At 36.7% G+C, this 57,671-nt stretch carries 51 protein-coding genes and 1 pseudogene (1 of these 52 running past the window's edge); 42 read left to right on the top strand and 10 right to left on the bottom strand.

All coding sequences use genetic code 11. From position 1 onward, the window contains the following. From BMZ99_RS06405 to BMZ99_RS06380, 6 genes are all read left to right on the top strand, one after another. Positions 1 to 276 carry the 3' end of an ABC transporter permease gene (locus tag BMZ99_RS06405; protein WP_090934118.1) on the top strand. It extends 804 nt beyond the left edge of the window, so the window shows 276 of its 1,080 coding nt (coding positions 805-1,080); the start codon falls outside the window, past its left edge; the stop codon is at positions 274 to 276. Continuing rightward, positions 251 to 1,234: a galactofuranose ABC transporter, permease protein YjfF gene (gene yjfF, locus BMZ99_RS06400; RefSeq protein WP_090934117.1), complete on the top strand. Its 984-nt coding sequence runs from the start codon at positions 251 to 253 to the stop codon at positions 1,232 to 1,234. Before BMZ99_RS06405 ends, yjfF begins: the two co-directional genes overlap by 26 nt. Before the next feature lie 199 nt (positions 1,235 to 1,433). Then, positions 1,434 to 3,188: a sensor domain-containing diguanylate cyclase gene (locus tag BMZ99_RS06395; protein ID WP_090934115.1), complete on the top strand. Its 1,755-nt coding sequence runs from the start codon at positions 1,434 to 1,436 to the stop codon at positions 3,186 to 3,188. 732 nt (positions 3,189 to 3,920) lie between these two features. Beyond that, positions 3,921 to 5,153, top strand: coding sequence for an NAD(P)-dependent malic enzyme (locus BMZ99_RS06390; protein WP_090934114.1), 1,233 nt, complete (start codon positions 3,921 to 3,923; stop codon positions 5,151 to 5,153). An 85-nt stretch (positions 5,154 to 5,238) separates the two neighbouring features. Beyond that, on the top strand, positions 5,239 to 5,823 hold the full coding sequence (locus BMZ99_RS06385) for a nitroreductase family protein (protein WP_090934113.1): 585 nt from the start codon (positions 5,239 to 5,241) through the stop codon (positions 5,821 to 5,823). A 220-nt stretch (positions 5,824 to 6,043) separates the two neighbouring features. Further along, positions 6,044 to 6,688 carry a hypothetical protein gene (locus BMZ99_RS06380; protein WP_090934112.1) on the top strand — a complete coding sequence of 215 codons (645 nt, stop codon included), beginning with the start codon at positions 6,044 to 6,046 and terminating at the stop codon, positions 6,686 to 6,688. 12 nt (positions 6,689 to 6,700) lie between these two features. On the opposite strand, the gene BMZ99_RS06375 is transcribed toward BMZ99_RS06380, so the two are convergent. After that, positions 6,701 to 6,940, bottom strand: a complete 240-nt coding sequence (locus BMZ99_RS06375) for an Imm74 family immunity protein (protein ID WP_090934110.1) — start codon at positions 6,938 to 6,940, stop codon at positions 6,701 to 6,703. Positions 6,941 to 7,297: 357 nt separating this feature from the next. On the opposite strand from BMZ99_RS06375, the gene BMZ99_RS06370 reads away from it, so the two are divergent. The 12 genes from BMZ99_RS06370 to BMZ99_RS06315 all read left to right on the top strand — a co-directional run bounded on the left by BMZ99_RS06370 (position 7,298) and on the right by BMZ99_RS06315 (position 21,623). Continuing rightward, positions 7,298 to 9,451, top strand: coding sequence for a peptidase domain-containing ABC transporter (locus BMZ99_RS06370; protein ID WP_090934108.1), 2,154 nt, complete (start codon positions 7,298 to 7,300; stop codon positions 9,449 to 9,451). Next, positions 9,444 to 10,862 (top strand): HlyD family type I secretion periplasmic adaptor subunit, encoded by a 1,419-nt coding sequence (locus tag BMZ99_RS06365; RefSeq protein WP_090934107.1) that lies wholly within the window; start codon positions 9,444 to 9,446, stop codon positions 10,860 to 10,862. Before BMZ99_RS06370 ends, BMZ99_RS06365 begins: the two co-directional genes overlap by 8 nt. 3 nt (positions 10,863 to 10,865) lie before the next feature. Further along, on the top strand, positions 10,866 to 13,043 hold the full coding sequence (locus tag BMZ99_RS06360; protein ID WP_090934105.1) for a peptidase domain-containing ABC transporter: 2,178 nt from the start codon (positions 10,866 to 10,868) through the stop codon (positions 13,041 to 13,043). Between the two features lie 194 nt (positions 13,044 to 13,237). Further along, on the top strand, positions 13,238 to 14,242 hold the full coding sequence (locus BMZ99_RS06355) for a sugar-binding transcriptional regulator (protein WP_090934103.1): 1,005 nt from the start codon (positions 13,238 to 13,240) through the stop codon (positions 14,240 to 14,242). 27 nt (positions 14,243 to 14,269) lie between these two features. After that, positions 14,270 to 14,659 (top strand): transcriptional regulator GutM, encoded by a 390-nt coding sequence (locus BMZ99_RS06350; RefSeq protein WP_090934100.1) that lies wholly within the window; start codon positions 14,270 to 14,272, stop codon positions 14,657 to 14,659. 87 nt (positions 14,660 to 14,746) lie between these two features. Further along, positions 14,747 to 15,265 carry a PTS glucitol/sorbitol transporter subunit IIC gene (srlA, locus tag BMZ99_RS06345; protein WP_090934098.1) on the top strand — a complete coding sequence of 173 codons (519 nt, stop codon included), beginning with the start codon at positions 14,747 to 14,749 and terminating at the stop codon, positions 15,263 to 15,265. Positions 15,266 to 15,301: 36 nt separating this feature from the next. Then, positions 15,302 to 16,312, top strand: coding sequence for a PTS glucitol/sorbitol transporter subunit IIB (srlE, locus tag BMZ99_RS06340; protein ID WP_090934096.1), 1,011 nt, complete (start codon positions 15,302 to 15,304; stop codon positions 16,310 to 16,312). Between the two features lie 31 nt (positions 16,313 to 16,343). Further along, on the top strand, positions 16,344 to 16,712 hold the full coding sequence (locus BMZ99_RS06335; protein WP_090934094.1) for a PTS glucitol/sorbitol transporter subunit IIA: 369 nt from the start codon (positions 16,344 to 16,346) through the stop codon (positions 16,710 to 16,712). A 77-nt stretch (positions 16,713 to 16,789) separates the two neighbouring features. Continuing rightward, the gene (locus tag BMZ99_RS06330; protein ID WP_090934092.1) at positions 16,790 to 18,085 is read left to right on the top strand and encodes an NAD(P)H-dependent oxidoreductase; all 1,296 of its coding nucleotides are present in this window, start codon (positions 16,790 to 16,792) and stop codon (positions 18,083 to 18,085) included. A gap of 94 nt (positions 18,086 to 18,179) precedes the next feature. Next, positions 18,180 to 20,177: a transketolase gene (tkt, locus tag BMZ99_RS06325; RefSeq protein WP_090934090.1), complete on the top strand. Its 1,998-nt coding sequence runs from the start codon at positions 18,180 to 18,182 to the stop codon at positions 20,175 to 20,177. A gap of 44 nt (positions 20,178 to 20,221) precedes the next feature. Continuing rightward, positions 20,222 to 21,181 (top strand): 6-phosphofructokinase, encoded by a 960-nt coding sequence (pfkA, locus tag BMZ99_RS06320; RefSeq protein WP_090934088.1) that lies wholly within the window; start codon positions 20,222 to 20,224, stop codon positions 21,179 to 21,181. 25 nt (positions 21,182 to 21,206) lie between these two features. After that, positions 21,207 to 21,623: a cupin domain-containing protein gene (locus tag BMZ99_RS06315; protein WP_090934086.1), complete on the top strand. Its 417-nt coding sequence runs from the start codon at positions 21,207 to 21,209 to the stop codon at positions 21,621 to 21,623. 38 nt (positions 21,624 to 21,661) lie between these two features. Here BMZ99_RS06315 and BMZ99_RS06310 read toward each other — a convergent pair whose 3' ends face one another. Then, positions 21,662 to 21,934: a hypothetical protein gene (locus tag BMZ99_RS06310; RefSeq protein ID WP_090934084.1), complete on the bottom strand. Its 273-nt coding sequence runs from the start codon at positions 21,932 to 21,934 to the stop codon at positions 21,662 to 21,664. Between the two features lie 339 nt (positions 21,935 to 22,273). On the opposite strand from BMZ99_RS06310, the gene BMZ99_RS06305 reads away from it, so the two are divergent. The 9 genes from BMZ99_RS06305 (at position 22,274) to BMZ99_RS06270 (ending at position 30,200) form a co-directional block, all read left to right on the top strand. Beyond that, positions 22,274 to 23,080 (top strand): DODA-type extradiol aromatic ring-opening family dioxygenase, encoded by an 807-nt coding sequence (locus BMZ99_RS06305; protein WP_090934082.1) that lies wholly within the window; start codon positions 22,274 to 22,276, stop codon positions 23,078 to 23,080. Between the two features lie 21 nt (positions 23,081 to 23,101). After that, complete coding sequence (locus tag BMZ99_RS06300; RefSeq protein WP_090934080.1) at positions 23,102 to 23,737, top strand: RNA polymerase sigma factor; 636 nt, start codon at positions 23,102 to 23,104, stop codon at positions 23,735 to 23,737. 79 nt (positions 23,738 to 23,816) lie between these two features. Beyond that, positions 23,817 to 24,233, top strand: a complete 417-nt coding sequence (locus BMZ99_RS06295; protein WP_090934078.1) for a DoxX family protein — start codon at positions 23,817 to 23,819, stop codon at positions 24,231 to 24,233. A 227-nt stretch (positions 24,234 to 24,460) separates the two neighbouring features. Next, the gene (locus tag BMZ99_RS06290) at positions 24,461 to 25,186 is read left to right on the top strand and encodes a class I SAM-dependent methyltransferase (RefSeq protein ID WP_217645056.1); all 726 of its coding nucleotides are present in this window, start codon (positions 24,461 to 24,463) and stop codon (positions 25,184 to 25,186) included. Positions 25,187 to 25,351: 165 nt separating this feature from the next. Further along, positions 25,352 to 25,498, top strand: a complete 147-nt coding sequence (locus BMZ99_RS26230; RefSeq protein WP_175490486.1) for a hypothetical protein — start codon at positions 25,352 to 25,354, stop codon at positions 25,496 to 25,498. Between the two features lie 488 nt (positions 25,499 to 25,986). Further along, the gene (locus BMZ99_RS06285) at positions 25,987 to 27,051 is read left to right on the top strand and encodes a hypothetical protein (RefSeq protein WP_090934076.1); all 1,065 of its coding nucleotides are present in this window, start codon (positions 25,987 to 25,989) and stop codon (positions 27,049 to 27,051) included. A 130-nt stretch (positions 27,052 to 27,181) separates the two neighbouring features. Continuing rightward, on the top strand, positions 27,182 to 27,556 hold the full coding sequence (locus BMZ99_RS06280; protein ID WP_090934074.1) for a VOC family protein: 375 nt from the start codon (positions 27,182 to 27,184) through the stop codon (positions 27,554 to 27,556). 287 nt (positions 27,557 to 27,843) lie between these two features. After that, a complete protein-coding gene (locus tag BMZ99_RS06275) occupies positions 27,844 to 28,164 on the top strand; it encodes a hypothetical protein (RefSeq protein WP_245754847.1) in 321 nt (106 codons plus the stop codon). A 215-nt stretch (positions 28,165 to 28,379) separates the two neighbouring features. Continuing rightward, on the top strand, positions 28,380 to 30,200 hold the full coding sequence (locus tag BMZ99_RS06270; RefSeq protein ID WP_090934072.1) for a DNA/RNA non-specific endonuclease: 1,821 nt from the start codon (positions 28,380 to 28,382) through the stop codon (positions 30,198 to 30,200). Between the two features lie 185 nt (positions 30,201 to 30,385). Here the strand turns inward: BMZ99_RS06270 and BMZ99_RS06265 are convergent, their stop codons facing one another. Further along, positions 30,386 to 31,198 (bottom strand): hypothetical protein, encoded by an 813-nt coding sequence (locus tag BMZ99_RS06265; protein WP_090934070.1) that lies wholly within the window; start codon positions 31,196 to 31,198, stop codon positions 30,386 to 30,388. A 311-nt stretch (positions 31,199 to 31,509) separates the two neighbouring features. Here BMZ99_RS06265 and BMZ99_RS06260 point away from each other — a divergent pair, with 311 nt between their 5' ends. The 5 genes from BMZ99_RS06260 (at position 31,510) to BMZ99_RS06240 (ending at position 36,315) form a co-directional block, all read left to right on the top strand. After that, on the top strand, positions 31,510 to 32,688 hold the full coding sequence (locus BMZ99_RS06260) for a glycosyltransferase family 4 protein (RefSeq protein WP_090934068.1): 1,179 nt from the start codon (positions 31,510 to 31,512) through the stop codon (positions 32,686 to 32,688). Positions 32,689 to 32,725: 37 nt separating this feature from the next. Continuing rightward, a complete protein-coding gene (locus BMZ99_RS06255) occupies positions 32,726 to 33,286 on the top strand; it encodes a class I SAM-dependent methyltransferase (protein ID WP_090934066.1) in 561 nt (186 codons plus the stop codon). A 58-nt stretch (positions 33,287 to 33,344) separates the two neighbouring features. Then, complete coding sequence (locus BMZ99_RS06250; RefSeq protein ID WP_090934064.1) at positions 33,345 to 34,187, top strand: glycosyltransferase; 843 nt, start codon at positions 33,345 to 33,347, stop codon at positions 34,185 to 34,187. 372 nt (positions 34,188 to 34,559) lie between these two features. Then, positions 34,560 to 35,273 (top strand): metallophosphoesterase, encoded by a 714-nt coding sequence (locus BMZ99_RS26940; RefSeq protein WP_245754846.1) that lies wholly within the window; start codon positions 34,560 to 34,562, stop codon positions 35,271 to 35,273. Between the two features lie 235 nt (positions 35,274 to 35,508). Next, positions 35,509 to 36,315: a CsgG/HfaB family protein gene (locus BMZ99_RS06240; protein ID WP_090934062.1), complete on the top strand. Its 807-nt coding sequence runs from the start codon at positions 35,509 to 35,511 to the stop codon at positions 36,313 to 36,315. Positions 36,316 to 36,398: 83 nt separating this feature from the next. On the opposite strand, the gene BMZ99_RS06235 is transcribed toward BMZ99_RS06240, so the two are convergent. From BMZ99_RS06235 to asnB, 4 genes are all read right to left on the bottom strand, one after another. Next, positions 36,399 to 37,547 (bottom strand): S1 family peptidase, encoded by a 1,149-nt coding sequence (locus tag BMZ99_RS06235; RefSeq protein WP_090934060.1) that lies wholly within the window; start codon positions 37,545 to 37,547, stop codon positions 36,399 to 36,401. 260 nt (positions 37,548 to 37,807) lie between these two features. Beyond that, positions 37,808 to 39,001 carry an MFS transporter gene (locus BMZ99_RS06230; RefSeq protein WP_090934058.1) on the bottom strand — a complete coding sequence of 398 codons (1,194 nt, stop codon included), beginning with the start codon at positions 38,999 to 39,001 and terminating at the stop codon, positions 37,808 to 37,810. Between the two features lie 31 nt (positions 39,002 to 39,032). Further along, positions 39,033 to 39,926, bottom strand: a complete 894-nt coding sequence (locus BMZ99_RS06225) for a LysR family transcriptional regulator (protein ID WP_090934056.1) — start codon at positions 39,924 to 39,926, stop codon at positions 39,033 to 39,035. A gap of 260 nt (positions 39,927 to 40,186) precedes the next feature. Further along, positions 40,187 to 42,028 carry an asparagine synthase (glutamine-hydrolyzing) gene (gene asnB / locus BMZ99_RS06220; RefSeq protein ID WP_090934054.1) on the bottom strand — a complete coding sequence of 614 codons (1,842 nt, stop codon included), beginning with the start codon at positions 42,026 to 42,028 and terminating at the stop codon, positions 40,187 to 40,189. A gap of 305 nt (positions 42,029 to 42,333) precedes the next feature. On the opposite strand from asnB, the gene BMZ99_RS06215 reads away from it, so the two are divergent. Further along, positions 42,334 to 42,903, top strand: a complete 570-nt coding sequence (locus BMZ99_RS06215) for a hypothetical protein (RefSeq protein ID WP_090934051.1) — start codon at positions 42,334 to 42,336, stop codon at positions 42,901 to 42,903. 105 nt (positions 42,904 to 43,008) lie between these two features. Here BMZ99_RS06215 and BMZ99_RS06210 read toward each other — a convergent pair whose 3' ends face one another. Continuing rightward, the gene (locus tag BMZ99_RS06210) at positions 43,009 to 44,280 is read right to left on the bottom strand and encodes an APC family permease (RefSeq protein ID WP_090934048.1); all 1,272 of its coding nucleotides are present in this window, start codon (positions 44,278 to 44,280) and stop codon (positions 43,009 to 43,011) included. Between the two features lie 87 nt (positions 44,281 to 44,367). On the opposite strand from BMZ99_RS06210, the gene BMZ99_RS06205 reads away from it, so the two are divergent. Together BMZ99_RS06205 and BMZ99_RS06200 are read left to right on the top strand one after the other, a co-directional pair. Beyond that, positions 44,368 to 45,306, top strand: a complete 939-nt coding sequence (locus BMZ99_RS06205) for a LysR family transcriptional regulator (RefSeq protein WP_245754845.1) — start codon at positions 44,368 to 44,370, stop codon at positions 45,304 to 45,306. Positions 45,307 to 45,415: 109 nt separating this feature from the next. Then, positions 45,416 to 46,045, top strand: coding sequence for an HAD-IA family hydrolase (locus BMZ99_RS06200; RefSeq protein ID WP_090934044.1), 630 nt, complete (start codon positions 45,416 to 45,418; stop codon positions 46,043 to 46,045). A gap of 87 nt (positions 46,046 to 46,132) precedes the next feature. Here BMZ99_RS06200 and BMZ99_RS06195 read toward each other — a convergent pair whose 3' ends face one another. Next, positions 46,133 to 46,585 (bottom strand): hypothetical protein, encoded by a 453-nt coding sequence (locus BMZ99_RS06195; RefSeq protein WP_090934042.1) that lies wholly within the window; start codon positions 46,583 to 46,585, stop codon positions 46,133 to 46,135. A 384-nt stretch (positions 46,586 to 46,969) separates the two neighbouring features. Here BMZ99_RS06195 and BMZ99_RS06190 point away from each other — a divergent pair, with 384 nt between their 5' ends. Further along, complete coding sequence (locus BMZ99_RS06190) at positions 46,970 to 47,800, top strand: class I SAM-dependent methyltransferase (RefSeq protein WP_090934040.1); 831 nt, start codon at positions 46,970 to 46,972, stop codon at positions 47,798 to 47,800. A gap of 156 nt (positions 47,801 to 47,956) precedes the next feature. Next, positions 47,957 to 50,929, top strand: a complete 2,973-nt coding sequence (locus BMZ99_RS06185; RefSeq protein ID WP_217645055.1) for a DUF3427 domain-containing protein — start codon at positions 47,957 to 47,959, stop codon at positions 50,927 to 50,929. A gap of 55 nt (positions 50,930 to 50,984) precedes the next feature. Here BMZ99_RS06185 and BMZ99_RS06180 read toward each other — a convergent pair whose 3' ends face one another. After that, a complete protein-coding gene (locus tag BMZ99_RS06180) occupies positions 50,985 to 51,383 on the bottom strand; it encodes a (deoxy)nucleoside triphosphate pyrophosphohydrolase (RefSeq protein WP_090934038.1) in 399 nt (132 codons plus the stop codon). A gap of 497 nt (positions 51,384 to 51,880) precedes the next feature. On the opposite strand from BMZ99_RS06180, the gene BMZ99_RS06175 reads away from it, so the two are divergent. The 5 genes and pseudogenes from BMZ99_RS06175 to BMZ99_RS06155 all read left to right on the top strand — a co-directional run. Then, a complete protein-coding gene (locus BMZ99_RS06175; RefSeq protein WP_175490485.1) occupies positions 51,881 to 53,128 on the top strand; it encodes a hypothetical protein in 1,248 nt (415 codons plus the stop codon). Between the two features lie 607 nt (positions 53,129 to 53,735). Then, positions 53,736 to 54,083, top strand: a complete 348-nt coding sequence (locus tag BMZ99_RS06170) for a nucleotide pyrophosphohydrolase (protein WP_090934034.1) — start codon at positions 53,736 to 53,738, stop codon at positions 54,081 to 54,083. After that, entirely contained in the window at positions 54,080 to 55,936 is a 1,857-nt protein-coding gene (locus BMZ99_RS06165) for a DUF2075 domain-containing protein (protein WP_090934032.1), read from the top strand. The genes BMZ99_RS06170 and BMZ99_RS06165 overlap by 4 nt, the downstream gene beginning before the upstream one ends. Before the next feature lie 255 nt (positions 55,937 to 56,191). After that, positions 56,192 to 57,325, top strand: a complete 1,134-nt coding sequence (locus BMZ99_RS06160) for a hypothetical protein (protein ID WP_090934013.1) — start codon at positions 56,192 to 56,194, stop codon at positions 57,323 to 57,325. Between the two features lie 96 nt (positions 57,326 to 57,421). Beyond that, positions 57,422 to 57,671 (top strand): annotated as a pseudogene (locus BMZ99_RS06155) (IS3-like element ISBsp3 family transposase); the annotation flags it as partial.

Below are 57,671 nucleotides of genomic sequence, written 5' to 3'. Positions count from 1 at the left end.
GAGCTAGATGCCATTTTAGCAGTCTCACTTGGTGGGAATTCTCTTGATGGTGGTCGATTTTCCTTGGTAGGAAGTTTGATTGGAGCTCTAGTGATTCAAAGTATTACAACGACAATTTATGCCTTAGGAGTACCTCCAGAGATTACACTAGTGGTCAAATCCATTGTTGTCATTATTATCTGCTTACTGCAATCTGCTAAATTTCGAAAAATTGTATTTTCTAAATGGGCTCAAAAGAGGGGGATTCCAAGTGAAAAAAATGCAGCTAAGTTATAAGTATATTAATCTAATAATTACGGTTGTATTGTTTTTTGCTTTATTTGCTGCGGGCTCTGTATTGTATAATGGATTTTTTTCCACACAAGTGCTGCTCAACATGCTTATTGATAATGCCTTTCTAATTATTACTGCAATCGGTATGACCTTTGTACTTATTATTGGCGGAATTGATATTTCAGTAGGGTCTGTAATTGCATTAGTATGTATGCTTTCCGCATATTTGCTGGAAATACAGCACCTTAGTGCATTGATTGTTATACCATTAATGCTGCTTATGGGATTTTTATTTGGGATTGTGCAAGGTAGCTTTATTCATTTCTTTACGATACAGCCATTTATTGTAACTCTTGCAGGTATGTTTTTAGCTAGAGGACTATGCTATGTAATCAGCATTGATACCATAATGATTACCAATTCCTTTTATCAATTTATAGCAACCTACCGAATACCACTACCTTTTGACAATTATATTTCAATTAGCGTTATGATTGCTCTTGCATTAGTAGCAGCAGCATTATATCTTAACAATTATACTAAATTCGGACGTGCAGTATATGCGATCGGCGGCAATGCTCAATCAGCAATGCTGATGGGACTTCCGGTTGGCAGGACAAAAGTGTTAGTATATGGTCTAAGTGGATTTTGTTCCGCACTGTCAGGGGTTGTGTTTAGTTTTTATATGCTTTCGGGTTATGGACTGCATGCTATGGGATTAGAAATGGATGCGATTGCATCTGCTGTAATTGGTGGAACACCTTTAACAGGCGGTGTTGGATTTATCACAGGAACAGTTTTCGGGGTTTTGATACAAGGGGTCATTCAAACTCTAATCATGTTTCAAGGAACATTAAGTTCTTGGTGGACCAAAATTGCTGTTGCATTTTTACTCTGTCTATTTATTGTACTGCAAAGAATCGTTGTTTCTAGAAAGGAGCGTACTAAATCAATCTCATAGAATAGATCTAACAGAAGTAGTTTATCAACCTGAATACATGATTGGAGTTTTCTTAAAAAATCCTGCCAAGTTTTGTAGAAATTTGGCAGGATTTTCATGTTATATGGTAAATATAGTTATTATAAAATAATGATTCATAATTATTAAAAAGCGAATAGAAAAGTCTTTCCATAAGGCAAAGGGGGAGATTTATAACATAATGTTACGAATTGCATGCAACATACGTACAACTTGTAATAGTGATAAAACAAAAAAAAGAATGATATTGCTGCTAATGGTTGCAATTATTAATACTCTTATTGTGAATATGGCAATTGCCAGCGAGAAAAACTCTTATTCAGCAACTAATTTTCAAATTTTAGAAGATGTAAATGGTAGCTATCGTTTTTCTGAGATAATTTCACCAGAATGGAATGAAAGATATCTAGATTATCCTGAGGAAATACTGTCTTTGGGGATCACCAAATCAGTTTATTGGGTACGTTTCAAGTTACCTGCAGAGGTAATTGGAAAATCACCAGAGGACTATTTTTTACAATTAAATAACCCGAACATAGATAAAATTGATTTATATATGCCTACGATAGATAAGGAAGTTAATTATTTAATATCAGAAATAGGGGTAAGCAGGCCAGCTGCAAATAAAGAAATTACTCACAATACATGGGTATTTTCACTTCCTCATCAATTTAGCGAAAGCAACTATTTATATCTTCGCTTAGAAAGTACATCAGCTCTTCGCTTACCAGTGATACTTTGGCAAAAAGAAGCTTTTTTAAAAGAATCTTTCTTAAAACAGTCAGGTTTTGGTGTAGTTTATGGTGTTCTTCTGGCTATGGTATTATTAAATCTTTTTATTTTCTTCGCTTTACGTGAGAAGGTTTATTTATTTTACGTTTTATATATGGGTTCTATGTTTTTCTATCAATTTCAAGTACATGGTTATTTAAAGCTGTTTGTAGATATTCCTTATGGGCTGTATAATCGTATTTTCTGGATTCTCCTAGGGGCAACCTTTATTTTTTCTGTTTACTTTACACGTGAATTCCTTCAGGTTCGGGCTAATGCTCCTGTATTTGATAAAATTCTGACTGGAATTATGTTGTTAGCTGTACTACAGGGAGCGTTAGGTGCTTACGGATGGAATGTTTGGGCCAATCATATTGCTCATGGATTGGGACTTTTAGGTCCTATCTTTATGATGATATTAGCAGCCATTCGTTTTAGACAGGGATTTAAGCCTGCGCGCTATTATTTATTTGCCTGGGGTCTGCTGCTTATGGGAGTATTGCTATGGTCCCTTGCCGCCTATATTGATAATCCCTTTCCCGCTGTTAATTACTTATTAGTGGCTACAGCAGGGGAATCCATTTTACTTACCTTTGCCCTAGCAGATCGGGTAAGAATTTTACGTTTAAAAAAGGATGAGCTGGATGAAAAGGTAGAACATTATCGAGACCTTAGCCTAACAGATGAATTGACAGGTTTGTATAATAAAAGATACTTACATAAAAGATTGGCTGAAGAGATAACTGCTGCGGCAAAAAATAATGGCTCTTTGTCTTTAATGGTAATTGATATTGATTATTTTAAATACTACAATGATAATTATGGACATTGGGAAGGAGATAAGGTTCTTGCCAAGCTAGGCCAGATATTTATGTTCTTGCTAACAGAACCAAATGAAGCTTTTCGTTATGGTGGTGAAGAATTTACTATATTGTTGCCGAACACAAACTATAACGAAGCTTTACCAATTGCCGAGAATATTCGTGAAAGATTACGAATGGAATCTTTTACACCTGCATCAGATATAAAAGTAACAGTGACAGTTAGCATTGGAGTAACTGAAATGAATCCTGGTGATGATATTGCAAGTTTATTCCAGCGTGCTGACGAGGCACTATATAAAGCGAAAACCCAAGGACGAAATCGGACGGTAGTAGTAGCGTGACGCATACGTTAGGTACAATAAAATAGTTTAGAAAAGCCACTCATACGGAGTGGCTTTTTTGGCATTGGCTCATATAATAGTTGGGATAAAGAAAATATAAACTTACGAGGCCAACGAATAGGCAATATTGTGAAGAAGTAGGATTGAACCTCGAAAATTGTCAATAAATAAAATTAATAACTTCCCATGGCATTACATATTTTTACAGTAATGATTTGATATTATATTGAATTGTAATTGCTTTAACGTAGTAGAGGAGGTAGTTCGATGCTGCTAGATATTTTATACGGATCATTTTGTGTTGGTGCGATCACGTTAGGTACTGTATTGTGCATGTACTTTAAATTGCCATAAGCATGGCATTGTTAATAGTAGGAAATGAGGAAAGAGGTGTTTAATTTGAATAATTGCGACTGGAAAGAACATCCTATCGTATTCATTGCAGGATTATTAGTAGTGTATACTGCAGGTAACACAATTATGGCTTTATTAAATTTATAGTATTCTTCCCTTTGTTTTAGTAAAAGATATGAGAAGAAAGTCGTCCTAAACGGACGACTTTCTTTTCATTATGTTACGATAACGGCATCATAAAAGTATAGTAATCTAGAATAAGATGAATAACTTAAAGTTATCATTTGATGAATATTCGATATTATCATTATATTCTAATAAAACGTATAATGTGGATGAAGTCATTACTTGTTTATTGAGTTAGAAGGAGAGATAAATATGAATTTACATGATGAGGCTTTACAATATCATCGAGAAAATAATGGCAAATTAGGCGTAATAGCCAAGGCTCCTATAAGAAATGGTTATGATCTGAGTCTAGCATATACTCCGGGAGTAGCTGAGCCCTGTATGGAGATCCACCGTGAGAAAGATTTGTCCTTTGAATATACCTGTCGAGGTAATATGGTGGCAGTGATTACCGATGGTACTAGAGTATTAGGACTTGGGGATATTGGTCCAGAGGCAGCTATACCTGTAATGGAAGGAAAAGCTGTGCTATATAAAACCTTTGCTGATGTAGATGCGATTCCTTTATCCATTGAGACGAAGGATGCAGATGAATTTATTAAAACAGTTCGTATGCTGCAGCCTAATTTTGCAGGGATTAATTTAGAAGATATTTCTTCTCCTAAATGCTATGATATTGAGGATGCGTTAAAAAAAGAAATGGATATTCCAGTGTTTCATGATGACCAGCATGGCACGGCTATTGCTGCTGTAGCGGCTACTATTGGTGCGTTGCGATTAGTAAAAAAACAATTGTCCGATGTTAAAGTTGTCGTTAATGGTGCTGGTGCAGCAGGCACCGCCATTGTACAGTTATTACTCAATGCTGGCGTAGGACATGTTATTATGATGAACTCTAAAGGTGCTATGTATGAAGGGATGGAAATGTCCCGGGTAAATCGGGTTCAGGAGTCATTGTTATCGAAAACCAACTTAAACAAGGAGAAAGGGAGTCTCGCTGATGTTGCGAAAGGTGCCGATGTGCTGATCGGTGTTTCCCAGCCTGGTTCCTTTACCGCAGAAATTGTTCAGAGCATGAAGGAAAATTCTATTGTATTTTCCTTGTGCAATCCAGAGCCAGAAATTAGCTATAAAGATGCTAAAGCTGCTGGGGTAAAAGTAGCTGGTACGGGCCGTTCAGATTCTCCAAATCAAGTGAATAATGTTTCGGTCTTTCCAGGAGTTTTCCGAGGAGCAATCGATGTTAGGGCTCGTCAAATTAATGAAGAAATGAAATTGGCAGCAGTGTATGCGATTTCTGAGCTAATAACAGAAGAAGAATTGCGGGAAGATTATGTTGTTCCTGATGTGTTTGATAAACGTGTTGCTCCAGCCGTGGCAGCAGCCGTGGCAAAAGCCGCCATAAAAACTGGTGTTGCTAGAATTGTTGTTGATCCAGAAGAAGTAAAGGCTAAGACGGCAGCGAGAATAGAACACTCTTAAAAAAATGAGTAGTAGGATGTATTTGACATTTCTAATCCCATGATTTAATATTTGTAGTACTACTACATGTTGGGAGGGATATTGATTGAACGAAGTTCTACAGAATATTTTAACCCGCAGAAGCATTAGAAGTTATCAGAGTGAACAAATTACAGATGCAGAGCTTGAGGCAATTATAGAAACTGCTAAATACGCGCCAAGCGGCAGTAATTCTCAATCTTGGCACTTTAGTGTTGTACAAAGTGAAGAAAAGCTGCTGCAGCTTAATACTTGTATTCGAGACGCCTTTAAAGATCTGGTAGTTGATGAAACAACATATCGTGCAAAGGTAGCAGGTAAAAAGGCGGCAGAAAGTGACAGCTATAATTTTTATTACCATGCGCCGACTCTGATTATAGTGTCAAATGATCGGCAGTATTCAAATGCAATGGCTGATTCGTCACTGGCCCTTCAGAATATCTTCTTAGCTGCTCATTCACTGCATATCGGTTCATGTTGGATCAATCAATTGGCTTGGTTTGGTGATGAACCCGTCGTGCGAGACGTATTAACGACACTGGCAGTTCCGCAAAATTATAAAGTATACGGTGCTGCGGCGCTAGGATACATTTCAGGCAATCAGCCGAAAGCTGCTCCACGTAAAGAAGGTACTGTAAGTATAATAAAATAATAATCCAGACTCCCTGCAATATTCTAAGTTAAGAAACATTACAGGAAGTCTGGATTATTATCATTTATACTAAATCTTAAGGTATCAGTAAAAAAAAAACTTGCATAGAATTACAAAAAATGTAATTTTATTGCAGGATTTTGAGACTTAATGGTAAATAGAATATAAACAGGCATTTTTATTTTATATAAAGAACTAAGTGAAACGGAGGTAAGAATATATGAGTCATGATAGTTCTGAAAAAGATTCTAATAGAAGCTTTGGAGCAGATAATTCGAATACAAGCTTTAGTGGCGGTTTTGGATTAGAGCTCTTAAATAATAGTTCTAATGGTGGATTTGGAGTAGAGAAGCCTAGCGGTAATTACAAGGCAGTTTTAGGAAGCGAAATTGCTATAGAATCAGTTGGGAGTATATTAGATATTCATACTGAGACTAGGGGGGGGATTGCAGGAGGAGCTGTCTATTTAGGAAATGTGAATCGTTATTTTGCAAATAATTCAATAGAAGAAATCTGTGATACTCGTGAAATTGGCAATGTTCAAAGCTGGTTTGAACGTGGAAGTGTAATTGGATCGATAGTGAAAGTCGTCACTGATCTATATTATAAATATGTATCACCAGAAATGAAAAGTGTGGAGAAAGTTATTACTGATATAGATAATAAAATTGTAACAAAAATTGAAGAAATTTCATCTGGGGGCTGGGATAGTCCTTACCGAAATATCCAATTGGATGGCTGTATCAAAGGAGATATGGCAGAGTCTGATCAAAGCAATATATTTTACCGAAATGATGAACGCAGGGAAAACCAAATGGATATATCTGAAGGAGAGGTTTTTAGGACAAATAACAAGAAGGATTAAAGTTAAAGTTTATTAATTAGATTCTTTAGTGAAGATAATCTTAAAGTCCGAATCTTGAGTTCCTTTCATTAAGCAGTTTATAAGTTCAGTTTTTATATTCTCTTTAATTTTAATATCTTCATATGGAGGTTCCCAATAGTTCATTGTATCACTAAAGGCAATGAATCCGTCTGTAAGCATTTTTCCTTGAATGATTGTTTCTTTATCAGCGATTTCTACCTTAAGATAGGAAGTTGTTGCGGTTATTTTCATGTTGTCACCTCTTCAATAGATTTGTTTTATAATTGACAATTATTCGTTATGATTCTTAGATTTTTCCAATTTTGGTGTTCTGTTGTTATAATATAAGAAAAATATGACAGATTTATGACAAGCTTATGATTGACGAACTTCCGTTATTAAGCATCATATTGTCTTTAAAATAGATTGCTGCCTTTCAGAATGTACTGAGAGTAGCAATTTTTTTGTTATACAAAAAGTGTTACTTTAGTCCTCTTGTTGCTTTAAAGTCTTGCCAGGATACTGAATATGTGACAAAATCTATACGTATATAGTGATGTTATAAAACTGGAAATAAGAGATGTTTTGATTCCAAAGAAAGGAGCAGCGATGGAAGAAAAAATAAGCATGGAAAAAGAACCATTAACATACATTAACACCGGGAAAATTTGTTTAGCTGTGATAGCAAAAGGCTTCGGAATGCCAATTGACGAAGAAAAATTAACAAAAGAATATGGGATTAGTGACGATCTCTCTGATCCAAAGGACTTAATAAAAGCTGCAAAAAAGATTGATTTAAAAGCAAAAGTAGTAAAATTAGGGAAAAGAGGGTTTTCTGCTATTCAGTCTCCTGCAATTGCGAAGATGAATAACGGCGATTATATAGTAATTGGGGAAAATAATGCAAAGAAAATAGCACTGTACTCACCAAGGCATGGACACTCCATTGTGATGCCTTTAGAAGAATTTCTTCTTGGTTGGACGGGGCAAGCAATTATATGTAAGCGCTCCTTTAATTTAAAAGACATCAGTAGACAATTTAATTTAATTTGGTTTATACCTGTTATAGTCCGCTATAAGCGCTACTTCATAGAAATTTTGGGAGCTGCATTCTTTTTTCAATTATTTGGACTAGTAATACCGTTATGTACACAGGTGATCATTGACAAAGTAATCATTAATCATGGAACAGTTACGTTAAATATACTTGTCATGGGTATGGTGTTTGTCGTTCTTTTTCAGACGATAATGAACCTGATAAGGACGTATCTATTTACCCATACCACAAATAAAATTGATGTAATTTTAGGTACTAGAATGTTTCGTCTTTTAATGCATCTACCTATACAATTCTTTGAAAAGAGACGAGTAGGAGATACTCTAATGAGAGTGTCTGCTTTAAATAATATTCGCGAATTTTTAACTGGTACCGCTGTGACGGTATTGATTGACTTAGGTTTTTCTATGATATTTTTTGCTGTAATGTTTTATTATAGTGCACCGTTGACTTTAATCGCTATTGCTGCTATACCCATTCAATTCGCAATCAATATAATAGGAACGCCAATGTATCAAAAAAGGCTGCAAGATTCTTGGAATGCCAGCGCAGAGAATAATGCTTTTGTTGTTGAAGCGATAACGGGCATTCATACTGTAAAGTCTTTAGCAGTGGAGCCGCAATTTAATTTTAAATGGGAGAGATTGTTATCTAAAAGCGTTAGTACTAATTTAGATAAGGCGCAGTTCAGCGTTGTGTTAAATAACGGGGGGAGCCTTACACAAAAACTGATTGCATACTTGCTTATCTGGTTTGGCGGATTTATGGTAATTGATGGAGCGGTAACAATTGGTCAGTTTATTGCATTTCAAATGATGGCGAATCAGGCTGGTGCACCTTTATTACGTTTAGTAGGCATGTGGCAATCTTTTCAGCAGACAAAGCTCGCTGTAACAAGAATTGGAGATATATTAAATGCAGCACCAGAGCCAACCAGTTTGCCAGATGCAATTCGATTATCAGAAATCAAAGGCGAAATAAAACTTGAAAATATAACCTTTAGATATTACATTGAGAATGATGAAGTACTCCGAAAAATCAATCTGCACATAAGACCAGGTATGAAGATCGGTATCGTAGGACGATCGGGCTCGGGGAAAAGTACCCTAACCAAAATTATTCAGCGATTATATATTCCAGAAGCGGGGCGGGTTTTGATTGATGGCGTAGATATAACGCAAGCTGATCCGGCTTGGTTAAGACAACAAATAGGTGTAGTGCTGCAGGATAACTACCTGTTCAATGGCAGTGTCAGGGATAATATCGCTCTTGCCCGTCAAGGGGTAAACATGGAAGAGATTAATCGGGTTGCTAAACTGGCAGGTGCTCACGATTTTATTCTTGAACTCCCTGAAGGATATGACACGATTGTAGGAGAACGAGGGACTGCATTATCCGGTGGACAGCGCCAGAGAATTGCAATTGCTCGAGCGCTAATTTCCAATCCAAAGATTGTAATATTTGATGAAGCTACCAGTTCCTTAGATTATCAGTCGGAGCGGATTATCATGGGGAATTTAAAGCAAATTGCAGATGGACGTACGATGATCATCGTTGCTCATCGTTTGGCGAATGTGAAAGAGTGTGATGCAATCATTGTTATGGAGCGTGGTCAAATTATAGAGCACGGGACACATGTACAGCTCGTAGAAAACAGAGGCGTGTATTATAATCTCTATCAACAGCAAGGAGACAGCCATGTTTAATAAAATGTTTGGTTTTATAAAGAATCATGAAGACTTACAGACGATTTTGGAAAAGATAAAGGAATTTTATGAAAGAGTAAAAATTAAGAACATCGAAAAATTTCAAAGTAAAGAAGCTGAATTTTTACCTGCAGCATTGGAAATTGTTGAATCGCCGCCATCTTATGGCAGTCGAACTGTATTATGGACATTTTTCATACTAGCAATTATTGGATTGCTGTGGGTGACATTTGGCAGTGTAGATGAAGTCGCGATAGCGCCAGGAAAAATCATCCCTAATGGCTATGTTCGAGTACTTCAAGCGGAAGATAAGGGGATCATTAAAAAGATTTATGTAGTAGATGGACAAAAAGTCCAAAAAGGTGACTTGTTGTTAGAGTTAGATACTACATATTCTGCAGATGATTTAGCGAAAGTGAGAAGAGAAGCGATTAACGCCAGTCTTGAAGTAGAACGCTTGACAGCCGAAAAAGAAAATCGAGCCTTTCTGCCGCACACGATACCCCAAGCAGATGACAAAGATATACAAGCGCAGATCAATCTTTATAATAGTCGAAAATTTGAATATCAGACAAGAATTGAAGAGGCTCGGCATACAATGGAGCAATATCAGCAAAATTTGCAAAGTGCTCAAACAGAGAAGAAGAAACTAACAAAGTTGCATCAGCTTGCCGAAGAAAAAGAGGGCAAATTAGAGCAATTAGTAAATGAGAATGCGATATCAAAACTCACTTTGATCGATCAGCAAAGTAAACGTGAAGAAATGGAACAAAATTTAACAGAGCAAGAATCCATAATCAAAGCACAAGAATCCTTGTTAGCGAAAAGTCAGGCATCGTTAGCACGGGTTATAGCAGAAAAAAATGTGGATCTTGATACAAAACTGGTTGAGGCAAGACAAAAACTGTTCTATCTCAGGGAAACATTGAAAAAGGCAGAAGAAAAGAATCGTTTAGCAACTATCGTTGCTCCAGATGATGGATATGTAAGCAATTTAGCAGTGCATACGATTGGAGGTATAGTAACACCAGCCCAAGTACTGCTAGAGGTAGTGCCTGATAAAGTCAGCTTAGAAGTTGAGGCGTGGGTGGCGAATAAAGATATTGGCTTTATACGACAAGGACAGTCTGCTGAGATTAAGATTGAATCCTTTAATTTTCAAAAATACGGAACGGTGCCTGCAATCGTCACTACGATTAGCCCGAATGCAGTAGAAGACCGAGAAAAAGGCAATGTATATCGAGTTCTTTTGCAAATGGACAAAGACTATGTAGTAGTGAATAATCAGGAGACACGTCTTAATAGTGGTATGACGGTTAACGCTGAAATTAAAACCCAGCAAAAGCAAATCTATGAATTTTTCTTAGAACCCTTTAAAAAATACCAAAGCGAATCTTTGAGAGAGAGATAAGATATGGCTAAACAAAACAGACAAGAAGAAGTGAATAAACAAGAAGGTATTTTTGTTGATTCAGCATTGAAATGCTTACTAATGATAGCTCAAATGATTGGTATTGCAGCTGATGAAAGACAAATACGTCGTGCGCATATCATAGGCGATACCGGAATGGATCTGACGACTCTCATTCGAACAGCGAAAGAAATGGGACTAAAAGCTCATTTCACGGATTACAATAATAAAAAAAGTAAAGCATCTTTCCCCCTGCCTGCAATGGGGATCTTAAAAAATGGATGTTATATAATCATACTGAATCGAGATGGGAAAAATACGATTGTATTTGACCCTTATAAGAACCATCCAGTAAGTATTGAAGAAAGTATTTTCTTAGACCAATGGAGTGGCAAAATTATCCTGATTGCAAAACAGCCTAGTTTTATTGAAACGGAAGAGCCTAAATTTGGTTTAGCTTGGTTTCTTCCTATTATTGTGAAATATAAAAAAGCCTTTGGGAAAATACTGCTGCTTTCATTAGTGTTACAGATCTTCGGACTTGTAAGCCCTTTATTTACCCAGGTGATTATTAATAAAGTTTTAGTACATCACGGTCTTAGTACCCTCAATATATTTATTGTCGGTATGATAATCCTTTGCATATTTGAAGCGTGGATTAATGGCTTAAGAAGTTGTATGTTTAATCATCATGTAAGTAAAATCGATGTTACACTTAGTGCTAGAATTTTTCATCATGTTATGGCATTACCAATACGGTTTTTCGAAAAATATAAAGTTGGTGAGATTGTATCTCGCATTCGAGAGTTGGATACAATTCGAGGGTTTATTGTCGGATCTGCTTTCACTGCGGTTCTCGACAGTGCGTTTTCAATAATCTATCTTGTGATCATGCTAACGTACAGTACTTATCTTACTGGAGTAACAGTAGTAGCTCTAGGCCTTTATATTGTGCTTAATTTAATTTTAACTCCTTTATTTCGGCGAAAATTGAAAGAAAAATTTAAACTTGAGACTGCAAACCAAACCTTTATGATAGAAGCCATTACTGGCATTCAAACCATAAAATCATTGGCGGTAGAAAAATATTTTATTCAAAAGTGGGATGAAATGTTATCAAGATATATTAAATCGGTTTTTGTCACTGCCAATATAAACAATATCGGTCATAATGCAGCAGCGTTAATACAGCAGCTTTGCATGATTGGCATACTGTGGGTTGGTATCAATCAAGTTATGGAGAACCGGTTAACAGTTGGAGAATTAATTGCTTTTCAAATGTATTCCAGTTTTGTAGTTTCTCCAGTGTTGCGATTAGTGGATATTTGGCAGAATTTCCAACAGACAAGAGTATCGATTAATCAGCTCGATGATATTATGAGTGAAAAATCAGAACCTGTTTTTGATCCAAATCGAACGACCCTATCAACGATTCGTGGAGAAATTGTATTAGATCGAGTCACTTTCCGCTATCGTGAAGATACAAATGAGATACTAAGCCAGATTAATCTCAAAATAGATGCTGGAGCTAGTGTAGGAATTGTTGGCAGATCGGGATCAGGTAAAAGCACCTTGACTAAAATCATTCAAAGGCTGTATGTGCCAGAAACAGGCAGAATACTAATTGATGGTGTAGATATGGCTCAAGTCGAACCGGCTTGGTTGAGGCGGCAGGTAGGGGTAGTATTGCAAGAAACTTATCTGTTCAATGGAAGCATTAAAGATAACATTGCGTTAGCGAAATTGGATGCGAGTATGGAGGAAATACAAAAGGTTGCACAAATTGCAGGGGTAGATGAATTTGCCAAAGAAATGCCCAATGGTTATAACACGATTGTTGGTGAACGCGGCACTACATTATCGGGTGGTCAAAAACAACGTATCGCCATCGCCAGGGCACTGCTTACAGATCCAAGAATTCTTATATTTGATGAGGCTACCAGTGCATTAGATAATGAATCAGAAAATATTATAAAAGCAAATCTCGGCCAAATGGCAGCAGGACGAACATTAATTATGATCGCTCATCGACTAACGACCATACGTGACTGCGATACTATTATCGTAATGGAGCAGGGGAAGATTGTTGAACAAGGATCGCATCTTGAGCTCCTAAGCCAAAAAGGTAGTTATTATGAATTATATAAGTTGCAAGAAGTTGAGAGTAAAAATGTAAGTTGAGAATCAGGACTCCCTCATTAGATGAAGGAGTCCTGATTTTTTAAATAATTAAATTAACGCAAAATAACATAATAGAACAAATGTAAAAGTGAATAATTGCACAAAAATACTTTTACGTATGTTCTAGTTGTGATAGATTGATAAAGTGATAGTGGTAATGTATAATTATGAACTGTAAAGACAAATAGTATACCATGGCAAAGAGATACGGAAGATTGGTGGGGGGTGTTTCTATCAAAAAGATTATTGATGACACAAGGCTCATTTTTAAGTGCTGCAGCCTCTACTATGATGATAAAATGAGCCAGCAAGAAATTTGTGATCAGCTAAATATTTCTAGGCCATCTGTTTCAAGGATGATTAAATTAGGGGAAGAACTTGGCATTGTGAAAATTGAAGTCACGAATCCCTACAACTTAACATTTGGAAAATTAGAGCGAGAATTAGAAAAAAAGTTTAACCTGAAAGAAGTTATTGTAGTCGAGTCCAGTCCGATTGAAACAGGTACAGAACGGATTAGCAGCAGCTTAGGAGAAGAAACATTAAATTTTTTATCCAGAACGTTAGATGATGGCGATATTGTAGGGGTTTCGATGGGAATGACGCTGCAAAATGTGATTAGAGCAAAGCGTAATATTGAAGAGCCCATTCGATGTACCTTTGTACCTATCGTTGGTGGTATTGGTGAAAGTAGATTGGACATCCATTCCAACTATATTGCTGGTGAATTTGCGAAATTATTTGGTGGTGATTGTGTGCAATTTTTTTCTCCGGCAATTTTTTCGAATGTAACTGTACTAGAAGGATTCCTCAACGAAAAATCAGTGAGAAGTATCTTTAATCTGTATCGAAATGTAGGAACTGTCATTATGGGAATTGGCATACCGGAGCGAGGACGTTCAACCCTGTTGACTACTGGTTATATTGATGGAGAGGTGTTGGATAGTTTCGCTGCAGCTGGAGCCGTCGGAGATATTTCGCTGCAATTTTTTGATCAATCTGGCAGCACAGAAAACTTCAGAGAGTTTAATGATCGGGTGGCGGGAATGCCAATCGAACTATTGAAAAAAGTACAAAAACGGATTGGTATAGCAGGCGGCAGTCAGAAAGCACAAGCCGTACTGGGTGCGATTAATGGTGGATTCTTAAATATATTGATTACTGATCTTGATTGTGCAAATGCTTTGATTGAGATGTGAATGATAGAAGATAGGAGGTTGTTTGCAATGAATTTGAGCAATTTATTTTTGGGATTGATAATTCTTATGATGATTCAAGCAATTGGCACATATATACAAGTTCAGCAATATAAAAAGGCAGTTCGAAGAGTGCATAAAATGGGTAATGTTGGTATCGGAAGCAAAAAAGGCAGGTTTAGACCTGGCAACATAGTTGTAATTGCTTGTAATAGTGAGGGTATTATTACAGCAGGTGAAATTATGGAAGGATATACTGTTTTTAATGGCTTCAAAGAGGTTGCTGGGATAATTGGTAAAAGTATTTACCAATTGCGAGCAGAATATGGACAGTTGCCGGAAAAAAAACAGAAAGCATATAAAGCACACATGCAGGCATTAGATGCTTTGAATGTCAGATTGAATCCTGTAGAAGTGTAAAAGGATCATTCCTTTATGATGTTCTAATGATTTTCGCCATATATGTACTAGATTGAAAAAATAAACTACAAAATGGAGGCGCAGAATATGGAATTAATAGCAGAATTGGCAAATGGGTTTATGGAGCTTTTTAAAGCAGGAGCAGATACTTTTGCAGGATGGGTAATGGGGATTATTCCGCTCATCGTTGTACTGATGACGGCAGTGAGTGCTGTTATTAAATTAATTGGTGAAGAACGTGTGCAGAGATTGGCACAGAAAGCAACCACTAATATTATTACTCGTTATACAATATTGCCTATATTATCCGTTTTATTTTTAGGGAATCCTATGTGCTATAGCTTTGGACGATTTGTAGAAGAAAAACATAAGCCTGCCTTTTATGATGCGACAGTTAGTTTTCTGCATCCGGTAACAGGATTGTTCCCTCATGCTAATGGTGGTGAGCTGTTTGTTTATATGGGAATTGCTGCAGGTGTTACAGCCCTTGGTTTTCCTTTAGGTTCCTTAGCTGTTAGGTACTTCTTAGTTGGGATTATTGTCATCTTTATACGCGGTTTTGTTACTGAAAAGATTTATGCCTCAATGAAAGCAAGAGAACAATAAACATCACTGTCATTATTAATAGAGAGGAATGATTTTATGTATAAATCGATTACCATTTCAAAAGGAAACGGCGGCTGGGGTGGTCCTTTAACAATCATGCCGACTGATACGTGCAATAAAATTGTGAGTGTAACTGGTGGCGGTATCCATCCAGTAGCTGCTAAAATAGCAGAAATGACGGGGTGCCAAGCGATTGATGGGTTTGTAACATCCGTCCCGGATCATGAGATGCTGGTTGCTGTTGTGGATTGTGGGGGCACAGCGCGTTGTGGTGTTTACCCAAAAAAGAAAGTGTTTACAGTAAATTTGACACCCGTTGGAAAAGTAGGGCCTCTTGCTCAATTTATTACCGAAAACTTATATGTTTCAGCAGTCACCGAAAAAACACTGGCATATGCTGCGGAAGATGCGGTTTTAACAAGCAAAGAAGGAACTGCTGTTGAGACTAAAAAAACTAGTTCTGAGCCAAAAACAAAAGCGCAGGCAAGAGCGGAACTTGCAGCAATGAATGCTGGGAAAAAGAAAAATATAATTACTCGCCTTGGAATTGGTGTTGGCGGAGTTGTGAATAAATTCTATCAAGCTGGTCGCGACACCATTGATATGGTCATAAAAAGTATATTGCCCTTTATGGCATTTGTAAGTATGATCATTGGGATTATTAAAGTATCTGGTATTGGAACCCTAATTGCAACTACCATTTCGCCGTTGGCAAGTACGCTGCCAGGGATGCTGGTCATTTCTGTTGTGTGCTCCCTGCCATTTATATCACCAGTTATTGGACCAGGTGCAGTTATTGCGCAAGTTGTGGGAACCTTATTGGGAGTTGAAATTGGATTAGGTCATATTCCCGTGCAATATGCATTGCCTGCTTTGTTTGCAATCAATGCACAAGTAGGCGGAGATTTTGTTCCCGTAGGATTAAGCCTCGGAGAAGCTGAACCTGAAACAATTGAACTTGGTGTGCCGGCAGTGTTATATTCACGCATCATTACCGGACCTTTGTCAGTCGTTATTGCATATTTATTCAGCTTTGGCATGTACTAAAGAAAGCAAAAGGATACAGGGAGGATAAGAAATGAAATATCATTCTGCGATTACTGGCTGGGGAACAGGTGCTTTAGAGTTTCTCAGTGATAAGGACTTAAATTTTATCATCCTTTTTAATGAAGGAGCACCACTAGAATTGCAAGAGATAGCGGTTTTGCACAAGCCTGCACCACTCCTTGCAGATTTAGCAGTAGGCGATACTGTAATTATTTGCGATAAGGCATTTACCATAACTGCAATTGGCTCGGAAGCGCCACATACATTAAAAGAACTTGGTCATTGCACCTTGAGCTTTAAAGGTGGGACAGAACCGGAACGTCCTGGTTGCATTATGCTGGAGGGGGAAGATATTAACCCCGAAGATATTACCCTAGGTGGTATTATTGAAATTTTTTAACGATTAAATTTTGCAGGAAGCTGAACTATTTAACTTGTTGTGAATTTTAAAATAATTAAACTAAAAGGAGCTTTACTATGTTAAATATGAATCAGAAACTAATTAAACGTCAACAAGAAGGAAAAATCATCCGCACAGGTATTGTAGGAGCAGGACAAATGGGTAGGGGAATGGTGACACAAATGGTATTGATGCAAGGTATCATGCCGGCCATTGTTTCTGACATTAATATTGAAAATGCTGTGCATGCCTTTCACTATGCAGGTATAAAAGATGATCAAATTGCCATAGTTGATACACTTGCAGATGCAAATAAATGGATAGAAGCTGGTAAATATGTTGCTACTGTCAATGCAGATCTTATTTCTCAAGCTAATTTGGTAGAATGTGCAATTGATGCTACTGGAGTTCCTGATGTAGGTGCAAAAGTTGCAACAGATGCCATGAGAAATGGCAAGCATGTAGTTATGCTGAATGTAGAAACCGATGTTGTTATTGGACCGTACCTTAAGCGATTAGCGGCACAACAAGGTGTTATTTATACCGGTTCAGCTGGTGATGAGCCAGGTGCTGTTATGGAGTTATATTGTTTTGCAAAAGCAATGGGTATGGATGTCAAAGTCATGGGTAAAGGTAAAAACAACAAATTGGATTATGCATGTAATCCGGACAGCGTGTTAGAAGAAGCAACTCGCCGTAAAATGAGTCCTAAGATGCTTTGTTCTTTTAAAGATGGTACAAAGACAATGGTAGAAATGACAGCTATGTCAAATGCTACAGGGTTAGTTCCAGATGTAATTGGCGGACATGGTATTGCAGCAACAGTGAAAGAGCTGCCAGATCTATATAAACTTAAACAAGATGGCGGTATCTTAAATAAACATGGTGTTGTTGAATATGTAAACGGCATTGCTCCAGGGGTATTTGTTGCTGTTTCTACTGAAAATGAAGAAATTGCTTATCAAATGCGCTATCACAGCATGGGTAATGGCCCATTATGGATTTTGTATCGCCCATATCATTTATGCAATTTAGAAACGCCATTAACAGTCGCTAAAGCAGTTATTGATGGAGAATCTACTATAGTTCCAATCGATGGACTTGTTAGTGAATGTATTACCGTTGCAAAAACAGATTTGAAAGCAGGTCAATATATTGATGGTATCGGTTGTTACACAACTTATGGATCAATTGCTAGCGCTGCAGAATCTGATGCGAAAGGTTATGTTCCTTACGGTTTGGTATCGAATAAGACACGTATGCTAAAAGATGCGAAAAAAGGCCAGCTTTTAACCCTCGATATGGTAGAATTAGATCAAACAACATTAATTTATAAACTTCGTAAAGAACAAGATGCGATTTATAACAAGTAGAATATTTATTGATTAAGAGTTACAATAAAAGCTGGTATGAAAATTCATATCAGCTTTTATTGTAAAATACAGTATGTAAAAGGGAGAGAAACAAATGAGCAATATTGATGAGATGTCAGTTAATGCAATTCGAATTCTATCGGCAGATTCTGTACAAAAAGCCAATTCCGGTCATCCTGGTCTACCTCTTGGCTGCGCAGCCATGGCTTATGAATTGTGGGCTAATCAGATGAGGCACAATCCTAAAAATCCAAAATGGATCAATCGGGACCGCTTTGTTTTATCAGCCGGACATGGTTCAGCCTTACTCTATTCTTTATTACATTTATTTGGTTATGGTAATTTATCAATTGAAGATTTAGCGCAATTTAGGCAAGAAGATTCATTAACTCCAGGTCATCCAGAATATGGCCATACCGTAGGAGTGGAGGCTACCACTGGACCACTTGGCGCTGGTATGGGTATGTCCGTTGGTATGGCAATGGCGGAAGCTCATCTTTCTTCTATCTTTAATAAAGAGGGATTTCCGATTGTAGATCATTATACCTATGTATTAGGTGGTGATGGATGCATGATGGAGGGAATCACATCAGAAGCATTTTCATTAGCTGGAACGTTAGGTTTAAGTAAGTTAATTGTAATTTATGATAGCAACAACATTACCATAGAAGGCAGTACAGACATCGCCTTTACAGAAGATGTGGAAAAAAGAATGCAGGCATTTGGTTTTCAGACCCTTGTAGTCGAGGATGGAAATGATCTTGGGAAAATTGGCAAAGCAATTCAAACGGCGAAAGCAGAAACCAATAAGCCTTCCTTTATCATAGTAAGAACACAAATTGGCTATGGCTGCCCTGCGAAACAATGTCAAGCAAGTGCTCATGGGGAACCCTTAGGTGTAGAAAATGTTGTAGCGTTGAAAGAAAATCTCGGATGGGAAAAACAAGATGCATTTTATGTGCCTGATGCAGTATATCATCATTACAAAAAGATTGCTGAAAAAAAGGCCGAAGATGAAGTAGCTTGGAATGCTCTGTTTTCGACTTATAGTAAAAAATATCCTGAGATGAACACTCTTTGGCAGCAATATTTTGATGGTAACGCATTAACAAATCTCATGGATAACGATGAGTTTTGGGCATACGCTGATAAAGCAGATGCGACAAGAAACCTGTCTGGAATTATGATTAATCGTATTAAGGATATATTGCCGAATTTTATTGGCGGTAGTGCTGACCTTGCGCCTTCCAACAAAACGAATATGAAAGATGCTGGAGATTTTTCAAAAGCAAACTATAGTGGCAGAAATATTCATTATGGTGTAAGAGAGCTTGCAATGGCCGCCATCAGTAATGGGCTTGCTTTACATGGAGGACTAAAAACGTTTGTTGGGACATTTTTTGTATTTAGTGATTATGTGAAACCAATGGCAAGATTGGCATCATTAATGGAATTACCAGTTACATATGTATTGACTCATGACAGTATCGGTGTTGGTGAAGATGGTCCTACTCATGAGCCTATTGAACAACTAGCCATGCTGAGAGCAATGCCAAACTTCACGGTATTTAGACCAGCAGATGCAACGGAAACATGTGCTGCGTGGTACTATGCTATTACTTCGGTAAAAACACCAACTGCTTTAGTCTTATCGAGACAAAACCTGCCACAATTAAAAGGGGCAAGCAAAGAAGCGTTAAAAGGTGGTTATATTCTAGCTGATTCCAGCAAAGCGATGCCAGATGGAATTATTATAGCAAGCGGATCAGAAGTGGAATTGGCAGTCAATGCTAAAATAGAATTAGCGAAAGAAAATATTGACATAAGAGTTGTAAGTATGCCGTCTGTAGATGTTTTTGAGGAGCAGTCAGACGAATATAAAGAAAGCGTGCTGCCAAAAGCCGTAAGAGGGAGAGTAGTGGTAGAAGCAGCCAGCGATTTTGGTTGGGGCAAGTATGTTGGACTTGATGGTGGGTATGTCACCATGAAAGGTTTTGGAGCATCAGCGCCAGCAAAAACACTATTTAATAAATTTGGTTTTACAACAGAAAATGTTGTTGCAGTAACCAAAAAGGTAGTGAAAGGCAAATAACGGAAGAAATAATAGAAGCTGTAGTGTTAAAGGAGAACGGTTTCATGAAAAAGATAGGAGTGTTAACCAGCGGAGGAGATGCCCCAGGCATGAATGCAGCCATTCGAGCTATAGTGAGGACTGGGATTTATCATGGTCTCAAAGTCGTTGGAATCCAAAGAGGGTATACGGGGCTATTACATGGTGAAATAAAAGAAATGCATATAGCATCGGTTGGCGATATCATTCATCGAGGCGGAACGATTCTTAAAACTTCTAGATGTGAAGAAATGAAAACAGAAGCTGGTATCAATAAGGCAATAGAGATAGTAGAGAAGCATGAAATTGACGGCCTCGTCGTAATCGGTGGAGATGGTTCTTTTCAAGGAGTCAATAAACTTGGCCGTGGAAATATAAAAGTGATGGGAATTCCCGGTACGATTGATAACGATTTAGCATACACCGATTATACAATTGGTTTTGATACGGCAATTAATACAGTGCTCGATTCTATCAGCAAAATAAGAGATACATCTATGTCTCATGAGAAAGTAACCATTATTGAAGTGATGGGGAGGCACTGCGGAGATATTGCGCTTTACGCAGGTCTTGCTGGAGGGGCGGAAAGTATCTTAGTTCCAGAAGAACAATATGAAGTGAAGAAAATCTGCGAGAAAATGCTGCAAGGCAGAAAGCGCGGCAAAGCCCATAATATTATTATGCTGGCCGAAGGCAGAGGATCTGCTGCAGAGTTACAAAATGAAATATTGAATAATACTGGTATTGAATCAAGAGTTACTGTGCTAGGATATCTTCAACGTGGCGGAGTACCCACCGCTGTTGATCGAATATTAGCAAGCAAAATGGGAGCTATGGCTGTTAATCTGTTGATAGAGGGAAAAACGAATCGTGCCATTGGCATAAAAGACAATCACTTGATTAACATAGATATTATGGAAGCCCTTACAAAACGGAAAGTATTTGATCAAGAAATGTACAATTTATCTCAAATATTGTCAATTTAATGGACGGTAAGGGTAAGGTGAAAAAATGAAAAAAATCGAAGTAATAAGCGGAAAAAACATTAAATTGGCATTAGGCAATTCAAAGCGTCAATACCTAGTGGGCGAATTAGCCTTGCCTCAGGAACTGGAATATTTACGTGACCCCCATGTGGAAGCTGGCATTACAGAGTACACAGAGTATACAATTGAAAAACCGCATTATCATACAACGACAACGGAATATGCCTACGTATTAGCAGGGGAAAGTAAATATATGAACGTAAATACAAGAGAAGAAACCTTCGTAAAAGAAGGAGACTTTTACTTAATTCATCAAGGGATTACCTACGCACAAAAATCCAAAGCAGGATTTAAATTATTGTTTTTTAAATATCCTTCCGGTAACGATAAAGTTACCGTTGAAGATGATGGAAGTCTAGATGAGTGGTATAGCAGCTTTTAAAAAATGATCTGTTATGATAAAAGCCTAACAGGCAGATATTATTTTTCGTAATTTGCAATTAAACGTGAAATATATGACAGGGGAGCAGTGCTGCTCTGCACAGATGCTAAATCCTCCTCCTGCCGTAATGCACGTAATCCTTGGACACTAATCTCAACGATGTCTTCTTGGGGTTGTGCATTGGCTGAGTCGTAATTACGCTTATAATCGTTACTGCTTTTTTGTATATGAATCATCTGATTTTGCCTAGAGATTTGGAGATAGGCAGCGTCCATTTTTCGTATAGGAGAGATTTTATTGATTGGCTGCATTTATGATAAACTCCTTTCCTTTGGAATTTACTTGAAATACTAATAGTAGAATAGTACATAAATGTGACAAAATAATGACGGTTGGAACCAATATACAAATATTGAAATCTTTGTTACATTCGTAAACGATTTAATGTAAGAGATTCGATGCTTTTAACTATAGCAATTTCGATAGAAAATAAATTTTTAACAATAACCCATATCTTTTTTTGCAGAAACAAACACTAAGAGTATATAGACTACTAATATAGAACGATTTATAAAGTAATTCACGTTTAAGTAGTTAGTGATAAAAACGTATAGTTGAAGGGTTAAAAAAATAAGAAAGGATAAAATGAAATGAAGATAGAGTCCAATATTCATGGAATCATTGTACCTCATATTCCGATATTGCTAGCAAAGGAAATGAACGATCAATCCTCTTCTACTATAAAAGCACTCCGAGATTGTGGAATGAGAATGCAAGAGTGGGGTGTGGAGGCCGTAGTTGCGGTCACAACTCATTGGCAGACAAAAGAATCTTTTTTTATCGATAACTCATTGCATCATGAAAGCATTATGGATAATAGTGGAGTTCAAGGTAAAAGTAAATATAGTGTCGCTGGGCATCCTGAATTGGCAAATTTACTCTTACAAGCGGGTGAAAAAAGCTTGATCTATCCTAGTATTGGCAAATATTGTGCAAACCATACTATCGCCATTCCATTACAATTTATGTTTCCAGAAGGAAATATACCGATTGTTCCACTTTCAGTGTCGGGATCAATGCTTTGTGCTTTCCGCTGGGGAAGGACCTTAGGGAATACGCTAAGAAGTTGGCGGGGGAAAGTATTATTTCTTGTTTTAGGTGCCTTTTCTCAAAGGCATGCCCGTTTTATGGATGATGGATGGTTAATCGAACACGAGAATTTTGATCAGTTAATTGTTAAGCTGCTTTCAGAGGGGAAAGGGATGGAGCTTTTAACATTGGATCAGGAACGAATTGAAAATGTAAAACCGAAATCTGCCTTCCTCGGTTTGTTTATGTTACTTGGAGTAATGGGATCAGAGAGTCCTGGGTATATTCGAGAAAATGAACACCTGTCTTACGGAGGAATGAGAATCATTGAATTTACAGATTTTCAACCTTCCAATGTGCTTCATTAAAGAAAGGAGGAAAAAGTAATTATGGATGAAAATGTAAATTTAACGGATGAGGAAATTCTTCGTTTTTTTAATGAAGGAGATAAGGAAAGAGCATTAAAGTTGTTTATAAATCAATATCAGGCAAGACTTTATTCTTTAACGTATCGTATGCTTGGAAATCATGATGATGCAATGGATGCATTACAAGAGATTTTTATCCAGATTAATCGGTCATTACAAACCTTTAAGGGACGTTCAAGTTTATATACTTGGGTCTATCGATTAAGTTCTAATATATGTTTTAACTTTCGTAAGAAAAGAAGTAAAACGAATCGTCAGATGGAGTGGGATGAAGGACTCCAAAGCGCAATGCTGCCAATTGAGCGCCCCAATGAAGATCCTGACACGATGTGTGAGACGAAGTACAATCAATTTCTCGTTCAGCAAGCAATATTGAAACTGCCGGAAACCCAGCGAGTACTTCTTATATTACATGATCTCGAGGGACTTTCAGTTCCAGATGCGGCTAGTATTTTGAATATCAATACGAATGCAGCAAAATCAAGAATTCATCGTGCCAGAGCCGCCCTGCGCAATATTATAAGTAAAGGATTTGTAGTAAAGGGAATGGAAGGCGTTGGTGTTTTCACAAGTGAAGATGTTAGTAAAATGATATAAAAAAATTAAAAGAAGCCGTATCTATAATCAAAAATACATTGTCTAAACTAATAAACAATTAATAGGGGGAATCTAGATCATGTCAAAACGTTATTATGAATGGAGTATGCTTGTACTTCGTGTTTCTTTAGGAGCCATCTTTTTAGCTCATGGATTGCAAAAAATATCTGGAATGGATGGGATTGTGCAGTGGTTTGCTTCAATCGGACTGCCGCCTTTACTCGCCTATGTAGTAGCGGCCATTGAAACCGTAGGCGGCGCCTTCCTGATTCTTGGACTATTTACACGCCTTGCAGCGTTGGGAATTGTATTTGTTATGTTAGGGGCAATCTTTTCCGTCAAAATAAGTAAAGGATTTATTGGCGGCTATGAATTTGACGTATCATTACTTGCGGCTGCAATATCATTGATTTTGTCAGGAAGTCACACCTTTACTTTAGGAAATCTATTGCGTTCATTAACAGGTTCTGCGACAAACCAGACAGTTGAAAAATAACGACAATATCCTACTACTATTTACGAATATCTGCTTATCGTATTAAATTGATGTATGACTTACTAAGCAATGCGCTATTGGCTTACTCCATAGCGCGTTGTTTATTGTTAGGTATAATTAATATGGCAGGGGTTTGTTGAATTCTCGCGAATCTCAATATATGGACAAAATTAGGTTATACTACAGGATAACTGGCTTACATACTGCATAAATTGGGAGGCGTAACTTTGGCAAGTGGAGTAAATGAAAAATCAATTTCTTTTAATTCATATGAGACAATGGCGGACTATTATTTTGAATGTGTGGATACGAAACCATTTAATGCGTATTATGAAAGACCGGCTACCTTGTCATTGCTTCCTAGTGTAGCAGGGAAAAAGGTATTAGATGCGGGATGTGCGGCTGGGTGGTATAGTAAATGGCTGCTGGATAAGGGAGCAGATGTAACAGCCATCGATTTTAGCCCCAGCATGATAGAAATGACAAAGAAAAGAATAGGTGATCATGCTGATATTATAAGAGCCGATTTGAATGAACCCTTAAGCTTCATTAGAGACCAGTCCATAGACATTGTAGTATCATCCCTGACACTTCATTATGTTAAAGACTGGAATCTTGTCATGGATGAGTTTAATCGCGTAATAAAGCCTTTGGGAACACTCGTTTTCTCTGTGCATCATCCATTTATGGACTTTACATATTTTAATAGAGAAAACTACTTTCTAACGGAAATTATTGAAGATGAATGGGAGACGAATAAAGGAAAAGTCAAAGTTCAATTCTATAGGAGACCTTTGTGTGACATCATTTCACCTGTCATTAATGCTGGTTTCAGGATTGAGAAACTAATAGAACCGATGCCGACAGAAAAATTTAGAGAAGCACATCCACACGCTTATGAACGCCTCACTCAAAAACCTCAGTTTCTTTTTTTGCGTGCAAGAAAAGCGTAGGATTGAAGTGTTAGGAGCAAACGAATGGTGTTTATCGACAAATATAAAATCACAAGTTTATTTTAAGCATCTTTTTGAAAATGCAGTGTATAAGAATTTGGTCACAGGACAATAACTAATCATGCGGTAACTGGTAGCATAAGCACAGCAAGGGAGGTTTGAAGCATGAGAGAAAAATTGATATCTGGCATGTTTTCCACTGTGTCTGAAGCTGAATTGATGATGTTATTAGCTGCTGAGTCTGGGGCTGAAGAGGCATCGGCCGAGCAGCAAGAAGTCAATATCCAAGACCATACAACTAGCAGCAGCTGATCTTTTACCGCCGGAGCTTTGTTTTGCAGGATAGCTGTTTTTCAACGCAATTGTAGCGCTGATTTCCTAGCATACTGCACCAGTGCCGCAAAACAAGAGAGAACGTTCCTGATTTTTAGGAACGTTCTCTCTTACTTATAGATAGGCACTAGCGTCTTTAGTTAAATAATATAAACAAGGAAAAGCAGAGAATGACTTTAAGGTATAATACAAGAGAAAAAATTGGAGAGGAAATAATAGCATAAAGAAGAGGGGGAAACGGATTGCAAAATACAGCTGAAGTTCTCTTGCAACGGAGTAGGCAGTGCTTGTAAAAAAATAGCAAAGCTGTTGACAGAGGCTTAAAATGGAAATATACTTGTAATTAGTAAAGTCTGACATTAGGGCAGTAGTGAAATTGTATTCTCCCCTACGATACGTCGTTTGGGGGGATTTTTATTTGAGCAAAAAACAAGTAGCAGTACTATATAAGGTGAAAGAGGCACAAGATGAAGTACACAATAAAATTAATTTGGATGGTAATGGCGATTGTAATGCTAGGAAATGAAGCCATTGCTGCGAACTATGGCGAAATTAAGTTGGATAAAATCGAAAGGCTTCCCGAGTGGGAAATGAAAAGTACTTCTCAGGAGGGAACTCTGCTGCTTTCAGACAGTCCTGAAATGGTCGAGGAAGATGGGATTTTGTATCAGGATAAGGTGGAAGGAAAGGCTCGTCTATTTTTCTATCATGTGAACGCTTCCAAAACTGCAAAAACGATGGAAGTCTTGTTAGAAAACAAAGGACCAGAAGTCGCTCATGTCAATGTTAGTAATTCGAGTTTGGGTGGGCCAGGCTACGCCTGGTTGGCAGTAGGAAAAGAAACACAGATGAAATATCTTTCTGGTACACCATCTTATCAGATAACGATTCCGCCAGGTGGAGTGGTACCCCTATCGGCAAAAATAAGTGAGACTGCAGTATTGCCGAATATGTTGATTCATGGCATTTACGACTTAACAGCAGATCATCCCATTCATATAAAAGTCATGATGTTGTCCTTATTTGAAGATAGTGTTAATTTTTCTAAAACAGCGCAAGTACTGCCTGCCGATCAATGGCATTTGCGCGGTACCTTCGAGGGGGCAAATCGTAAACTTTCCTCAGCGGAGCCTTATGATCCCATACTTTATAGAGCCGTAGGGATAACCCTGGCTGACAACGTAATTGACCGTTATTTGCAGGGAATTGACGCAACGGATGGATCGCAAGTGATCAATTATGGGAATTATGGTGTAGTCTATGATATTGTACCGCCCGGCAGAAACGGACGGAAAATTTCATACTATTTAGTGCCGCTAGGCGGATATTATGCCGGCGGCTTAGGGATACACCACCCGGAGGTTGATTGGAGTCCTATGCCAACACCGCGCGGAAAAGTACATTTTGAGGATAACAAATGGAAAGAATTCTCTTTCTTAGGCACTTACGACAAAAGTGAAGCGCTATCGTTTACCTTTAGTCCTCCAGGTGCATCCAACTTACCTGTAAAACTAGTAATTATATCACAGTAATTACGGATATGAGAAACATGTTCATTCATTTGTTTGGTATTGACTTTCGGGTTGATAGAATGATATGGTAAATAAAATGTGGATAGTCATCTGATAACAGAAACGATTTTTATATAAGGAGTGAAGATAAATGTACAAAGTAGCGCATATTGGACTAGTAGTGAAAGATGCTGATCGATCAAGCTTATTTTATCAGCAGGTTTTAGACTGTGAAGTGGTAAACTCATACCAAGATGAACGCGTTAAGTTGATTTTTCTCAATTCTGGCGGGCAAATCATTGAACTGGTACAACGCTTGCAAGAAAGTGCGTCGGAGCGTGCTGCTGGTATTGTAGATCACATTGCCTTTGAGGTAGAAGATGTATACGCAGAAATGGAAAGACTCCATGCTGCTGGGGTAGTAACGTTGTCTGATACGCCTGCAGGGATAGGAAGAAGCTTGAAAAATTTCTTTTTTCTTGGGCCTGATGGAGAACGGTTAGAATTTTTGCAAGGGGTTATATAAAGAGTTATACATAATAGTAGAACTGAAGCGTCCAAAAGAGGCGCTTTTCTTATATACGCTTTTAAATGTGAATGTAAAATTTGCAAGAAGATTGAGATTGAGATTGAGATTGAGGCGCAACTGAGTGTTTCCGATAGCAATTGTAAAGGCGATTTGCCATGCGTGACGATTGCGGAAGTAAGGATTCGAGAAAATATTTTTGTAGAAAGCATAAATTGAAAAATTGGGTATATGTTTTGATGACAATACCTGTTAAAATCAAAATATAATAAAAAGGAGGAACAAAAGTGAGACACCTTAAGCAAGAGAAACAACTACAAATGAATGATAAACCAGTAATTAAAAATGATAATAAAATATACCGTTTACAGAATCCTGTCCGCAGTGAATTATCAATGACTGTTCTATTTTTATTTAAGGGACATATTACTAAAAGTGTGAAAAAAACAGCAGAGAAATATCCCCAGACGAACATCATTTTTGATAAGGTTGGTGGATCGTGGTGGAAGCCGGAATACCATATCATAGTTGGCGGGAAAACGAAAAAGGCTGTCCAGGCCTCCGCTGAAATGCTGCAAAATACTTTAAATTTCAAAAAAGAAAGCTGAAATATTGAGTAAGAAAATGCCTGAACCTTTGCAACTAGCGAAGATTCAGGCATTTTTTGCATAAACACAACAAAAAATGAAAAAAGCTCTAATTAATGCTTCTAAATTCTTAAAAAGTTCATAACTAAAGAATGATGAGGTAAATTGACTCAAGTGTCAATGAGGGGGAATCCCTTGGAACATATTTGTTTTAGAGAAGAAAGGAGGTTTATTTATTGTCGCATCTATCAAATCACGATCTTCCTAGATTAAAAAAGAACCTTGCAGGCAGACAGGAACATAATTCTCTGAAGCGGTACATCGAAAGAACCAGAGAGAGAGAGTATATTGCTGCAAAACTTTCGACGCACAGTCCTATTGAGGTAGATACATCCTATCGAGTGGCTGTTCGCAAAACACTCATCAATCCTCGAGATGGTTTGTCGATGAAACGGATCATCGGAGAAAGTGACTTATTACCCGTCTCTTATATGCAAGCGGGGATGAAAGCGAGTAAATCGGTGTGTAGAATTGAAATACGTGATTCGGTCGGTAGAGTGCTTGGTCATGGTACAGGATTTCTCATTGCGCCTTGTTTGCTGCTGACCAATCATCATATCTTAGAGTGTGAAGAAGCAGCTCAGTTTAGCCTCGCTCAATTTAGCTATGAGGTTGATCTCAACTTAATGCCATTGCAGATTAAGAGTTTTCGTTTTGTGCCGGAACATTTGTTTATAACGGATGCAAAACTAGACTTTACAGTAGTTGCATTAGAAAATGACTCTGCAGAGGGAACGACATTAAGTGAATTTGGATTCTTACCTTTGTACCCGGAATCAGGAAAGGCACTTTTAGGTGAGTCGATTTCAATCATTCAGCACCCTTCAGGAGCACCTAAAGTAGTCGCTGTCAGGGAGAAAAAAATCATTGACGTATACGACGATTTTATCAACTATACAAGCGGCATTTTGCCAGGGGCATCAGGGTCTCCTGTTTTTAATGACGAGTGGGTGACGATCGCTCTTCACCATACAGGCGTTCCTGATCCTGATGATAGTAGCAAATATATTGTAAATGAAGGCGTTCGTATCAGTAGTATTATGAAATATCTTAATAGACTAAAGCCCACACTGCTTGAAGAGCAGCAAGTTTTACTTGATAGTATTTTTGCCGGCTCAGAGTTAGCAAATTATGATAGAAACCCGATGGTAATAGGAAATTTAGATATGGAATGGTATGAAAGATCTGCAGGTTATGATGCGATCTTCCTTGGTGAAAATTACGCAGTACCTCTTCCCACGCTGCGGCCGGATCTAAGGCGAGATGTTGCTAAGCTAACAAACGGAAAAACAGTATTAGATTATACCCATTTCTCGATTGTTATGAGTAAATCACGTCGTTTAGCGTATTATACGGCAGTCAATATTGATGGAGGACACCTCGTTTCTGTACCGCGTGCCCGCAAATGGTATTATGATTCTCGTCTTAACCGCAAATACCAATGTGGTCCTGAATTGTATAACAACAATGATATCGACCGGGGTCATCTGGTTCGTAGACGGGATCCCGTATGGGGCTCACTTGCCAAGAAAGCCAACGAAGATACCTTTCATTTCACAAATTGCTCTCCCCAGCATAAGAACTTTAATCAAATGATATGGCTAGATTTAGAAAACTATATTTTAAGTAACACGGAAACCTATAATCTAAAAGTAACTGTATTCACAGGACCGGTCTTTCGCGAGGACGATGTCCTATACCGTGGTGTGAAAATTCCCGCTGAATTCTGGAAAATAGCGATTATGGTGAAAAGGGATGGCAATCTATCAGTAACTGCCTATTTGCAGACGCAAAAAAATCTGATTAGAGACTTGGATTTTGCATTTGGCAGTTATAAAACGTATCAAGTAGCTGTCAGCAATATCGAAATTTTAACGGGACTTGATTTTGGTGATTTACGAAATTATGATCCTTTTAGAACCATTACGGCGGTTACCGGGGATATTGAGCCTGCAATTGTCAATGTGATCAACATTCCTTCCGATATTAGAATCTGATTAAGGTCAAACATTGTCAAATTCCTTTTAGAGACTAATGGGTAATAAAACAGTTTAAGGTAGAAGCGACAGTCTGTTGCTTCTACCTTAAATGTGTAATAGGTGAAAGTATTATAGTTTATTAATCGATAATGGCGTATGTGCATCGTACATATTACATACAAAATAACCTGAGCATTACAATGTTATTTAGAAAGGATCTCGTTAATTTTATTTATATATTGATCTGGTACTGACATAGCAGTAGTATTCAATTTCCAATCATGACTTACAAAGTCGTGGTAACTTAAAATGTATGGGTGAAGCTGATCGGCCCAAGCTTGATATGAGCCATTTATATGAATATTAAATTCAGCAGGCAATAACTGTATATCTATTTTTTGATGGGCAAGAGCTAAGGAGAGTGCAAATTGATCTGTGAAATATTTGTGCTGCCCCAATTTACTCCATTGATCATTGGAGAAAAAGGTGTCAGTAATTAGGTTTGCATAGTACAACCAGGTAATTCGTAATGCTTTGACATATTTTTGGGGAATAAAGAGAACCGCACTATTCGCATGAATTTTCTTTTCATCATCTGGCATAGACAGGTTAAAGTAGTTATACAAATATCGCCATTCGTGAATGGTAAGCGGATCCAACAATGAATCGCAGCGACGGAAACTCTCGGACGATATTTCGGAGGTAAAATCCCGTGTAACTGCAGTATCGCAGTCTAATGCCACTAAAACATCATACTCTTCTTCAATTTCAAGCATTCTAATTTTGTTGCAGTGCCTTTGTAATTTTGGATCATAAGGCTTAACAATCTTTACTTGTACGCCCATAGCTGTTAAGGTTTCATAAATATTTTTATCGATGGCATCAACGAAATTTGCTCGTAATTTTGCCTCGGCTAAATGGCCTCCAAACGTTTTGATCGTTTTAAATAAAGTAATGATTCTAAAGTGGAATGTTTCATTATTTTCCCCAAGACAAGTAATTAATAACTTGGTCAAAATTGCACCTCCTCAGATTGACAATGTAACTACTAACGTTAGTCACTATATATGTGATACTATGCAACCTTCATGAAGAGTATACTGATAGACATTTGACGTTGATAATGAAATTTCAAATCGTATTGTGAAGGAAACGATGAAAGTGAAAAATAGAAACAGTAACAAAAGGAAGAAGCTTTTAATATCATATTTTGTAGTTCATTTTTTGCAAGAATAGACGCCAGAGGCAATGTGAGAATTGGCAATAAAGAGTCTTAAAATTGTGCTAATGAGAGTGATTACCAGCATTTCGTGAATAGAGGTGTTTTATGAAAAAACTCTTGGTTCTGAATCATTTTCCCACAATTTTTCCTCCCAACACGGGTGGGGTACTTCGGTATTTTCACCTTTATAATCAGCTGAGTAACGATTATGACATTACTTTACTATCGCAAAAATATACCCCTGAAGTGGAGAACGTTACATATTCTGATACCTTTAGAGAATACAAAATCCCTACAAATGAGATTCAGCATGAAATCGATAAAATGCTGATGGGTGAAGGGATTGGACCACGATTTTCAACCCATGCTGCATTAAGCTGCTCATTAATTCATGAGCCTCCAACCTCATTCCTCAAGTATTATTATCAGTTTTATGAAGCTAGTGATATTATCATTCATGAATCTCCTTTCATGCTTAAATATGATATCTATTTTGGTTTGAAAAGGAAGCCAAGAATTTACAATAGCCATAACCATGAATCAGAATTTGCTAAACATGTTTGGCGTGGCAACCGCTCCCATGAATATGTAAATTATATTACAAAACTAGAAGAAATTTTAATTAAAAATGCTGCAATTGTTTTCGCAACATCAGAGGAGGAGCGAGAAAGCTTTTTAAAAGCTTTCTCTGTTGATAATCAAAAAATTAAACTTTCACCAAATGGAATCAATCCTGAAGAATGGCACCAAAGGGTAAGTAAGTCATTGACGAATCAAAAGGGTACAGCTTTTTTCATTGGAAGTATGCATGAGCCGAATATCGAGATTGTAAAATTTATCGTGTATCAATTGGCCCCAAAATGTAAACACATCGATTTTATAATTGCTGGTCAATGTGGTCTTGAATTCTCTAAAATAAATATTCCAAATGTAAAAATTTTAGGTGAAATTGATCATAAACAGAAAGTTAGACTTTTTTCAGAGGTAGATATTGCCATTAATCCCGCATTTTTTGGTACAGGAACAAAAATTAAAACGTTAGAATTTCTGTCTGCTGGAATCCCATTACTATCAACCGACATAGGCGTAAAAGGAATCAATCTTGCCCAAGGTACACACTATTTTCATGCTGCACATGAAAATTTCGCTTTGACATTAAACGAGGTTTTAAGAGATAGACAACGATTAGAATCAGTTGCCGATAATGGTCAAAAATATGTAAACCAACAATATTCTTGGGAAGGTATAGCGAAAATGATGAAAAAGCAGATTGATGTTTTGTAACATAGGAAAGGCTTGAAGATCAAGAAAGGAGTTTTTTATGCCAATCAAAAGTATTTACGAGCTGCTCTCAATTGTAGAAGGTATTGAAGGGTGGCTGTCTCCGTGTGAGCAAATTGCATTATTACATTTACCTTCAATGGTTGATCACGTATCCGGAGCGATAGTTGAAATCGGTTCATATAAAGGAAAGAGTACAACGGCGTTAGCGCTTGGAAGTTCTTTGTTAAGTAAGACGAAACGTCCGGTTTATGCCGTAGATCCATTTGTTGTACCCCCTTATGATTTTTTTGAGAATAATATGAAGAAGCATGGACTAGGGGAATTTGTCATTCCAATAAAGAAGCATAGCTTTGAAGCGTATGAGGATTGTCCTGAATCTATTTCTGCATTATTTATAGACGGCGATCACGAATATACAAGTGTCAAACATGACATTATTCAGTATGTACCAAGAGTCGCGGCAGGGGGATTCATTGCTTTTCATGATTATTCCGAGTATTGGCCTGGAGTCATGAAAGCCGTAAACGAACTTTGTAAAAGAAATCAATTTGAGTTTGTAACGATATATGACAATTTATTGTTTGTACGAAAACTGTAATTTCATTAGAACTTAAGTTTTACAAATGGAGTGACTATTTTAAAGAGGTGATGCTTACATGGATTGCACAATAAAGCAATTATTTGATACCTTTCTTCCGATCTATAGGAAAAAAGAAGTTTCAGAGCTTGTGGATAACCCGGATTCAAGAAAATGCTTTATGAGGAAGTTAAGAGAGATATGCGCTAAGGAAGTAATGAAAAGTACTTCGATTGTGACTTGCACAAATAAACCTCATTGCATGGATAATATATTTCAAAACTATCAAAACCAAGTTTGGGGGAAAAAAGAACTTATAATCATTTTAAACCGAGATGATATCGATAGGTATAAGTGGGAAAAAAAGGCGGAAAATTATAAAAATGTTTATATTTATCAAGTGCCACAAGAGAAATCCTTAGGATACTGTTACAATTTTTCTATTAAAAAAGCGAATTATGATTATATTGCAACATTTGATGATGATGATTACTATGCTCCCAATTATTTGACGGACCTAATGCATGCGTTTTTATATACGGATGCTGATATCGTTGGCAAACTTACATATTATACTTACCTTGAAGAAAAACGGCTTCTTATACTTCGGAATCCTTTTCAAGAATATAGATACCTAGATGATAAGTTGTCATTCTTAGATGGTGGTAAGAAAATTATAAAAAGAAAAGTTTTTGACCACGTTCAATTTCGAGATATTTCTAATCTAGAAGATGTATATATGTCTCAAGATTGCATGAAAAAAGGGTTTAAAATATTTTCTACCGATAAATATAACATTACATACATGAGAAATACGAATAAAGATAATCATACCTGGAAAGAAAATGATGATAAAATACTATCATGGGGATGTTCCATTATTGGGCAAACCAACGACTATAAAACCAGTGTAATCATTTAAAATACGTCAATATAAAGCAAGGAAAATGCAGTAAGTTTTTTCAGAACTTAAAATAGAAACAAAAGTGATCTTTAATAAAGCAGCCCTGAGTCCAAGTAATTAGACTCAGGGCTGCTTTATTAAGGCGAATACTTTTAGGTTGCTAGAATCGATAGCTTTTAAAATCCTTCAAAAAGATGATTTGAATTGTAAAATATTGCAGGTTTTTTGTATTTATGTGGTAAATATGTATAAGAATAAGCTATAGTATCTTATAGCGTTGCATACAGTTAGTCTGATTAGAATGTATCTGAAAGAATGTATCAAATACAATCCTTGATAAGGATATAAGCAGTGTAGTGTTAAGCAGTATATACATATGCGAGGTGTAAAATGAAAACGGTTGATCGCATCTTAGCCACTTCAGACTTACATGGGCAAAACAAGAGATTCTTAGATTTAATAGGAAAAGCAGACTACAATTCGGATCAAGATTTACTAATTGTATGTGGGGATTTAATTGATCGGGGAAATGAAAATTTAGATTGCCTTGCTACTTGTGAAGTTTTGCAGAAGAAGGGAGCAATCATACTCAAAGGCAATCATGAGCAGTTTTTAGAAAAAAGTATCATCGAAATGCTGACAACGGACACTTGGCGAGAACGCCCATCGAACGATTTATATAATTGGATACATCATAATGGTGGTAGAGAAATGTATGAGGAAATCAAGAATCTATCTAGCGAAAAACTTTCACATATACTGCGATTCGTCCAACGTTTACCTGCTTATTTTGTAGTTGGCAAATATATCTTTAGCCATGCAGGGGCTAATAGCCAAAAGCCCGTTGAAGTAAATACCGAGGATGAATTAGTATGGATGAAAAAAGAATTTCCTTGGTGCCCAGCATATCCTGATAAAATATTGATATTCGGACATACTCCCACTTGGTTGCTTCATGGCAGCAATACTGTAAAGGATAAGAAAAAGGCGAAAGTTTGGTATGACAAAGTAAATAAAGATAAGATCTGTGTAGACTGTGGAGGAATTTTTGGAGGACGACTAGCGGCGATAGAATTGCCAACGTATCTGGAATTCTATAATTAGCCAGAGTAAACACAATGTGGCTATTGACCGGGGAAAATACTGAGTAGAAAATACACCAATTGCTCAATCATTAAAGCAATTTTTATCAAGAGGAAATTTGGCTACTAAAGGCCTCAGATATCAGAATATTTTTTTCCACTATATCTTTAGGAAGATGAAATTAATCCTAAAATGTTTTATACTATGAAATGAGCTTTTTTAGTAAAATTTTACTGTACTAGTAAAGGAGAAAATTATGAAGAAATTATTATTGTTAGCAGTAGGTATATGCTTATTGCTTTTGCCGAACTTGAGTTTTGCAGAAGCACCAATTGCTCCGAAAAAAATTGGCGTTTTAGAATTAGAAAACAAAACGCAGTTTCCGTTAACTGGAGAATCAGCTGCAGATGCAATCATGGTGCATCTTTTACAAGCTAAATCTTGTGACGTTATCGAACGAGAATATCTCAATCAAACGTTTATACAAAATGGCTTACAACCAAAGGGTGTTATAGATCCTGCTATCATTTCTTCTGTTGGGAATCAGCTAGGTCTGGATTATATTCTAATGGGGAATATTGTTTCTGCAAAGACAAAAACAACTCCTGCACGTTGGCAACAAGTCAAAATGGGGCAGATGCGGGTTCCGCAGCTTGTTCCAGGCTATAGTAACTCTTATGCGGATTTTGAGGTTATGTTGGTCGATGTAAAAACGTCAAAAATCGTTTGGAATGGAAATTATACTGGTAGTAGTGGCACCGCTGATGTTCGGGATGCCCTAAAGGATGGTGGTCGACAAACCGTTCGTAGAATATACAATTTTATACCTCTACAGGGTTCTATTACTAAGATAGATGGTAATAAAATACATATCAATTTAGGAAAAGAAAATGGAATCGGACCAAAAGACACGTTCACGCTAGCAAAGCAAAATAATGCAATTGATAGCAAAAAGCCTACAAAACTGAAAGTTCTAGAAGTGAGTGAGCTATCTTGTATTGCAATTTTAAAAGATACGAATCGTGTTATAGAAACGGGCGATATTGTTATAAAATCCCTTTAGTAATAGTATTGTTTATTCAGGTAAGTTTATATAATCAAATAGAAAAGCACAAAAAGAATGAGAATCTTTTTGTGCTTTATTTATTATTTTTTTACAACAATGTAGACAATAGACTGTTTTGCGATATCTGCAACTTGTGATGCATCTAGATTCTGGGGTGAGGCACTTTCAGAAAGTGTCACCTCTTCAGGTAACATAGTGATAAGATTATTTAAATAATTACTCTTCATTGCGTAGCCTAAATTCTGAGGCACTATATTTTTCTTATTCAAGAAGTGAGAACTTGCTAAAGTGGATGTGACAATACCGATCACCTGTCCTCTAACATTAAAAACAGGACTGCCACTGTTTCCAGGGAGAGCTGGTATGCTGATTTGCAACATTCGAAAGTCATCTTGTAATCCAGTAAGACTATTGACGATGCCTTCATTAATTTTGGCACGGGTGCCTAGTTCACTAGATAAAGGAAATCCTACGGTGAAAACTTGATTACCCTCTTTTACATCTCGAGACGGACCAATTGCTGCAGGCGTTACAATGTTTTCTAGCCCATTGACTCTTAATAATGCCAGATCATTTGCGGGATCCTTGGCTACGATTGTTGCGGGAAGCTTTGTGTCATTCTGGTAAGTAATTTCAATATCCTTGGCATCTGATACCATGTTATAATTTGTGGCTACTAATGTTTTTGAGATGAAGAAGCCAGTTCCACTACTCTTCATGGTGGTCACATTTAAAGAATCGTATGCAGGGTAGGTTCGAAGAAAGGTAGTTTTAACGGGCAACCCATATATTCCAGTAGGAAGGTAACATTCAATTAAATTATTGCTAGACAAGGTAAAGGTGGATCCGTAATCTTTCTTTCCATTACCCCACATGCTAGTAGTTTCCACGTAATAACTTCCTGTATAAAGCTGAGATGAGGCTGTCTTTCTTAATAAAAGCTTGATTTCTCCTAATTTCCATCTGCTTTCCGAACTACGTGTAATAACTCCAATGTAGTCAGAGTCAGTAAAAGTACCAGATGTATTTTTAAGTATAGTTATTTCATACTTATTATCTGTAGTAGTCCAAATACCTTCGATAATATCGATCGTCTTTCCGTTAAAATAACGCTCAATAGCTTGATCTCTGTTAAGCTTTCCTAATGGCTGCGGTAAAGCAAAGCAGACCGTTGAAAACATAAATACTAAGACAATACTAAGTAGCAGAATACTTCTTCTTTTAATCAATATATAGAATCCTCCTAATCAAGTATATAAAAGAAATCTCAATAGTATATGAGCTTTTCTTTTATATTTGTATATGTTAGATTCGATATGATAAAAATCCTTTAAGTTTCATACAAATCTGTAAAATTTTGCAGTTTTATTGTATTTAAATGGCAAGTAGGAGCAAAGAAGAAGATATTCGGTGCAACATATTGCGATGTACAAAAAGAGGTGAGGCGCAGTAAATAGAAATTTGCCTAAAATAGAGCGTGATACTCTGATTAAGCAAATTTTCCTCTGAGGGGTAATGTTAATGGAAGAGTAAGAAGTACAACGAAAGCAATCAGTACGACAGCAATGTTTACCCCAACCATATCACTTGCTAATCCGTAAAGAAACGGGGATATGGCTCCTGAACCAATGGTTGCTGTATAAAAAATAGCAAATGCCTGCTTGCATTGTTCCTCAGAAACCAATTCCGGTACACTGCCATACAATACCGATGAAGTACCATTTAATGCAATACCAAGAATTGGCGCAAGCAAGAGGACGGGCTCTAAAGGAAGAAGCAGTATTCCTAAAATACACAAAGTTGTAACCATCTCCGTAGTCACTACTGTTCGCAATATACCAAATCTCGTAGCCAGCTTTCCACAGATATATTTACCAGCTGCACCTCCTGCAAACACAAGAGACAATGCCAATCCAATCAAACTAACCTGTGCACCTTTTTCTTGCAATAAGAATGGGAAAAAAGTAAGAAATCCCATTCGAGTTGCACTATCAATCACTCCGATCATCGACAAGGACCAAAAAGACTGATTTCCCTTCCACGCAAAACAGCCAAGTGCTGCTGTCTTCGTTTTTCCCTCATTCGATGAAGATTGCTGCCGAATGTTTTTTGTAATTAGAAAAATGACAATGACACTTATCATACCCAGAATACCTAAGACATGGCTTGCAGTCATCCAGTCATATTGCGTAATGAGCAGGGCGGTCATGCCCGGTAACAACAGTTTACCAAAATCACCAGCTACATTGAACGTACTAAGAGCTGTCCTGCGTTCTGCTTTATCAGGATAAGCACTCGATATTAAGGAAGACGATAAGGGATGCTGCGTACTTGATCCCAATCCGCCAATGACTAATAAACAGCCAACCATTATGGGTGCTGCTGCCCAGCCGAGGAGAAAAACGGCAGCACTGGTGAGAATCGTCCCAAGGAGCAGCAACTTAACTTCGCCCATACGGGAAGCTAAATAGCCTGCTGGCACCTGAAATCCTGCCAAGGAACCGGAAAACAATGTTTTTAGAAGACCAATTTCCGCAAAGGTTAAAGAAAACTGGACTTGCCAGATTGGGAAAAAAATGTAGAGCATGTCACTAAATCCATCGTGTATCAGATGTGCGAGGCATCCAGCAAATAAGACTTTCTTACCCGTTGTCATTTCTGTACTGTCACAACTTTTATTCATGTTGTTTTTACCTTTCCTCTATGCAGTGATGCTACATAGATGATAAATACTCGGATAAACCACCATTGATATTGGCATGCTCAGAAATTGCCATTAGTAACGTACGCATTGCCAGGGTAAAGGTCTTATCCTTATGAAATATTACCGAAAAATCAATCTCTAACTTTGGTGCATCACAGAATTCGTGAAGGATTCCATCTTCGATATGAGATCGAACCAGCACCTCGGGCAGTACGCCAATACCTAACCCGTTTAGAACAGCCTGTCGAACTGCCTCAGAATCGCTATATTCTAAAATAGGTATGATTGCATGTTGCCGTAAGTAAGGATTGTATTTTTCCCGATAGACACTGCCTTGTTTTAAAGCAATAAAAGGGTGCTGCTGCAGAGTATCGCCATATGTATCGAGAAGACTCGCATGAGTAACCCATAGCAATTTCTCGGCTACAACATTGAACTGCAGAATTCTGCTGTTCGAGATCTTGTCATGCACCAGCGCTAAATCAAAGCTATTATCTAAGATACCTTTGACGGTAATCGGTATATTGAAACAATGCTCAATGCTAACTGATACATTGGGAACCCGCTCTTGAAACTCTCGCAGGATGGGGGATAGTGTATGTGCTGCCACAGCCGTACCAAGACCTACCTTAATCGTTCTATCATGAGAAAATTCCTGTACGCTTGCTCGCGCTTCCCCATACAATAACAATAGCTTCTCTGCATAATCAATAAGACGCAAACCTGCTTTCGTTATATAAAGCTTTTTACCGACCCTTTCAAATAAAAGCACTTCGAAATGTTCTTCCAGTGCTCGAATTTGAGCTGTTACTGTTGGCTGACTAAAATTGAGCTGTTCTGCCGCTTGTGTTACATTGCCTAATTTTGCAACTAAGAGAAAAGTTTGTAATAACCGTATATCCATCCAATTGCCACATCCCCGATTTTCACTCTGTATTTATTGTAGTATAATAGTTGCTTCCTGACAATTGATCATCTGTCTGGCCTTTTCTCTTTCTTAATGATACCCTTCTCTTACGCAAAAGAGAAATTGGATATATCTATTGCGTCAATAGGCTTTTTTAATTATGCAGTAAACAGGACTGGATAATCATGATACTGTATTCTCCAGTCCTATCGTATAGAATTAAGTTTTTTGACTGATCGCATAACATATTGTTAGCATTAACCTATTTCTACATGATAATCCTTCAGCCAAGTGTTGATTTGTATAATCCGTTCCAATGGATTTATATTGAACACGTGAGTTAATTTAGCGGTCTTATCTCCAACGATGTCTTTTATCATGGGGACGTTAAGAAAGGGCTGAACGGGTGCATTGGGATCATTCAGGATCTCTAGCACTAATCCTTTTACTCCCTTTACATAGTCAGGATGCTGAGAGGTAGGATAGCCGCTTTTTCGGCGGTTGCGGGCATCTTCGGGTAATACATCTGCAAAAGCACGACGTAAAATTCCTTTTTCGATGTTATCAACAAATTTCATTTCCCACGGTACATTCCAAGCGTATTCTACCAGACGATAATCGCAAAAAGGCACCCGAACTTCAAAACCGGCAGCCATGCTTAACCGATCCTTTCGATCTAACAGCACTGGAAGAAAGCGAGTCAGATTCAAGTAAAAGCTTTCACGCTGTTTGGCTGCCAAAGCATTTTCTCCTTGTAAACGAGGAACCTCTGCAACAGCCTCTTGATACCGCTGGGCAATATATTCTTTAAAATTAATCTTTTCCAGTACCTCGGGAGATAACCAGGAAAGTATTGTTTGAGCGACTTCTATTTTCCCAAAGGCAGCAATCCAGGGAAAGGTAGATATCTGCAGTAAATCCTCACTGCCGAACCAACTATAGCCACCAAAAATTTCATCGGCAGACTCTCCCGATAAAGCAACCGTTGCATCCTGTTTAATTGCTTTAAACAGACGATACATTGAAGTTTCGATTTGACCAAAAGCAGGATAATCATGGGCATACATAGGTGCCAGGATATTTTCCAGCAGTTCTGCAGTATCCACCGTAATGATATGATGCTGAGTTCCAACATGCTCGGACACACGTTTTACCCAAGGAGCATCTAGGCTTTCATGTATGGCGCTAGATACGAAATATTGCTTACTATCCTCGAAATCAACAGAATACGTGTGAAGCTGCTTTCCTTCCCGCTGAAACTCTTTGGCAGCTAATGCTGTCAAGCCACTTGAATCCAAGCCGCCAGACAATAACGTGACAATGGGCACATCGGCAATCAATTGCCGTTTTACAGTATCTTTCAGCAAGTCACGAATATGTTCCGTGGTACCTTGCAAGTCGTCGGTATGAGGTGCACTCTGCAAAGACCAATACTGGGTCATATGTTTCCCGCTTTGATTAAAAATGGCAGAATATCCTGGGCGAATTTCATATACGTCATGGAACATACCGAAACCCGGCGTATGCAGTGGAAAAACATTAAACAGTTCGACGAGTCCTTCCTTGTCGATCCTTGCCTTGACCAGCGGATGGGCTAGTAGTGCTTTCGGTTCTGATCCAAATAAGACCGCACTGCCGCGCTGCGCATAAAATAAGGGCTTTACACCCATATGATCTCGCGCTAAAAATAAATGCTGCTGACGATCATCCCATATGCCAAAAGCAAAAATGCCATTCAAATGAGAAACACAGTCTTCTTTCCATTCTAAATAAGAATGCAATAATACTTCGGTATCGGATTGCGTGGAAAAAGTGTGACCAAGTGTCTTTAGCTCTCGCTGCAATTCTTGATAATTATAAATTTCTCCATTAAAAGTGATGGCGTAGGTAAAATCACCTGCTTTATAAACCATTGGCTGCAAGCCACATTCCGGATCAATTACGCTAAGACGGCGATGCCCAAATGCAGCTCGAGTCGAAAGCCAAATACCTTCTGCATCTGGACCGCGATGACGTAACGTGCTGTTCATTTTTTCAATGACTTGTCTTTGTTGGTTCAAATCTTTCTCCCAATCAATCCATCCTACGATTCCGCACATATGATATGAACCTCCTATTTCATAAACTGTCCGTTAACAAAGATCATAATAATTACAGATCAATTACATTTATTGTCCGCAAAAATCTTGCGAAAATACAAGTTATAATGTGGGTGCTGCCAATGAAATGTGAGAAATTTCTACAATTCTAAGAAATATAGGAAAAAACAAAGGGAATCAATGGAAGAAGTTGAAATATATTATAGATAGTAAATCCACGATTGAGTCATTTGCGTTTTCATTGTTGAACAGGCAGCCCCAAACGATATATAGGATGCAGAAAGAAATAAGAAGGAGATGTCATAATGATAAAAAAACGCTTATTATGGATTACTTTTTTAATGGTGACCTTTTTTTCAATCAACTTCGTATCAGGTCAACAAGCCCCATACCAAATTACCTCGCAGCCGATCCTTGCGAAAGATGGGGCAACGATACCAGCAGAGGAAAGAGAAATGATACGGGCGCTGGTGCCTTTCTTTACCGCAATAACGAATAAAGACGTGAAAACCATAAAAAGCATGAACCCAGGTTTGCGGTATCTATCTGATGAACAATTACGTGCAAATTTTGTTTCACTGAAAAGCTATACACTGCAAGGATTGGAAAATGTCACTTATGATGGAGAAAAACTGAAGGCGACGGCGGTCTATTCTGCGGAGATTATAAAGCCTGGTACCATAGGAACCAATATTGCTCCGTATCAGTCGAACATTGGGTTAGTACGAGAGGGAGATACTTGGATTATAAGTGAATGGGAGCAAATAAAAGGGGATAGCGATGATATGAAGTACTTTATGGACATCTTTTCGCGATCTGACAAGGCAGAAAAACGTTATGGAGTAAAAGATTTAGCAAAGTGGGACGGACTATAAATAAAGATGACAAACAGGTAGAAACGACGTTGCTGTTGTTTCTACCTGTTGTATTTACATGGCAGCAATTTAGAAAGTTAGGGACGTTTCTTTTTTGGGCAGTGGTCATTTGCATGAAAATGCACGTTTCGCTTTACTCCAGCGCTGTTGGCAGATGGCCAATAATGATACAACGATAGGAAAAAATGAAAACCAGCCAGCAAATATATAAATAGCACCTGATAAAATTGCGCTGATCCAGGCTGAGACCTTTCCAAGCCTATTGGGGAGGGTGCGAGCCACGGCTGCCATTCCAAGCATATAGACAACAAGAAAGTTGACGCAAGGAATACTAATTAATGATTCTAAATTCCAAGAAAGTACATAACTAAATAAAAGAATAACGAAGTAAATTGGCGCGAAGACAAGCAAGGCGATGTGGGGAGTTTGGAAGCGTCGATGTAGTTGGCCCCAATATGGAGGAAAATGACCATCTCTAGTTTGTGCATATACAAGACGGGAAAAACCAGCGATGAAAGTATGAACAGGACAATAACACACAACAAACCCCAATAGTGCTACCAGCGTACCCGCCATATCACCCCAGCGATAGGCTATCAATGTTACCATTGCTGTAATAGGATTTCCAGAAAGGTAAACTTCTGTTCCTATAGTGACGAAAGCAACAGCGAAGTATAATAAATTGGTCAACAATACGGCTGCTCCCAAACTCAGAGGGATATCCCGCACTGGGTTCTTGAATTCTTCAGATAAATTTCCAATCATTTCCCAGCCCATAAAAGCAAAAAACAAAAGAGTCATTGCTTCACCTACAGGAAACCAACCATGCGGGAGAAACGGCGTGAATGCTGATATCTGTACTTGGGGGATAGCTGACCAAACAGCAAATGTAAGAATGAAAAGGATGGCAGAAACGACAAAGACTTGTGTATAACTAGAAAGGTTAATACCTCTATAATTAAGCGTAATAGCAATCAGTAAAAGTCCTGCTGCTGCCAAGTGTATACTCGCTGACGTCCAAGCCAAAATACTGCCAAGATAATGTGCACCCACCAATGCTGTTACTGGCATACCAAATGGCATAGCCGTTAACATTAGGATTCCAGTAATATAGCTGGCCTGCTCACCGAATCCTTGACGGACATAGGCGGCCATTCCTCCTGAATCAGGAAAGCGTGATGACATGGAACCGATGGCAATAACCATTGGAAGTGAGAAAAGTCCCATTAACAGCCAACTCATCAGAGCTGCTGGTCCAGCGATATTGGCTGTCATAGCTGGCAGTACTAGAATTCCTGCTCCCAGTACAGCGCCAATGGTCATGGCCGCCCCCTGAATCCAGGTAATACTTTTTCTAAGTTCGACTTGTTGACGCATGCAGTACTCCTTCCTAACCAAATTTTTCTTGCCCAGAAGTTGGTTATATCTTATCATAAGAGCATAACTTTTGATAAGTCGACTGTTTTGATCAAAACAATCGGCTTTACCGATGGATGTGATGATATGAATGTGAAGCACTTAGAAGCCTTTTTAACCGTTGCTCGCCTGCTCAATTTTGGAGAGGCTGCCAGAACACTCAATTATTCTCAGTCAACAATATCAGAGCAAATTAGTGGCTTAGAAGAATATCTTGGTACAAAATTATTTGAACGAATTGGCAGAAGAGTATTTTTAACAGAACAAGGAAAGAAGCTTTTCCCCTTTGCTGAGCGTATTGTCAGGGATGCCGAAGAACTGAAAAATTTATTCAATGATAGTACAATCATTTCAGGTTCCTTACATATCGGAGCCGCTGAAACACTTTGTGCATTCTGGCTTCCTCCTTTATTGAAAGAGTATCGGCAGCTTTATCCCAAAGTGGAAATCAATATTAAAGTAGGTAACTGTGTTGATTTTCCGCAATGGTTACAACAGAATAGTATAGATGTTGCTTTTAGTCTTAACGATGAATCCAAGCAGCAGCAGCTACGACAAATAGAGTTATTTCATGGTGAAACGGTGTTTATTACATCACCAGACCATGAGCTGTCCACGGGATTAGTGCTGGAACTCGAAAATCTTGCCGGGCAAACCCTCCTTCTGCCAGAAGGATATTGTGGATATCCGATGGATTTGAAGAATCTATTGGAAAAAGAAGGCGTGAAGGCCAATATGATTATGCAGTTTGGTAGTCTCGAATCTATTAAGCAGTGTATAAAAAATGGGCTGGGCGTATCCCTTCTGCCTAAAATTGCTGTAGAAGAAGAAATAAAACGTGGTGAAATCATTAGCCTTGCTTGGAATGGTCAGGACATTCCAATTCAAGCGCAGGTGCTTTTTCATCGTGACAAGTGGTTATCACCTCCTTTAGCAGCTCTAGAAAAATTAATATTGGCTAAAATCGGAAAGAAAAAGGATCAATAGAATCGGTAGAACAATGATGCCTGATGATTCGCAGTATCTTCTCTTTTGTTTTGACATAGTAATGAATAAGAACGAGATGACAATTGAAAAAAGGAGGAGCCGTATCGTTATGATAAGATACGTACTATTTGACTTTGATGGTACTTTGGTAGATTCACAAAATATCGTGATCGAAGGGTATAACCAGCTTGCAGAAAAGTATCATTCCAAGAAGATAGAGCAAAAAGATATTGCATATCTAAAAGGGTTATCGATTATAGAAAGATCTAAATTTCTAGATTTTAAATTATATAAATTTCCACTTCTAGCATTGGATATTTATAAATTATATAAGCACTCCATAAAAGACCTTCGTTTGTTTGATGGTATTAAGGAATTGCTGGAGGAATTGAACAGCTGCGGCTTTCGCCTCGCAATTGTCTCAACCAACTCGGAGCAGAATATAAGAGAATGTCTTCACCATAACCAGATTGACGTGATTCATGACGTTATTTGTTCCAACAATATGTTTGGCAAGAATGAAGATATTAAAAGATTTCTAAAAACGCACAAACTGGAAGAGTCCGAAGTGATTTATGTTGGAGATGAAGTTAGAGACATCATTGCGGGCAAAAAAAGTGGTGTTAAGGTGATCTGGGTAAGTTGGGGATACGATCAGATTGATAATGCGAAGAAGGAACAGCCAAACTATATCGTTGATAAACCTCATGAAATTTTACCTATTTCGCAGTCGATTTAGCGTAAGCGACTTCTGCCTTATACTCAAGTGCTTCATAAAAAGCAAAAAAGCGAGCGTATGAAACGCCCGCTAGGAATGGATTCGTTATTATCGTAAAGTAAACGTATTGTCTTTAGGATGCCAGCCTTTTTTACCGATGAATATTTGATCGGTTGGCATGTCATGACCGTCTTTATTGATATCAAAAGTTAAGGTATCTCCTCCTCTGATTTTGAAATCTAATCCATCAATCCCGCGCCCTGTGAAACGGAAGCGAATGCTGTTGCGGTCACGGTCTACTTTAACGAAATCACCGTTTTCCAGATTTTTCTCTTCAATGCCGTAGAACCGGCCATCTGTACGAATCACGCCAGAAAATACATGCGGTTTACGAAAGTTCGTTGTTTTCACATGAAACTCGTCATTTCGATCATGCCATACGGACAGGCTGGAGAGACTCTGTGTTGGACGTCCCTCAGAACGGTCACTCCAGGCAAAAGCGGTTCCAGATAAGGTGACAAGGAAGCAGGTGAGTAGTGCGAAGCAAGGTAACTTTTTCATATGTAACATCTCCTTAATCTCAGTCTGATATTACTATATTACAAAACTTTGACAAAATTATGACAATGAAAAGAATGAAATGAGGTAACCTTGTATAATACTCTCTCCATTGACAAGCAAAGCAATACGGTATAAAGTATAATTTAATGAAGAGGTGATGTATGTCCGGCGCTTCACAAAACCACCGAATCGGTGGTGTAGATGTGACTGGAAAAGAGTAAATAGAATCAATTCAATAGGTAAGAAGCAGCCGTTTGACGGTTTTGTTTTTGTGCCTACTGTTTGGTTTTATTTTACTCTTAAACGTATCTTCGCCTCAAGAAGATTAGCCGTAGAGTAAAATCTACGGCTTTTTTTTATTTACTAATTTAAAGGGGTGTTATTATGTATAACAATATTTTCATGTATTTGGAGCGTCCATCGCTCTATAAGCAAAGCGAGGTTAATTTCTGGAATGATGAACATATTTCAAAACATATGCTCACAGCCCACCTTAATCCAGATTACGAAGGAGCAAGCCGCAAATTGCGCTTTATTGAGCAGTCTGTAAAGTGGATTCAAGAAACCGCACCACCTTCCGAATATCCTCAATTATTAGACATCGGCTGTGGTCCAGGGCTATATACTGAACGGTTTTGCAAAGCTGGTTATAGAGTAACAGGGCTTGATTTCTCTAAGCGGTCAATAGAGTATGCAAACAGCTCCGCTAACCAACAAGACTTAGACATAACTTATATTTATCAGGATTATCTGAAAATGGATTATAACAATGTGTTTGATTTAGCAACGTTTATTTACTGTGATTATGGTGCTCTGTCAAATGAAAACAGGGCGTTAATACTACAAAAACTATACCATAGTCTAAAAAGCGGCGGAAAGCTCCTATTGGATGTATTTTCCATGGTGACGTACGATGCGTTTGAAGAATTAAATACTTGGAAAGTTCATGAAAATGGAGGATTTTGGAGTGCAGAAAAATACCTTTCATTGAATGCACAGTACAAGTATTCCGACAATGTGACACTAGAGCAAACCTCTGTAATTACGGATAACAAAATCAAAGAATATTGTATATGGAATTGCTGCTTTACTCCAGAAACCCTGACAAAAGAAGTACATGGAGCAGGGTTTAAGAAATTGGAAGTATTCAGTGACGTTACGGGCAAACCTTATAGGAAAGATAGTCCGACTATTGCAGTTTTTCTAGAAAAATAGCAGGATTTGTCATTTAACTAAGAGAAGATAACCATAATCTAGTAACAGGTAGATTATGGTTATCTTTTCTTACATTAAATAAATATAGATGATGTAATAACACTTACGAATCTTTAAATGCTACTGGTAAAAAATCTGCATAAGGAATGGTTATATATGAAACAATACGAAGCCGCTACAGCATTTGTTATAAATGATGAAAATAGGGATATGTTATACACTGAATTATCTCAAAGTCTAAGAACAGGCTTTATAGATAATTTTCACCCTTCTAAACAAGAGTATTTGCCGAAGTTAGTGTTAAATGACAAAATAAATGGCAAGAAAGTATTAACAACCGTAGATAAAGATTTAAAAAGTTGTGATGAATTTTGGTTCTCAGTTGCATTTTTGACAAAGAGTGGCGTTACAGTACTAATTAATTCGTTAAAGGAACTAGAGCAAAAAAAGATTAATGGTAAAATATTGGTTTCTCAATATCAAAATTTCACAGAACCAGAGGCATTAAGAACCTTATTAAAGTTTAGAAATATTGAATTAAGAATGGTAACTACAGGGAATTTCCATGCAAAAGGGTATCTTTTTAAAAAAGGAAATAGTTATGATTTAATTATTGGAAGTAGCAATCTAACTGCGAGTGCTCTATGTACAAATAAAGAGTGGAATTTAAGAATATCATCAACCAATAAAGGAAAGCTCATAATCGATGCGATCAAAGAGTTTAATAATGAATTTGAAGACGCTGAAATTGTAAATTCGGAATTTATTGATCAATATGAAAAACTATATAAAGCGCAGAGGGCTTTTTTCAAGAAAAATCAAAATAAGCTTACTGTACTGCAAAAAAATACTCTTAAGCCGAATGCCATGCAAGTTGAAGCACTAAAGAGTTTGAAAAAATTAAGATCTGAAAGTAAAAATAAAGCCTTATTAATTTCGGCAACGGGAACGGGAAAAACCTATTTATCGGCATTTGATGTAAAAGAAGTAAATCCTAAAAAGTTTTTATTTATTGTTCATAGAGCAAATATTGCTAATAAAGCAATGGAAAGTTATATAAAAGTTTTTGGTATAGACAAGAGCATGGGGATGTACTCTGGAAACAAAAAAGAGATTGAAGCCGATTTTTTATTTTCAACAATACAGACCATTTCTATCGAAAACAACTTGAACCAGTTTGATAAGCATCATTTTGATTATATCGTTATAGATGAAACACATCGCGCTGGTGCCCCTACGTATCAGAAAATATTAAACCATTTTCAGCCTAGGTTTTTGCTAGGGATGACAGCTACACCAGAAAGAATGGATGGTTTTGATATCTTCAAGGAGTTTGATTATAATATTGCATACGAAATACGTCTACATAGAGCTTTGGAAGAACAAATGCTTTGTATGTTTCATTATTTTGGTGTAACTGATATTACCGTAGACGGAAAAGTACTAGACGAAAATGCAGCTTTTAATTTATTATCAGCAACCCAACGTGTTAATAACATTATTGAAAAAGCAGAATTTTACGGATGTGATAATGGCTGTGTAAGAGGGCTGGTTTTTTGTAGCTCTCTGCAAGAAAGTGATGAGCTCTCAAAGGTCTTCAATAGTAGAGGGTATAAATCGGTCTCCTTGAGTGGTAGCAGTAGTGAGGAGGAAAGAATTGCTGCAATTAATGGCTTAGAGAGTAATCGTCCAGAGGATAAATTAGATTATATTTTTACGGTAGATATATTTAACGAAGGTATTGATATTCCGAAAGTGAATCAGATCATCATGCTGAGACCTACTCAATCAGCGATAATATTTGTGCAACAATTAGGCAGAGGTTTACGAAAAGCTGATAGTAAAGAATATGTAACGATCATTGATTTTATTGGCAATTACAGCAAGAGCTACTTAGTTCCCGTCGCCTTGTACGGTAATACTTCCTACAATAAAGATACGCTGCGTAAATTAATGGTTAGTGGAAGTAGTGTAATACCAGGAGCTTCTACTGTTAATTTTGATAAGATTGCTCAAGATCGAATTTTTGAAGCGATTGATAGCGCCAATATGCAGCTTAAACAAGATCTTGTGAAAGATTATGAGCTGTTGAAATTTAAGATCGGGAAGGTTCCGATGATGGTAGATTTTCTAGAGCATGGTTCTAGAGATCCACAACTTTATGCGGAGTATTCAAGATCCTATTTTAATTTTGTCGCAGGCCAAGAAGTTACCTTGAAAAATCGATTATCATCAGAAGAAGTGAAGCTACTGGAACTGTTTTCTAATGAAATTGCAAACACGAAACGAATCGAAGAAGTCATTATTCTTAAAGAACTAATACAAACAGAATCAATTAAAAAAGAAAAAGTTAAAAGTGTTGCTTTAGCTACGTATGGAATTGAAATTTCGAATGAGACGCTAGAATCTTGTATTAAAAACATCAACTTTGAGTTTGTGACTGAAAAGAAAAATAAGAAACTAATGAGTGTAAGAGAAGCACATGATCTCAACATTATTTCTGATAACAAGGAAGAGATATTCTGTGAACAGGATTTCAAAAATTCATTGAAAAAGGAAACGTTTAAGAGCTTTCTTAGGGATATGTTATATTACTCTGAAATCGTATATGATAAGTTTTTTAATCAAGACAAATATATCAATGGCTTTATATTGTACCGAAAGTATTCAAGAAAAGATGTTTTTCGAATTTTAAACTGGGATCAGAATCCTGTTGCACAAAATGTTGGAGGCTATATTGTTAGTAGTAATAAGAGTAACTGTCCGATATTTGTTACGTATGATAAAGATGAAAATATATCGGATACCACTAAATACAATGATGGTTTTATCAATAATTATGAATTTGAATGGATGACAAAATCGAAGAGAACATTAAATAGTCCTGAAGTTCGTACTATTCGTAACTATAAACAGGGACTAAGAATTCCGTTATTTATTAAAAAAAGTAATGGGGAAAGTAGCGATTTTTATTATATGGGTGAGATAACACCAATTGTTGAAAGTATTGAGCAAACAACTATGCCAGATGGAAAAGGTAAATATGTTTCAGTTGTTAAAATGCGGTTTCTTATGAACCAGCCCGTTGAAGATTCTATCTATGAATATTTAACAAGAGCCAATGTCTAGTTAGTCGAAATAATAGATTCAATAAAAAAAGTATAGTAATCTCAAATCGAGAAAACTATACTTTTTCGTTTACGAGTTGTTCTACAGCAGGAATATCAGCAGGAGCCCATTGTAATGATAGGAGATTTTCTCTTTTTAGCCAGAGAAGCTTTGAATGCTCTGTTGTTACTGGAGAACCAGAAATCAATTTACATTTCAAAGTTATTAAATTTACGATGAATGTATCATATTCATGAGTATTATCATTAAAAAGCTCTTTAAATTGAATAGCGCACTTAAGTTCCTCTTGAATTTCTCTAACGATAGCTTCCGAAAGATTTTCGTTTTCCTCTACTTTCCCACCAGGAAATTCCCAATGGTTAGGTATGTTCATTTTCGGAGAACGCAAAGCACAAAGAATTTCATTATTGTCATTTTCGATAATTGCTCCAACTACTTTAATTAACTTTTTCATGTAAATCACCCCTAGGGTAGAGTAACATATTATGGCATAGAATTCAATTTATAATGACAATTTCAACTGTGTGATAACATTAAAGTAAAAAAATGTCCCCCATATTTCTCTAAAATGCCATTTAAATGAGAAACGCAGTCTTCCTTCCATTCTAAATATAAATACAATAGTAATTCTGTATCTGGCATGTTGGTATATGTCAAAACTATGCTAGGAAGGAATAGTCAAAATGCTGGAGAAATATAGATTTAGCGGCTTTCAAGGCTATGTGCATGATGGGCATTGACGGATACAGCCTTTTTAGGGGACTGTTAGGCAGAGATAGAACAACTCTTACATCCCTTTGATTTTCTTTTAAAGTAGAAATAGTTTGATCAGAGTTATTAAACTTAAGAAGATATCAAAGCATTTAAAGGAAGTTCCTAATATTTTGAAGATGTATATATATTAGTGTCGATTTAAGAAGGAAAATTCGGAATATTAGCATATATTTATTTATGGCAGTAAAGATTGGAGGGGGCAGAGTAATGAAAAATCATTTATACTACTTAGAGCTAAATGCAGAACAATTAGGAAAATCAAGTGCTAATCTTGAAAGATTGGGTAAATTGTTACGTCCAGATAGAGACATTGATATTAAGGTAAAAGAGATGTTTCCAATATCTAATTTGGGACATCCAACTAAAGAACTAAAAATTAAAGGGTCAAAAGTTTTACTAACTGAATTTAAGCAAATAGATATAGAAGCGAAGTTCGATAAAATAGAAGCGCTCTCAAATATTGATTATATTGGTTTGACGGATAAAGGAGAAATAATACTTAATTTTAAAGATGATAAAAGTTCATCTACAGGTATTTATGATTTTACTTATGAGTTCTTTGAAGTACATTTTCATATGGGCAAATATGCTAATTTTTGCATAAAGAATAACTTTGAAGACTTAATAAAAGAAAATGTACAAGAATTGCTAGTAAAGCTTGGTTCAGTAGAAAAACAATACAGATTTATTGTAAAAAATGATGAGGTCTTTCTACGTGGACTGACGTCAAAAACATATCGAAATTACAATAATAATATTGCATTATTTATATCCTTATTATATTTAAATAAGTTTGCAATAGAAAATGAAATAGTATTTTCTATTGAGCATGCAAGAATTAGTGATTCAGCGATTAAGATTATACTTGAACAAGAAAATGCAGTTAGTATTCCAGGGGTAGGTAAAGTATACTTTGGTATAGTTATTTCTAATAGTGAAATAAAACAGAGTACATTTTCTCTAGAAATAAGATATAAGTTAGTAGATGAAGAAGATAGTACAAAGTCATTTACAGCGATACCTGTACTTCGTGATTCGATTTTTAATGTGTATCATAATACTGGTATTGCTAAATTAGAAGAAAAAGTTGGAGATATTAATACTCTGAAAAATGCCCAGAATTCAATATTAACATTAATAAAAGAAATAAAAGAAATTAGAACAATTTCAGATGATACTATTTTCAATTTGTTTAGAAAAATAACAAATAATCAGCAAAATTTTAAAGCTGAAACAAGACAAAATATGCAAGAACTATATGAAAAAAATATTATTAATAATACATTAAATTTAATTCAAGCGTTTGATAAAACTACATCAATCACATCTGACTTTGACGAAAGAGTTTTTCTTGAAAGAATTTATCACGAATTAATAAGTGATCTAATTAAAAGAAAACAAAAAAATAAAGAAAAACCAGTATAGGAAAGCATTTTAGTTTTCAAGATTTGTAACTATTTATTAACTCTCTAACTTGTCCTTGAAGACAGTTGGGTAGACTGTCAATAAAGAATTGCAAAAACATTTGGTCTTTATCTTCTTTCAGCACTATTCTTTGGATGATCAATAGTATCATCAGTCGCTGAATGACACCTAAGTTCATCCTTTCATCGCGACATTGATAAAATGTTTGCGCATTACTTCTATTGATGGTTGTGTACAACTACCTATTATAGAATCTAGAAAGGGCTTGAATTTTCTTTAGGCAAAAGCTAAATGGAAGTTACAGAAACCTTCTTCAATAGGATGTATGATATAAAATATAGTTAGAAGTTTATTGCAACGTTCTAAAAACAGACGTTGTATTTTTTTGTCAAACAAGGAAAATCAATGATTGAAGGTGAAATGTAAATAAGAAGTTTTTTGAAAATGAGTAAGATACATTCCAATAGGTCATGGAGCTAAGTCACAGTTGATAATGGGTAGTTCTTGTTCATTTTTAAAGATTATTAGTGACTAATTGTACTCGCAAAGGGGCGGAAAATCAAAATACGTACTTTTAATACATCTTTAGAGAGGAGAAGATGAAGTAGTGAATAAAGAACTGATAGAAAAAATCTTAAAGTTTAGGGATGAACGTAATTGGAAGCAGTTTCATAATCCTAAAGATTTAGCAATATCCATTAATTTGGAGGCTGCTGAGTTGTTGGAGAATTTCCAATGGACAGGAAGTGATACAGAGGTATCAGCAGAAAAGCTTGAGAACATATCAGAAGAATTGGCTGATGTAGTTATTTACTGCATTTATATGGCAAATGTACTAGGATTAGATATGGATACAATGATATTGAATAAGCTCTCAAAAAATGGTGAGAAATATAAAGTAAATAATTCGTATGGAAATAAAAATAAATACACAAGATTGGAAATATTATCATGATAATTTACCAGAATGATGCTATTGGGTTTCGTACGGCAGTAGATGAAAATCGAATTGCAGACGATATTGAATTAAAATTTCAGTCAAATTATGGGCGCAAAGTTGGCGATTCTGAGAGGGATTCATGGGCAAAATCATTAAAGTATATGGAAAGCATATTAAGGAATTCAAAAGTGCCAGATGACTGTGGAGTATTGATAGAATATAATATACCGTCAACTAACAAAAGGATAGATTTTATCATTTCTGGATATGACCAAGATGGTAATGCTAACTTTATTATTGTCGAGTTAAAGCAATGGAGTGTGGCTAATGCTACGGATAAAGAGGATATTGTCACAACTTCAATCGGGAAGAAGGTAAGGGAAGTGGCACATCCATCTTATCAGGCTTATTCGTATGTGAAATATTTATCAGATATGAATGAAGCCATTTACAAAGATAATCTAAAACCTTACTCTTGTGCTTATCTCCACAATTATAAGAGAAAGAATTCCGAGCCTTTGTTATTTGAGCAATACAAAACTATAATTGAAGAAACACCAATTTTCTTTGCTAAAGATACTAAAAAACTGGAAGAGTTTATTAATAAATATGTCGGGAAAGGCAATGGTTTAGATATTCTCTATCAGATAGAAAATGGAAAGATTAGGCCATCTAAAAAATTCGTGGAATATGTTTCGGAAATCTTTGATGGTAATAAAGTATATACTTTGCTGGATGAACAGAAGGTGGCGTATGAAAGCATTATTGCGTGTGTAAAAAGTGCAACTGCTAAAACCACCATAATAGTAGATGGGGGACCAGGCACTGGAAAATCAGTAGTTGCTATGAATGCGTTTGTTGAACTTCTAAAAAGAAAAAAGAATTTAAAATTTGTTGCTCCTAATGCTTCTTTTAGAGGGGTAATGATTGACATGCTTTCTAACAACAATAAACGCAGCAAAAAAAGATTAGGAGCTCTATTTTCTGGCTCTGCTTCTTTTTATGATGCGAAGAATGATGTATTCGATGTGTTAGTCGTAGATGAGGCTCACCGACTAAAGAAAAAGGGGGCGTTTATGTATAAAGGAGAAAATCAGGTAGAAGATGTGGTCAAAGCTTCAAGGATAAATGTATTTTTTATAGATGATAATCAAAGAATACGCCCTGAAGATGTAGGAACTGTTGCGGAAATTAAATCTACTGCAGCTAAGTATAAATCTGAAGTGGTAGAAGTAAAATTAGAAGCACAATTCCGTTGCGCCGGAGCAGAAGGCTTTTTAAATTGGGTCGATCACAATCTTCAGATAAAAGAGACAGCAAATTTCGATGGATGGGATAGGGATACTTTTGATTTTATGATAGTAGATGATCCTAATATTCTCCTAGAAAAAATAAATAAGAAGAATGAGGAAGGATTCAAGTCAAGAATATTAGCTGGTTATGCATGGCCATGGACATCAGAAAAAAATGGAAATCCTAATGCAGAAATCGATGATGTAAAAATGCAAGAATTTGATTTTAGTATGCCGTGGAATAGCAGATCTACTCAGTCTCCATGGGCGATAGATGATGAAAAAATGAATCAGATTGGTTGTGTACATACATCACAAGGATTAGAATTTGACTACGTTGGAGTCATTATCGGAAATGATTTAAGACATGATCCGGATACGATGAAAATTTATTCCAGTTATGATGACTATTATGATGTAATGGGGAAGACTGGCCTAAAAGAAAAACCAGAAGAGTTAACCTATTTAATTAAAAATGTTTATAAGGTTTTAATGTCTAGAGGCATGAAAGGTTGCTATGTTTTTTGTCGAGATAAAAATCTTCAAGATTATTTATGTAATAGGTTTGGTAAATAAGTAAGATAAATAAGTAAGAATATTGTGTGCATAACTACGAAGGTTCTTTGACTTTAATATATGTGGCTACCTTCTTTTATTAGTGTTGCCTTAGTTCACCAGCTTATGTAAGAATTTAGATCAAAGGAAGACGCTAAAAGAAAAAAGAATTAACATTATGAGGGAATAATATATAAGTTCATTTTCAAGTTAGTTCCAATAGAGAAATATCTAAAATGGCTATAGATGAGAAACCTTACAAAGGAGTCTGAATTTATGAGAATCAGCGAAATATTTAAATTAGAAGTTAGTCAGATTCAATTAGATTTTGTTGATATTGATACTGATGTTGATTATCCGTTATATCTTGACCCTTATTTAATTTCAAAAAGGAATGATCCATGGTCAATTGAGGTGGATCGAACTATTAAAAGCTTTTTTTCAAGGGTAAGAGGCCATATAATTGATAAGGAATATGATAAAGCCAAAGACTTGTTTGAATTTATGTCAGAATCGAAAGAAAATTGTTTTGGGGTTAGTAAACGGGGAACAAAAAATGGAAAAGGCATAGGGAAATATAATGCAAGTGATATTGTTGAAGAAATTATTAAGAGTAGGGCTATTGAAAATGAAACTGTAAAAAACATTGAAGATATTATTGTATTTGTAGATAACGTAGATAAAGATAAATTGTCAGATATGGTAACAAACATCATTAGAAGACATCTAATTGATTATACAAAATCGCAATGTGATATTTGGGATATTCCTATGAAGCATGAAGAAACATTACCTTATTGGAATGCTTCTATTGATGATTGGGATAGTTCAATTGAAGATTTGTTATTCTATGAAGGAAGAGAATTATTATTAGTTCCAAAATCGATAGTAACATATATTTCTGAATATAATGCACGAAAATATGACTGGGATTTTGTAATAAATCGAGAAAGAGATGAGCATTTAAGAAGAATGTCTTCATTGGTAAAATTTAAAAAATACAAAAGCGGTAAAGAGATAGCCAGATTACCTAAGAAAGACGTATTTGAATATATTAATGATAAAATAAAAAAAGATGAGTTTGTTAATAAGAAAGACTATCTAAGACAATATACACAAAAGCATCCTGAATTATTTGAGAAGTTTAGAGAATCAACATCGAATAAAGTTAAGTCACTAACTAACCAAGACTTCATGGAATATACAGGAAATATAGATATAGGACGATTAATAGATGATTTAATTGATAATCTCAAGAGAATTCCTTATGGTATTAAGAATGCATCTCAATATCATAAATTTGTGAAGTGTATTCTTGAAATGTTGTTTTATCCTTTTTTAACTAATCCTACAATCGAAGAAAAACTCCACCAAGGTAGAAAAAGAGTAGATATAGTTATGAATAATTGAACTGAGCCCCTTGTATTGGACATTTTAGAAAAAGTCCAATACAAGGGGTATTTTTGAGTTTATAATCAATAGTATTAAATCTTTCGGAGGATAATAATGAGCAAGATCTTGTACAACAATTTAGAGCAAAGCCTATTACTGAAAAATTCGAATGTGATTAAAGTATCTGACCGTTCCATATCCTATCATACTGATTTTAAAGTTAAAGCTGTTCGAGAGTATTTAACCGGAAAAACACCTAATCAAATTTTTATCGAAAATGGATTTAATCTTGAACTTATAGGATATGAAAAGCCTAAGGGATGCTTACGCCGTTGGCGCGCAATCTATAAAGCATTCGGAGAGC

It is taken from the genome of Pelosinus propionicus DSM 13327, from assembly GCF_900114615.1.
Classification (GTDB): domain Bacteria; phylum Bacillota; class Negativicutes; order DSM-13327; family DSM-13327; genus Pelosinus; species Pelosinus propionicus.
Note: the sequence above shows the minus strand (reverse complement) of the source record. Positions and strands in the feature narration are given on the sequence as shown.

Excerpts from the sequence above, each read along its gene's own strand:
- BMZ99_RS06395 (WP_090934115.1), top strand. The coding sequence starts at position 1,434 with ATGTTACGAATTGCATGCAACATACGTACAACTTGTAATAGTGATAAA.
- BMZ99_RS06390 (WP_090934114.1), top strand. The coding sequence starts at position 3,921 with ATGAATTTACATGATGAGGCTTTACAATATCATCGAGAAAATAATGGC.
- BMZ99_RS06380 (WP_090934112.1), top strand. The coding sequence starts at position 6,044 with ATGAGTCATGATAGTTCTGAAAAAGATTCTAATAGAAGCTTTGGAGCA.
- BMZ99_RS06375 (WP_090934110.1), bottom strand. The coding sequence starts at position 6,940 with ATGAAAATAACCGCAACAACTTCCTATCTTAAGGTAGAAATCGCTGAT.
- BMZ99_RS06370 (WP_090934108.1), top strand. The coding sequence starts at position 7,298 with ATGGAAGAAAAAATAAGCATGGAAAAAGAACCATTAACATACATTAAC.
- BMZ99_RS06365 (WP_090934107.1), top strand. The coding sequence starts at position 9,444 with ATGTTTAATAAAATGTTTGGTTTTATAAAGAATCATGAAGACTTACAG.
- BMZ99_RS06360 (WP_090934105.1), top strand. The coding sequence starts at position 10,866 with ATGGCTAAACAAAACAGACAAGAAGAAGTGAATAAACAAGAAGGTATT.
- BMZ99_RS06355 (WP_090934103.1), top strand. The coding sequence starts at position 13,238 with ATGGCAAAGAGATACGGAAGATTGGTGGGGGGTGTTTCTATCAAAAAG.
- BMZ99_RS06350 (WP_090934100.1), top strand. The coding sequence starts at position 14,270 with ATGAATTTGAGCAATTTATTTTTGGGATTGATAATTCTTATGATGATT.
- srlA (WP_090934098.1), top strand. The coding sequence starts at position 14,747 with ATGGAATTAATAGCAGAATTGGCAAATGGGTTTATGGAGCTTTTTAAA.
- srlE (WP_090934096.1), top strand. The coding sequence starts at position 15,302 with ATGTATAAATCGATTACCATTTCAAAAGGAAACGGCGGCTGGGGTGGT.
- BMZ99_RS06335 (WP_090934094.1), top strand. The coding sequence starts at position 16,344 with ATGAAATATCATTCTGCGATTACTGGCTGGGGAACAGGTGCTTTAGAG.
- BMZ99_RS06330 (WP_090934092.1), top strand. The coding sequence starts at position 16,790 with ATGTTAAATATGAATCAGAAACTAATTAAACGTCAACAAGAAGGAAAA.
- tkt (WP_090934090.1), top strand. The coding sequence starts at position 18,180 with ATGAGCAATATTGATGAGATGTCAGTTAATGCAATTCGAATTCTATCG.
- pfkA (WP_090934088.1), top strand. The coding sequence starts at position 20,222 with ATGAAAAAGATAGGAGTGTTAACCAGCGGAGGAGATGCCCCAGGCATG.
- BMZ99_RS06315 (WP_090934086.1), top strand. The coding sequence starts at position 21,207 with ATGAAAAAAATCGAAGTAATAAGCGGAAAAAACATTAAATTGGCATTA.
- BMZ99_RS06310 (WP_090934084.1), bottom strand. The coding sequence starts at position 21,934 with ATGCAGCCAATCAATAAAATCTCTCCTATACGAAAAATGGACGCTGCC.
- BMZ99_RS06305 (WP_090934082.1), top strand. The coding sequence starts at position 22,274 with ATGAAGATAGAGTCCAATATTCATGGAATCATTGTACCTCATATTCCG.
- BMZ99_RS06300 (WP_090934080.1), top strand. The coding sequence starts at position 23,102 with ATGGATGAAAATGTAAATTTAACGGATGAGGAAATTCTTCGTTTTTTT.
- BMZ99_RS06295 (WP_090934078.1), top strand. The coding sequence starts at position 23,817 with ATGTCAAAACGTTATTATGAATGGAGTATGCTTGTACTTCGTGTTTCT.
- BMZ99_RS26230 (WP_175490486.1), top strand. The coding sequence starts at position 25,352 with ATGAGAGAAAAATTGATATCTGGCATGTTTTCCACTGTGTCTGAAGCT.
- BMZ99_RS06285 (WP_090934076.1), top strand. The coding sequence starts at position 25,987 with ATGAAGTACACAATAAAATTAATTTGGATGGTAATGGCGATTGTAATG.
- BMZ99_RS06280 (WP_090934074.1), top strand. The coding sequence starts at position 27,182 with ATGTACAAAGTAGCGCATATTGGACTAGTAGTGAAAGATGCTGATCGA.
- BMZ99_RS06260 (WP_090934068.1), top strand. The coding sequence starts at position 31,510 with ATGAAAAAACTCTTGGTTCTGAATCATTTTCCCACAATTTTTCCTCCC.
- BMZ99_RS06255 (WP_090934066.1), top strand. The coding sequence starts at position 32,726 with ATGCCAATCAAAAGTATTTACGAGCTGCTCTCAATTGTAGAAGGTATT.
- BMZ99_RS06250 (WP_090934064.1), top strand. The coding sequence starts at position 33,345 with ATGGATTGCACAATAAAGCAATTATTTGATACCTTTCTTCCGATCTAT.
- BMZ99_RS26940 (WP_245754846.1), top strand. The coding sequence starts at position 34,560 with ATGAAAACGGTTGATCGCATCTTAGCCACTTCAGACTTACATGGGCAA.
- BMZ99_RS06240 (WP_090934062.1), top strand. The coding sequence starts at position 35,509 with ATGAAGAAATTATTATTGTTAGCAGTAGGTATATGCTTATTGCTTTTG.
- BMZ99_RS06230 (WP_090934058.1), bottom strand. The coding sequence starts at position 39,001 with ATGAATAAAAGTTGTGACAGTACAGAAATGACAACGGGTAAGAAAGTC.
- BMZ99_RS06225 (WP_090934056.1), bottom strand. The coding sequence starts at position 39,926 with ATGGATATACGGTTATTACAAACTTTTCTCTTAGTTGCAAAATTAGGC.
- asnB (WP_090934054.1), bottom strand. The coding sequence starts at position 42,028 with ATGTGCGGAATCGTAGGATGGATTGATTGGGAGAAAGATTTGAACCAA.
- BMZ99_RS06215 (WP_090934051.1), top strand. The coding sequence starts at position 42,334 with ATGATAAAAAAACGCTTATTATGGATTACTTTTTTAATGGTGACCTTT.
- BMZ99_RS06210 (WP_090934048.1), bottom strand. The coding sequence starts at position 44,280 with ATGCGTCAACAAGTCGAACTTAGAAAAAGTATTACCTGGATTCAGGGG.
- BMZ99_RS06200 (WP_090934044.1), top strand. The coding sequence starts at position 45,416 with ATGATAAGATACGTACTATTTGACTTTGATGGTACTTTGGTAGATTCA.
- BMZ99_RS06195 (WP_090934042.1), bottom strand. The coding sequence starts at position 46,585 with ATGAAAAAGTTACCTTGCTTCGCACTACTCACCTGCTTCCTTGTCACC.
- BMZ99_RS06190 (WP_090934040.1), top strand. The coding sequence starts at position 46,970 with ATGTATAACAATATTTTCATGTATTTGGAGCGTCCATCGCTCTATAAG.
- BMZ99_RS06185 (WP_217645055.1), top strand. The coding sequence starts at position 47,957 with ATGAAACAATACGAAGCCGCTACAGCATTTGTTATAAATGATGAAAAT.
- BMZ99_RS06180 (WP_090934038.1), bottom strand. The coding sequence starts at position 51,383 with ATGAAAAAGTTAATTAAAGTAGTTGGAGCAATTATCGAAAATGACAAT.
- BMZ99_RS06175 (WP_175490485.1), top strand. The coding sequence starts at position 51,881 with ATGGCAGTAAAGATTGGAGGGGGCAGAGTAATGAAAAATCATTTATAC.
- BMZ99_RS06165 (WP_090934032.1), top strand. The coding sequence starts at position 54,080 with ATGATAATTTACCAGAATGATGCTATTGGGTTTCGTACGGCAGTAGAT.
- BMZ99_RS06160 (WP_090934013.1), top strand. The coding sequence starts at position 56,192 with ATGAGAATCAGCGAAATATTTAAATTAGAAGTTAGTCAGATTCAATTA.